Below are 56699 nucleotides of genomic sequence, written 5' to 3'. Positions count from 1 at the left end.
CGGTGCGAGATACCCGTACCGAAGCGCGACGTGTGGGAATGGCCCGGGTCGAACTGGTTGTCCAGGGTGTAATTGGACGCGTAGCCGGCGAACGCATAGAGCGTGGTGCGCGGCGACAGGTCATACGTATACCCCAATGTCACCAAATGCGCATTGCGCGCCGTCGAACCGTCCTCCCATTTCCAGTCGGGCCGCGCCAGCGACCACTGCACCACCACGGCGCCGTGGCCGACCGGCACGCTGGCGCCCAGCAGCCAGGCGTTGACGGTGCCGCCGCGCGCGAACGCCGCCGGCCCCAGGTTGCGGCCCAGGTTGTCCGGATCGCCGCCGTCCAGGCCGACGTAGCCGTTGCGCTGGCGCGACCAGGCCGCCGACACCTTGACCACCTCGAAGTCGTAGGAGGCGCCCAGCTGCACCGCCTGCGGCCGGCCGGCGCTACCCTCGACCGGCTCGGCCAGGCGCAGCTGGTCCCAGGTGGCGACCGCCAGCAAGGGGCCGTCCTCGTACTTCAGGCCCAGGCTGAGGGCGCGGTTGTTGGCCGCGGTCTTGAAGCGGTTGCCGTCGTCGGCGTCGAAGGAATAGCCGACGCCCGCCTGGAAGCCCTGCCAGGTCGGCGTGTAGTAGTTGACCAGGTTGCTGAACTGGTAGTTGTCCGATGCCTTGAAGGTGGCGCCCATGCCCATGTCCTTCCAGGAGGCCAGCTCCAGCGCATTGCCGTAGGTCTTGCCGACGGTGTACTGGCGCCCCAGGCGCAGGTCGCCGTAGCGGTCGTGGGCTAGCCCGACCCAGGCGCCGTAGTTGAACATGCGGTCGTCGTCGGCGCGCTTGCCGGAGGACGGGTCGAAGCCGCTTTCGAGCTGGAAGCGGGTGCTCCAGCCATCGCCCAGGTCCTCCGAGCCGCGCAGGCCCCACAGGGAATCGGTCAGGCCGCCGTTGAGGATGCCATTGTGGGTGCCCTGCCCGGAAGTGTGGGTGGTGGCGATGCCCGCATCCACCACGCCATAGAGCTGAACGCCCGGGCCATCGCCGGCCGCACAGACCGTCAGGGGAAGGCTGGCCGCGCCCGCCACGAGTGTCGTGGCAACAGTCGAGATTTTCATGCTGATCTCCAGATTCCGGGGTGGCGCCGCCACCGCCGGAGGTATTGAATCCACGGTGGGCGCCTGCCCACCGCCAGGTGTATCAATAGTGACTATTGCCAGCCGTAGCGGCGCACCCAGATGCCCTTGAGCAATTGGGTCAGCACGCAGTAACTCAGCAAGATGCCGACCAGCCAGGGGAAATAGCTCCACGGCAACGCCTGCAGCTGGAAGTAATCCGCCAGCGGCGAGAACGGCAGGAACAACCCCAGTCCGACCACCATGACCGTCATCAGCATCAACGGCCATGCGGCGCGGCTTTGCAGGAACGGGATCTTGCGAGTGCGGATCATATGCACGATGAGCGTCTGCGACAACAAGCCTTCGACGAACCAGCCTGACTGGAACAGCGTCTGGTGTTCGGGCGCGTTGGCCTGGAATACGTACCACATGAGCGCGTAGGTGGCGATGTCGAAAATGGAGCTGATCGGGCCGAAGAACACCATGAAGCGGCCCAGTCCGGCGGGGTCCCATTGCTGCGGCTTTTTCAGGAGTTCCTCGTCGACATTGTCGAACGGGATCGCGGTCTGCGAGATGTCGTACATCAAGTTCTGCAGCAGCAGGTGGATCGGCAGCATCGGCAGGAACGGCAGGAACGCGCTGGCCACCAGCACCGAGAAGACATTGCCGAAATTGGAGCTGGCCGTCATCTTCAGGTACTTGAGCATGTTGCAGAAGGTCTTGCGGCCTTCGATCACGCCGTCCTCCAGCACCATCAGGCTCTTTTCCAGCAGGATGATGTCAGCGGCTTCCTTCGAGATATCCACCGCCGAGTCCACCGAAATGCCCACGTCGGCCGCGCGCAGGGCCGGGGCGTCGTTGATGCCGTCGCCCATGAAACCCACGGTGTTGCCCTGGGCCCGCAGCATGCGCACGATGCGCTCCTTGTGCGCCGGCGTCAGGCGCGCGAACACGTTGGCCTCGCGCACCGCCACGGCCAGCCGGCCGTCGTCCATGGCCTCGATGTCGGCGCCCAGGTAGACCTTGCGGACCTCGAAGCCGACTTCGCGGCAGACCTTCTGCGTCACCAGTTCGACGTCGCCCGTCAGCACCTTGACCTCGATGCCGGAACCGCGCAGCGCGGCCAGCGCCGGGCCGGTGGATTCCTTGGGGGGATCGAGGAAGGCGATGTAGCCGACCAGCACCAGCTCGGCCTCGTCGGCCACGCCATAGGCCTGCTGGGTGGGCGGCAGCTCGCGCACGCCCACGGCGATCACGCGCAGTCCGTCACGGTTCAGGTCGGCGGTCACGCGGCGGATGTCGGCGCGGCGCGAGTCCGTCAGGGGATGCACGTCCTTGCCGACCCGCAGGCGGGTGCAGACAGAGAGCATCTCTTCCAGCGCGCCCTTGCAGATCAGTTCATGATGCTCGCGGCCGTTCTCGGTTTCGCTGACCACCACGGACATGCGGCGGCGCGAGAAGTCGAACGGGATCTCGTCGATCTTGCGGTAGCGGGCGGCCAGGTCCAGCTTGCGTTCCACCTCGGCATGGCGCAGCACGGCCACGTCGAGCAGGTTCTTCAGGCCGGTCTGGTAGTAGCTGTTGAGGTAGGCGTAGGCCAGCACGTCGTCGCTGGTGGCGCCGTACACGTCGGTATGGCGCTCGAGCACGATGCGGTCCTGCGTCAGCGTGCCGGTCTTGTCGGTGCACAGCACGTTCATGGCGCCCAGGTTCTGGATCGCGTCCAGCCGCTTGACCACGACCTTGCGGCGCGACATCCGCACCGCGCCCTTGGCCAGCGTGGCGGTGACGATCATCGGCAGCATTTCCGGCGTCAGGCCGACGGCGATCGCCAGCGCGAACAGCAGCGCCTCGAGCCAGTCGCCCTTGGTGAAGCCGTTGATCAGCAGCACGATGGGCGCCATCACCAGCATGAAGCGGATCAGCACCCAGCTGACGCGGTTGATGCCCTGCTGGAATTGCGTCGGCATGCGCGAGGTCTGGGTCACGCGCCCGGCCAGCTGGCCGAAGTAGGTGCCGGAGCCGGTCGCCACCACCAGGGCGGTGCCGGAGCCGCTGACCACGTTGGTGCCCATGAAGGCCATGTTCTCGAGTTCCAGCGCATTGGCGGTCTCGACGCGCTGCATGGCGTATTTCTCGACCGGCAGCGATTCGCCGGTCAGGGCCGCCTGGGCCACGAACAGGTCCTTGGCGCCCAGGATGCGGCAGTCGGCGGGGATCATGTCGCCCGCGGACAGCAGCACCACGTCGCCCGGCACCAGTTCGGCCAGCGGCACCTCGATCTGGCGCGAGCCCGAGGCGTGCAGCGTGGCGCCGAAGAAGCGCCGCGCGTCGCCCTCGGCCATGCCGGCGGCGTCGCTGCGCAGCACCGTGGCGGTGTTCTGCACCATGGCCTTCAGGGCCTCGGCGGCGCGGTTGGAGCGGCGCTCCTGCACGAAACGCAGCAGCGTCGAGATCACCACCATCGAGCCGATGATGATGACGCCCTTCCATGACTGGTCGTCGGGCTCGGCCATGTACACGTCGGTGACCCACGACAGCGAGGCCAGGCCGGTCAGCAGCAGGTTGAAGGGATTGCGAAACGATTGCCACAGGTGGGCGTACCAGGTCAGCGGCTTTTCGTGGTCGACCTCGTTGGCGCCGTAGCGGGCGCGGGCCTCATCGGCCTGGGCTTCGGACAGGCCGCCGCGGCCGCTGCGGAACATCGAGAACAGCGCGTCGAAATCCATGCGCGCCACATCCAGCATGCGGCGGTTGGCGCGGCGCGCGGCGTCGGAGGAGTCGGCCGTGGCGACGGCCGGGCCGCCGCCCTGCTCGAGCATGGGGGAACGCCGGAAGTGGCGCCCCGATCGCCGCAGCCCGGCCGCGGAGGAAAAGAAGGTCTTCAGGAATTTGAACATCGGAGTGTTCCAGTTATTGGTGTTGTTCTGGAAGACACGGGCTGGCCGCCGCCATGCCTTTGCGCGGGCAGCACGGGGCCGCGGCCTGCGCAAAGCAGGCCGTTTCCGCCACGTACAGGCGTGCGCAGGCACCGGGGCGATGTTGCCGGTGTCCGGATCGCGTCGAGGCGCGCCGGGTGCGGAAGGCGGAACGGGAAACTAGCGGAAGAACCGGGGCCGGCGGAACCGGCGCGCGTCGAGCGGGCCTGGCCGGGGGTTCAGGGCTGCGGATTCCGTACTAGACCGGGTGACTTTCCGGCCAGTCGGCTCGCAAGGGAGAAGACGGGTCAGACAGGCAGGCCGGCGCCGCGCACAAGGCGCAATCGAGGCTCGGGGTCTAAGGCACTGGGCATGGTCTCTCCTGGGGTGGCGGGCGGCGGCTTCAGGCCGCCAGCGGTTGCGCGCCGAAATGCACGTGGCGCACAGCGGGATTGGCGCTCAGCCGGCGGGCTTGCGACATCAGTTCGGCGCGCAGCTCGGGCGGGCAGTTCACGGTGATGCAGGCCGAAGCCATGCCGGGGTCGCGGCCCTGGTCGATCTGCACTTGCGACACGTCGAGTCCGGCCGCGCTGAAGTCCAGGCAGATCTGCTTGCGCAGGGCGCCCAGTTCATCGCGCGGGCAGATGACCGTCAGGCGCGAGGTGCCGCGGCGGCGGCCCATGGCGGTGGCGCGGTCCACGCCGGCGCGGCGCAGGAACAAGTCGAAGAAACGCATAGCGGCCTCCATTGCGTAATGGGGAGCGGCTTTCGCGCATACGCGCGCACGCAGGCACACGGCGCCTGGCGGGCGGGCACGAAAAAGACGTGCGCGAACGCAGGCGCTGCGACTAGCGGCGGTTCTGGCGGTTTACGTTGGGGAGAATCCCGGCAAGCCGTGGGCCTGCGCTGCTGCCCGGAAAGAAACCCGGGGCTTGGGATACAACCGCAACCTGCTCAACAGGCTGCGGCAGATGGAGTTCTGCGTGGTCCTGTCAAACAGCGACGTCGATGCAAGATCGACTACTTTCGCCGGAATCGGTATTCACGAAGACTGCTCCTGGGATGGATAACGGGCCAAATTTTACGCGGGTTTCCACTGATGGACAAGGTTTATGGGCAGAAAAGGCCGCTTTTGTGCAAAAAAGGCGCGGGGCTTCTGTGCCCCGCGCCTTCAAGCCCGCGCCGCTTTCGTCAGGCGTAGAAATGCCAGCCCAGATAGGCCGCGAACAAGGCATAGAAACCGCCCACCGCGGACAGCGCCGGCACGCTCATGCCGGCGCGGCGGAAGCGCAGCCACAGCAGGCCGATCGACAGCATGGTGAACAGACCGGCGGCCAGCAGCGGGCCGTCGAGCAGCCAAGGCGTCAGGAAGATACCGAGCGCGCTGGGGATGGTGGCCTGGATCATCATGGCGCCGGAGATGTTGGCCAGCGCCAGGCGTTCCTTGCCCTGGCGCACCCAGATCAGCGCGTTCATGATCTCGGGCAGTTCGGTGGCGACGGGCGCCAGCAGCAGCGCGGCCACGTGCGGCGAGGCGCCCATGGCGATGCCAAGCACTTCGATCTGGTTGACGAACACGTGCGAGGCGCCGGCGATCACGACCAGGGCCAGCAGCGTCTGGGTCGCGGCCCAGAACATCGACGGATTGTCGTCGCGCGGTCGCAGCTTGAGCGGCTCGAGGTCTTCGCAGTCGATGCATTCCTCGTCGTTGCTCAGTTCGCGCTTGATGTACAGGCCGTAGGTGGCCAGGAACAGGATGCCCAGCCAGGGCTTCCAGGCGAAGGCCAGCAGGCCCAGTCCGACCTTGAAGACGAAGATGCCCATGAACCAGGCCTGGTCGCGGGCCAGCCGGCGCTGGTCCGCGTTGATACAGTTGGCCTGCGCGGGTTGGCCGCGGCGCGCGCGCCACAGGGCCAGGCCGACCACGGCGTAGGCCAGCGTCGCCAGCACCAGCGGGCCGCCCATGGCCGCGCCGACGCCGATGTCCTTCTGCTCGGGGGTTTCGCCAAACACCACGGCCATGAAGGTCACGGCGCTCTCCGGCAAGGCGGTGCCGAACGCGGCCAGCACGGTGCCGGTCGCGGTGGCGCCGAGCTGGAAGCGGTGTCCGACCCATTCGACGCCATTGACGAAGAATTCGCAGGCGAGATAGATCACTGCCGCGGACAGGAAAAACAGAAACAGGGTGAGCAACATATGGACGAGCCGGACGAGCAGAAACCAATTGGCGCGACGTCGCGGCTCGCCCGGCCAGGGTGAACGCAACGCGGCCAAAGGTCTCGCCTGGCTGATCCATGCGCGGGCGGGCCGCGACATGGAGACCGTTAGCGCCATGGAGTTCTGGCGACCGCTACGCGGTACCGAACCACCAAGTCTGTTGACGCTAACTCCTTTGGGGACAAAGGATGGCTACTCCCCAATGACAGTGCCGCGATTGTAGCAGCGCGCCCATGACAGTCCAATGAATCCCCGCCCGCCGCGTGGAAATGGGCGCGGACTGTCGCATCCGCGGCACGGCGAGTAAAGTAACCAGCATCTCAGCTTTCCGCCGGGCCGCGCGCCCCCTGCCCCTCATGAGCCTGCCTCCCGCCGATATCGCCCCCTTCGCCGCCCGGCGCCAGCGCCTGATGGAGCGGATGCGCGCCGACGGGGGCGGCATCGCCATCCTGGCCACCGCGCCCGAGGCCATCCGCAACCGCGACGCCGAATACCCCTACCGCCACGACAGCGACTTCTTCTACCTGACCGGCTTCACCGAGCCCGGCGCCTGGCTGGTGCTGATCGCCGGCGCCACCGACCGCGCGCTGCTGTTCTGCCGCCCGCGCCATATCGAGCACGAGATCTGGGAAGGCCGACGTTTCGGCCCGGAGGCCGCGGCCGAGCATTTCGGCTTCGACGACGCGCATGCGCTGGACGCGCTCGACGAACTGGCGCCCAAGCTGCTGCTGGACCAGCCGACCCTGTTCGCGCCGCTGGCCGGCGACAAGCGCACCGACGGCCGCCTGCACCGCTGGCTGGCGGCGGCGCGCGAGGCCAGCCGCGGCGGCCATCAGCCTCCCATGCGGCAACAGGACATCCGGCCGATCCTGGCCGAGATGCGGCTGGTCAAGGACGCCAGCGAGATCGCCGCGATGCGGCGGGCGGCCAAGATTTCGGCAGGCGCCCACGCGCGCGCCATGCGGGCGGCGCGCGCCGGCATGCGCGAATACGAACTGGAAGCGGAACTGCTGTATGAATTCCGCCGCCATGGCGCGCAGGCGGTGGCCTACAACAGCATCGTCGCGGCCGGCGCCAATGCCTGCGTGCTGCACTACCCCGCCGGCGAGGCGGTGCTGCGCGACGGCGACCTGGTGCTGATCGACGCGGGCTGCGAAGTCGACAGCTACGCCAGCGACATCACCCGAACCTTCCCGGTCAACGGCCGCTATAGCGGCCCGCAGCGCGCGCTGTACGACCTGACGGTCGCGGCGCAGGAAGCCGCGGCCCAGGCGACCGCGCCCGGACGCGGCTGGAACGACGGCCACGAAGCCGCGGTGCGGGTCCTGGCGCAGGGCATGCTGGACCTGAAACTGCTGAAGGGCTCGCTGGACGGCGTGATCGAATCGGGCGACTACAGCCGCTTCTACATGCACCGCACCGGCCACTGGCTGGGGCTGGACGTGCACGACGTGGGCGACTATCGCCAGCCGGGCGGCGCCCCCGGCGCCGAGCGCCCCTGGCGCAAGCTGGAAAGCGGCATGATGCTGACGATCGAACCGGGCATCTACGTGCGCCCGGCCGACGACGTGCCCGAGGCCTACTGGAACATCGGCATCCGCACCGAGGACGACGCGCTGGTGACGGATGAGGGCTGCGAGCTGATCACCCGCGGCGTGCCGGTGCAGGCCGGCGAGATCGAGGCGCTGATGCGCGAATGAGGGCGCGGCCGCGCGGGCCCGGCATGACGCGGGCCTCGGCCTGGATGGCGGCCCCGGCCTACAGCGTCAGGCCTTCGAGCCAGCCCATCGCCACCCACACGTAGACCACCACCATCGCGATCGCGAACATCGACACGGTGGCGCCCACCAGGCACGCCAGGATGGCGACCAGCACCGGCCCCCAGCCAGTCTTGGGAGACGGCGGCAGCCCGGGGTTGTAGAGGCGGTCGAACTTCTCGTCCGGCATCAGCGAGAACACCGCGCTCTCGATGAAGCCGTCGATCATCGGAATGAACAGCAGGAAAAAGGCCGGGTTGTCATACCAGACCGGGTAGTAGCGGAACGCGCAGAACAGGCTGAGCAGCGCCAGCGCCGTCACCAGCCAGGCATGGCGCCGGCCCAGATACCACCAGTGCGCGCCGAGCCAGCCGAACAGACAGGCCAGCAGGCCGACGGCGACCTTGCCGCGAGGGCGGCGCGGGATTGCGGCGGACAGCGAAGAAGAAGCCTCGAGCTGCGTCATATCAATCAACCGGTAAAGGGTCCCGGGCGCCAAGCCGCGCCGGCAGACCCGGATTGTAGTGGACAGGTAAAATCGCGGCATGACTATCTCCGCCTTCGACATTGCGATTCTCGGCGCCGGCCCCGTGGGGCGTGTCCTGGCGTTGATGCTGGCGCGCGTGGCGCCCGATCCGGCCCGCATCGCCCTGCTGCAAGGCGCCAGCCCGGCGCCCGTGACGCCCGCCGCCGCCGTGCCCGTGGCCGATCCGCGCGTGCTGGCCATGAACCACGGCAGCCGGGTGCTGCTCGAATCGCTGCACGCCTGGCCCGCCAAGGCGGCGGACATCCTCAACATCCATGTCTCGCAACGCGGTCGGCTGGGCCGCAGCGTGATCCGCAACACCGATTTCGACGTGCCGCAGCTGGGCTGCGTGGTCGCCTATTCGGCGCTGCACGCCAAGCTCGAGGAATGCGTGGCCGCCAGCGGCGTCACCCTGCTGTCCGGGCCGCCGGCCACGATCGACGGCCAGGACGCCGACGGCGTGCGCATCCACCAGGGCGACGCCACCGTGACCTGCCGGGTCGCCGTGCAGTCGGATGGCGCCGGCGCCAGCGACGTGCGCCGCGACTACGGCCAGCACGCCCTGCTGACCACCGCCCACGCCACCCTGCCGCGCCGCGGCTGGGCCTGGGAACGCTTCACCCACGAGGGTCCGCTGGCGCTGCTGCCGCACCCGCAGACGCCGGACGCCTATTCGGTGGTCTGGTGCAGCGCGCCGGACCGCGCGGCCGAACTGGCGGCGCTGGACAACGGCGCCTTTTCGCGGGCGCTGTCGGCGGCCTTCGGCGACCGCCTGGGCCGCCTGTCGTGCCAGGCGCCGCGCCACGTCTTCCCGCTGGCGCTGAGCGCCCGCCGCGCCCTGGTGCAGGGCCGCGTGGCCGCGATCGGCAACGCGGCGCAGACGCTGCATCCGGTGGCTGGCCAGGGCCTGAACCTGGGGCTGCGCGATGCCGGCCGGCTGGCCCAGACCCTGGGCGCATGGCTGCCCGCCCCGGAGACCAGCCCGACCGCGGCGCTGGCCGACTTCGGCCGCGCGCGCCAGGTCGACCGGATCATCACCGCCGGCCTCACCGACCTGATGCCGCGCGTGTTCGCCACCGGCCTGGCGCCGGTCGAGCATGCCTGCGGCCTGGCCCTGCTGGGCCTGGACCTGGCGGCGCCCCTACGGGCCCCGCTGGCGCGCCACCTGCTGCAGGGTTTCCGGGCCTGATCCTCCCCTTTTTTCGTCCACCTGTTACCAAACCGTGGCGGACGAAAAAAGAGGGTTCGATCGAGCCGGTTAAAATGTGACCATGCGCATAGGCCCGTGGACCCTTCCCAACAATGTCCTGGTCGCGCCCATGGCGGGCGTGACGGATCGTCCTTTCCGACAGCTTTGCAAGAAATTGGGGGCTGGTTACGCCGTCTCGGAGATGGCCGCCAGCAACCCCAAGCTGTGGGACAGCGTCAAGACCTCGCGGCGCCTGAACCACGACGGCGAGATCGCCCCCATTTCGGTGCAGATCGCCGGCGCCGACCCGGCCATGATGGCCGAGGCCGCCGTGTTCAACGCCAACAAGGGCGCGCGCATCATCGACATCAACATGGGCTGCCCGGTGAAGAAGGTCTGCAACGTGGCCTCGGGGTCCGCCCTGCTGCGCCACGAAGACCTGATCGCCCGCATCCTGGACGCCGTGGTCGAGGCCTGCGCGCCCCTGGGGGTGCCGGTCACCCTCAAGACCCGCACCGGCTGGGACCGCGACAGCCGCAACGCCCTGCGCGTCGCCAGGCTGGCCCAGGACGCCGGCATCGCCGCCCTGACACTGCATGGACGCACCCGCGCCGACCTCTATACGGGCGAGGCGGAATATGACACTATCCGCGCCGTCCGCGCCGAGCTGAAAATCCCGCTGATCGCCAATGGCGATATCGACTCGCCTGAAAAGGCCAGGCGCGTCCTGGATTACACTGGCGCCGACGCGGTCATGATCGGCCGGGCGGCCCAGGGCCGTCCCTGGATTTTCCGCGAGGTCGACCACTACCTGCGCACGGGCGAAACACTGGCCCCTCCCAGTTATGGGGAAATGCGCGAACTGCTGCTCGAACATCTCGACGACCACTACCGCTTCTATGGCGAACACACCGGCGTACGCACGGCGCGCAAGCACATAGGGTGGTATCTGGACGGCCTGCCGGATGCGGACTCGTTCCGCGACCGCATGAACCTCATCGACAACACCCGCGACCAGTGGCGGGCGGTGTCGGAATGGTTCCTCAATCTTTCCCGTGACGGCAACCCCAACCCGGCGCCTGTCGCGAAAGCCCTGCTGGCGGCATAACCGCCTCAACACCAACATAAAAATATCTGTACTCCAATGAGCAAGAAAGATGTCCTGGAAGAATGCGTGCGCGCCAGCCTGGAGCGCTATTTCGAAGACTTGGGTGAATCCGAGCCCCACGACATGTGGGACATGGTGATGCGCTGCGTGGAGCGCCCGGTCCTCGAAGTGGCGTTGGAACGGTCTGGCGGCAACCAGTCGCGGGCATCCGAAATGCTGGGCATCACGCGCAACACCCTGCGCAAGAAACTGCTGGCCCACAACATCCAGGTATAGAGCGCCGCCGCGCGGGCGGGCCGGCTGGCGCGCCCCGCATGACAGATTTCCCATCCCGACCTGAAGCGAGACAGGCGCCCGCGCCCCACTCCCGTCCCTCACCATGAAAATCGAAACCGCCCTGCTTTCGGTGTCCGACAAGACCGGCATCGTTGAATTTGCCCGCGCGCTGGCCGCGCGCGGCGTACGCCTGCTGTCGACCGGCGGCACCGCCCGCCTGCTGGCCGACGCCGGCCTGACCGTCACCGAAGTGGCCGCCCACACCGGCTCGCCCGAGATCCTCGACGGCCGCGTCAAGACGCTGCACCCGAAGATCCACGGCGGCCTGCTGGCCCGCCGCGACAGCGCCGAGCACATGGACACCATCAAGGCGGCCGGTATCGATCGCATCGACATGCTGGTGGTCAACCTGTATCCGTTCCGCGAAACCGTGGCCAAGCCGGACTGCACCTTCGCCGACGCGGTCGAGAACATCGACATCGGCGGCCCGGCCATGCTGCGCGCCGCCGCCAAGAACCACGGCACCGAAGCCGGTGGCGTGACGGTGGTGATCGACCCGGTCGACTACTCGCGCGTGCTGTCCGAAATGGACAAGGGCGGCAGCACCTCGTACGGCCTGCGCCTGGCGCTGGCCGCCAAGGTCTACGCCCACACCGCCGCCTACGACGGCGCCATCGCCGCCTACCTGACCAGCCTGACCGAAGCCGAACCGGCGCAGGACGCCGTGCCGGCCCGGCAGGAATGGCCCGGCACCCTGACCCTGCAGGTCAAGCAGGAACAGGCCCTGCGCTATGGCGAGAACCCGCACCAGACCGCCGCGTTCTACGTCGACGCGCAGCGTTCCGCCGGCCTGCTGGGCAACTACCGCCAGCTGCAGGGCAAGGAACTGTCGTACAACAACATCGCCGACGCCGATGCCGCCTGGGAATGCGCGCGCAGCTTCGAGGCGCCCGCCTGCGTCATCGTCAAGCACGCCAACCCCTGCGGCGTGGCCGTGGCGGCCGACACGCTGGGCGCCTACCAGCAGGCCTTCAAGACCGACCCGACCTCGGCCTTCGGCGGCATCATCGCCTTCAACCGCCCGGTCGACGCCGCCACCGCCGAAGCCGTCAGCGCCCAGTTCCTGGAAGTGCTGCTGGCCCCGGCCTATGACGGCGCCGCGCTGGCCATCCTGGCCGCCAAGAAGAACGTGCGCGTGCTGGAAGTGCCGATGGGCACGGGCCAGAACGCCTTCGACGTCAAGCGCGTCGGCGGCGGCTGGCTGGTGCAGAGCCCGGACGCCTACAACGTGCCGCGCGAGGCCCTGAAGGTCGTGTCCAAGCGCCAGCCCACCGAGCAGGAAATGAACGACCTGGCGTTCGCCTGGAAGGTCGCCAAGTACGTCAAGTCCAACGCCATCGTGTTCGTCGGCGGCGGCATGACGCTGGGCGTCGGCGCCGGCCAGATGAGCCGCATCGACTCGGCCCGCATCGCCTCGATCAAGGCCGAGAACGCCGGCCTGACGCTGAAGGGCTCGGCGGTGGCGTCGGACGCCTTCTTCCCGTTCCGCGATGGCCTGGACGTGGTGGTGGCCGCGGGCGCGACCTGCGTGATCCAGCCCGGCGGCAGCATGCGCGACGACGAAGTCATCGCCGCGGCCGACGAGCATGGCATCGCCATGGTGCTGACCGGCACCCGTCACTTCCGCCACTGATGCGCGTCCTCGGCATCGATCCCGGCCTGCGCCGCACCGGCTTCGGTGTGATCGATGCCGACGGCTCGCGGCTGCGCTATGTCGCCAGCGGGACCATCGTGGTCCCGCCGGCGCTGACGCTGTCCGAGCGCCTCAAGGTCATCCTGGACAACCTGCGCCAGGTGGCGCGCGACACGCAACCCGACGTCGCCGCGCTGGAAATCATCTTCCTGAACACCAATCCGGCCTCGACCCTGCTGCTGGGCCAGGCCCGCGGCGCGGCGCTGTGCGCGCTGGCCGACAGCTCGCTGGCAGTGCACGAATACACCGCGCTGCAGATCAAGAAAGCGGTGGTGGGCACCGGCCGCGCGGCCAAGGAACAGGTGCAGATGATGGTGCAGCACCTGCTGGCGCTGGACGGCACGCCCGCCCCCGACTCGGCCGACGCGCTGGCCTGCGCCATCTGCCACGCCCACGTCGGCCCCCTGCAGGACCGGCTGACGCAGCTGGGCACGCGCCTGAGCCTGGGCGGCAAGACCCGCATCCGCAACGGCCGCCTGCTCGGCTGAGCCTCGCGCCCCCGCCGCGCGCGGAGCCGTATAGAATCCCCGCATTCGCCGCGGCTGTCGCGGCCCCCTCTTTTGCCAGGCCACTGCCACCATGATCGGACGCATCACCGGAACCCTGATCGAGAAACTGCCGCCCACCGTGTGCGTGGACGTCAACGGTCTGGGCTATGACATCGACGTGCCCATGAGTACGCTCTATTCGCTGCCGGAAACCGGCGCGCGCGTCACCCTGTACACCCACCTGACCGTGCGCGAGGATGCCCACATCCTCTACGGCTTCGCCACGGCCGGCGAGCGCAGCGCCTTCCGCGAACTGATCAAGGTCAGCGGCATCGGCGCGCGCACCGCGCTGTCGGTGCTGTCGGGCCTGTCGGTGGCCGACCTGGCCCAGGCCATCACGCTGCAGGAATCGGGCCGCCTGACCCGCGTGCCGGGCATCGGCAAGAAGACCGCCGAACGCCTGCTGCTGGAAATGCGCGGCAAGCTGGGCGCCGACATCGGCGCCACCGCGCATCCGGTGCAGGACAACCAGTCCGACATCCTGAACGCGCTGCTGGCGCTGGGGTACTCCGAGAAGGAATCGCTGTCCGCGCTGAAGACCCTGCCCGAAGGCGTGGGCGTGTCTGACGGCATCAAGCAGGCCTTGAAGGCGCTGGTGCGCTGAGCCCGCCGCCGGCTCGCGCCCGGGCCGCGCCGGCGTGAGGCGCCGCCGGCTAGCGCGCCGGCGACAGGTAACCGGGCGCCACCGCTTCCAGCCCGGTGGGCACCACGTTCAATTCGGGCGCTATCGGCGCGCCGCAGATATTGTCGCTGCGCAGGGAGTCCAGGTTGTCGCGCGACATCAGGGGCCGGCCAGGCAGGCACTCGAACAGCATGGCCTGCATCCGCCCCAGCCCCATCGGCATGTTGAGCACCGGGCGCGGGTTGCCGCCCCAGCCGGCGCACAGGCGCGCGATCTCGCCCAGGGTGTAGACCTGCGGGCCGCCCAGTTCATAGGTCTTGCCCCAGGTGTGGGTATTGCCCAGCGTCGCCAGCATCGCCGTCACCACGTCGCCCACGAACACCGGCTGCATGCGCACGTGCGCGCCGGCCAGCGGCAGCAACGGCAGCCAGCGCGCCAGGCGCGCGAACATGTTGGTGAAGTTGTCGTCGGCCCCGAACACCACCGACGGGCGGAAGATCGTCCAGCCGCCCTCGCGCCAGTCGGCCAGTTCCTGCTTGATGGCGGCCTCGCCGTCGCCCTTGGAGCGCTGGTACATGCTGGCGCCGCTGGAATCGGCGCCCAGCGCGCTGACGTGCAGCAGGCGGCGCACGCCCAGCCGGCGGCAGGCCCGCGCGATACGCTGCGGCAGGTGCACGTGCGCCCGCGCGAAATCGGAGCCGTAGGGCCTGCCCGAATTGCCATGCAGGATGCCCACCAGGTTGACCACCGCGTCGCAACCACGCACCAGGTGGTCGAGCGCGTCATCGTCGTGCACGTCGCTGGCGAGCAGGGTGACGGTGGGCAACAGCTGGAGTTCGCGCCCCTGGCCATAACGGCGGGTGGGCACCAGGATCTGGTGCTGCCCGCCCGCCAGCCGGGCGATGAGATGACGGCCGATGAAGCCGGTGCCGCCGATGACAAGGATACGCATGGAGCAGCCCCTGTTCTTCAGGATTCAGGCCCGATTCTGCCTTGCGTGCGCCGCCTCCGCAAGCAGGCGGCCAAAGCGCCGGACGATATCCCGCCGGCGCTTCGTCCCGAGGGGTCAGCCCGCCAGCAACTTGCCGTAGGCCGGAAGATCGACGTTGCCGCCGCTGATGATGACGCCCACGCGCGCGCCGCGCACCGGCACCACGCCCTGCAGCACGGCCGCCGCCGCCAGGCAGCCGGTGGGTTCGACCACCATCTTCATGCGTTCGGCGAAGAATTTCATGGTCGAGACCAGCTGATCATCCGTCACCGTGACGATATCGCGCACGTGCTTCTGGATGAGGGGGAAGGTCAGGTTGCCGAGATGGGTGGTGGCGGCGCCGTCAGCCAGCGTCTTGGGCGCCTGGATGCGGACGATCTCGCCCTTGCGCAGCGATTGCTGGCCGTCGTTGCCCGCCTCCGGCTCGACGCCGTAGACCAGGCAGCGCGGGCTGAGCGCGAACGCCGACAGCGCCGAACCCGACAGCAGGCCGCCGCCGCCCAGGCACACGAACAGGTAGTCCAGCTCGCCGACGTCCTCGAACAGTTCCTTGGCCGCGGTGCCCTGCCCCGTGATCACATCCTCGTGGTCGTACGGCGGGATCAGCGTGGCGCCGGTTTCGGACTGGATGCGCAGCGCGATCTGCTCGCGGTCCTCGGTGTAGCGGTCATAGGTGACGATCTGGCCGCCGTAGCCTTCGGTGGCGGCGCGCTTGGCCGCCGGGGCGTCCAGCGGCATGATGATGGTGGCCTTGACGCCCTGCAGCTTGGAGGCCAGCGCGATCGCCTGCGCGTGATTGCCCGACGAGAACGTGACCACGCCGGCGGCGCGCTGCTCGGGCGTCAGGCGGGCGATGGCGTTGTAGCCGCCGCGGAACTTGAACGCGCCCATGCGCTGGTAGTTCTCGCACTTGAAGAACAGCGAGGCGCCGGCGATGGCGTCGGCGGTGGTCGAGGTCAGCACCGGCGTGCGGTGCGCATGGCCGGCCAGGCGCTCGCTGGCGCGCGCGACGTCGTCGAAGGTGGGCAGTTCGGGCAACATGGAATGGGTCCTTTGTACGCGAAGAAAGTCGGATTTTATTTGCCGAACAGCTCGCCGCTGGTGCTGGCGGCGCCGGCCGGCGGCGTCAGGCCCAGGTGGCGCCAGGTGGTCAGGGTGGCGGTGCGGCCGCGCGGCGTGCGCTGCAGGTAGCCGTGCTGGATCAGGTAGGGCTCGATCACGTCTTCGATCGTGTCGCGCTCTTCTCCGATGGCCGCGGCCAGGCTGTCGACGCCCACCGGGCCGCCATCGAACTTGTGGATGATGGCTTCGAGCAGCTTGCGGTCCATCAGGTCCAGACCCTGCGGATCGACCTCGAGCATGGCCAGCGCGCGGCCGGCGACGTCGGCGTCGATGGTGCCGCCCGCCTTGACCTCGGCGTAGTCGCGCACGCGGCGCAGCAATCGGTTGGCGATACGCGGCGTGCCGCGGGCGCGGCGCGCCACCTCGGCGGCGCCGTCCGGCGTGATGCCGGCGTTGAGCAGGCCGGCGCTGCGGGTGACGATGCGGCCGAGATCATCGGCGTTGTAGAACTCCAGCCGCGAGACGATGCCGAAGCGATCGCGCAGCGGATTGGTCAGCATGCCGGCGCGGGTGGTGGCGCCGACCAGCGTGAACGGCTGCAGGTCGAGCTTGACGCTGCGCGCGGCCGGCCCCTCGCCGATCAGGATGTCGATCTGGAAATCCTCGAGCGCCGGATAGAGGATTTCCTCGACCACGGGCGACAGGCGGTGGATTTCGTCGATGAACAGGACGTCGTTCTTTTCCAGGTTGGTCAGCAGCGCGGCCAGGTCGCCCGGGCGCTCGAGCACGGGGCCGGACGTCTGGCGCAGCTGCACGCCCATTTCATGCGCGATGATGTGGGCCAGCGTGGTCTTGCCCAGGCCCGGCGGGCCGAACAGCAGCACGTGGTCCAGCGCCTCGCCGCGCTTGCGGGCGGCGGCGATGAAGATCTCGAGCTGTTCGCGGGCCCGCTGCTGGCCGACGTATTCCTCCAGCGCCTTGGGCCGCAGGGCGCGCTCGATCGATTCCTCGTTGGGCGACGCCGGCTGGGGCGCGACGATGCGAGGCGCGTCGGGGCGGGAGGAAAGGGAATCGGACTGGATGGCCATGGTGCGGAAACGACAGGATACTGAGCAGGATGCTGCATCGTACCGTAACCGCCGGGCCCGGGGCGGGGCGCGGGCCCAAAACGCCCCTGAGCCGAATCAGGCGCCGTCGGCCACCGGCAGCTTGACCCGCACGCACAGCCCGCCCGACTCGGCCTGCAGCAGTTCCAGCGAGCCGCCGTGGGCGCGGGCGATGGCCTCGGCCAGCGCCAGGCCCAGGCCGACGCTGCCGGTGCGGGTGCGGGCGTCGTCCAGCCGGCTGAAGGGCCGCAGCGCCTCCAGGCGCCGCTCCGGCACGATGCCGGGGCCGTGGTCGGACACATCCAGCACCACGTGGCGGTCTTCGCGCCGCAGGCGGATATCGACAGGCGGCGCGCCGTGGTTCAGGGCGTTGCCGATCAGGTTGTCGAGCAGGCGGCCCAGCGCCACGGCGTCGCCTTGCACCACCAGGGTGGCGTCGTCGCCGGTGGTATTCAGGGTGACGTCTGTGCCGGCGCCGCGCCAGGCGTTGACGCGCTCGGTCAGCCAGTCGGGCAGCACCATCGACGCATAGCGGTAGGCGGCCGGATCGGTGCCGCGCACGAAGCCGATGAACTGGTCGACCATGTGCTGCATGTCCTGCAGGTCGGTGCGCAGCCCTTCCTTCAGGGCCGAATCATCGGCCAGCTCGATGCGCAGCCACATGCGCGACAGCGGCCCCTTGAGGTCGTGCGGCAGGCCCGACAGCAGCGTGCGGCGCACGGAATCGGATTCGGCCAACGCATCCAGCATGGCATTGAAGCGTTCGCCCAGCACCCGGGTTTCGTGCGGACCGGAAGGCTCGACCCGCTGCGGCTGGCCGGCGGCCAGGCGGTCGGCGGCGTCCGCCTGGCGCGTGATGGGCCGGGTGATGTGCCACGAGAAACCCACCGCCAACAGCAATAGCAGCCCCAGGCCGCCAAGCCAGGCGGCGATGAACGGCGTGGCCACCGGCGGATCGAGGCGGTCCAGCGGAATCACCAGCCATTCGCGCAGGCGCGGCGCGTCCTCGCTGGCCGGATTGGGCGCCAGCGAAATGAAGATCTCGGGCGTGGGGCCGCGCGACAGCGCCACCCGGGTGCCGTCGTTCAGCCGCTCGTTGAGCTGCTGCACCAGCCCGCGCAGGTCGCGGCGGATGTCGTCCGGCTCGGCCTTGTAGCGCCGCATGCGCTCTTCGTGCTCGCGCTGACGCTCGTGTTCGGCCTGCGCCTCGTCCACCTCGCGGTCGCCTCCGCGCATCTCGGGCGGCAATGGCGGCCCCTGTATCTGCGAATTCGGCAGCGGCGGCGGAGGGGGCGGCGGATGCTGCATGTTGCGCGGCGGCGGCCGGCGGCCGTTGAAGCGCTGCAGCTTGGCCTCGGCGGGCAGCACCCGCGACCACAGGCGCCACTGGTTCTGCGAGGCCGCGCGCACGAAGTCGGCGCGGTCCTCGGCCGGCACCTGCGACACGGCGGCGCGCAGGGTGCGAATGGTGGTGGTGATGTAGCCGATGGCCACGTCTTCCATGAACTTGTGGCGGAAGTACGAGACCGTCACCAGCGTCGCCGCCTGTGTCAGCAACACCGACCCGAGAATCAGCAGGATCAGCCGCGCCCGAAGCGAGCGCGGCACGAGGAAGCCGGCAGAGAAGCGCATCAGGGCGAGAACCGGTAACCGATGCCCCAGACGGTCTGGATCCAGCGGGGTTGCTTGGGATCGTCCTCGATGACGCGGCGCAGGCGCAGGATGGCGATGTCGATGGCGCGGTCGTTGCGTTCGCCGGCGTCGTCGTCGCGCGCCAGCGCCAGCAGGCGTTCGCGCGACAGCGGCTTGCCGGCGTTGCGCACCAGCGCCTCGAGCAGGTTGATTTCACCCCCGGTGAGCTTGACCACCGTGCCTTCGCGCGACAGCTGGCGGGTGGAAGGGTCGAACAGGAACGGGCCGAACGACACCGGCGCGTCCTTGGTCAGCGCGGACGGGCCGCGCTTGCGCCGCAGCACGGCCTCGATGCGGGCCAGCAGTTCGCGCGGGTCGAAGGGCTTGCCGACGTAGTCGTCGGCGCCGGCCTCCAGGCCGATGATGCGGTCGACGGCCTCGTCGCGGGCGGTCAGCAGGATGACCGGGATGTCCTCGCCCTGCTCGCGCAGGCGGCGACAGGCGTCGGCGCCGTCGCCGCCGGGCAGCATGCGGTCCAGCACCAGCAGGTCGGGGGCGTAGCGGGTGATGCGCGACGGCAGGTCGCTGGCATCCGGCGCCAGCAGCGTGTCGTAGCCGTGGCGATTCAGGTAGTCGGCCAGCAGTTGCCGCAGGGCCGGATCGTCGTCGACGACCAGCAGCTTGGTGTGGTGATTGTCCATGGATGCCATAGTGGAGCCGTCCGCCTTCGGCGGCAAGAGCCGGGAAATCATCTGAAATATACCTGTTGCACGATGTTTGCCGGCGTTGGCGGCCCTTTCGCGTCGGCATGGCCGTGCGGGGCGGACTGGCCCTAAAATAAATGCCATTGCCCGCATACGCTGGTCCGGTTTACTAAAAATCGTTTACAGCTGCGGCAACGTCCCCTTTCTACACTGTCGTTATGCCCGCCCCTGCATCCTGGCGCAGACGGCTGCTGTACACGGCGTTGACGGCAGGCTTGGCCAGCCCGTTGGCGCCGGCGTTCGGCGGCACGCCCGCAGCCCCCCTCTCCCCTTCGCCGGCCCCGGCCTACGTGGCGCGCGGCATCGGCGTGCTGGCTCCGGTGCAGCCGGTGCCGGTGCGGCCCGCGCCGTCGATGGAATCGCGCGCGGTGCCGCTCGACCCCACGCCCTGCGACATGCAGACGGCGGAACCGGCGATGGACACCAGCGTGACGGGCGGCAGCGACACGGAAGTCATACCGGGGACGGGCTCGACCCTGTCCGGCGACGCCAGCGCCGGGCCGCTGGGTTGCACCCCGCCCCAGGCGGCCGCCGATCCGTCCGATACGCCCGAATACGCGTTCGGCCTCGAAAGCGGCGACATCCCGCGCGTGCCCGTGGTCGTGATCTCCGGCGTGTCGCGGCCCACCCGTCCCTGGTTTTCCTCGGTCAGCGGCCAGGACGGCCTGCGCTACGGCGGCGACCGCAACTGGGTCTACCGCAACACGACCGGTCCGTCGTTCTCGGTGGGCAACATCAACGCCAACGCCCCGACGTGGGGCAGCAGCGCGCCGGTCGGCGGACTGCAGATCTCCAACCTGCAGAGCACCACGGCGCCGCTGGCGGAAGGCAGCTTCGGCTATTCCTCGTCGCTGGGCCGGCTCAACCGCATGGATCCGACCGCCACTTCCGGGGCGGTCGACTACGGCGCCTCGGTCGGCAACAGCACCGTGCGCTACGGGCTGACGCCGGTGCTGACGCTGGAGGGCCAGATGCAGAGCGCGCCGGCGCTGACCACGCGCGGCATGGGCACCACCTATTCCGCCGGCGACTACGGCACCTTCCAGGCCGGCGCCACCCAGAGCTCGTTCGACGCCGCCAGCGCCTGGCGCTATCGCTTCGGCTACAACGTGGACGTGGCCGACGCGGTCAACCTGGGCTACACCAACGAACAGATCGGCGCCGGCTTCGGCGACCTGTCCACCTATTCCGGCGGCGTGGCCGCGGCGCCGCAGACCCGCAACACCCTGTCGGCCGGCGTGCCGATCAGCGGCTGGGGCACGCTCAGCGGCACCTATTCGGGGCTGCACGAAGGCTCGGTGCTGGCCGAACAGCGCGTCGGCCTGTCCCACAGCATGTTCGTGGCGCCCAAGGTCAAGCTGGCGGTGGGCGCCGACCGCGACATCATTTCCGGCAATTACGAGTGGCGCGCCAACCTCAGCATGCCGGTGGACACCTTCATGCGCGGCACGTGGCTGAGCTGGTGATGCGGGTCGCCCGGCGGACGGAAATAGCCACCCGCGCCCGGGCGGCCGGATTTGCGGCTTAAAATCCCCGCCATGATGCTCTCGGCCTACCCCCATGTCTGACGCGCGCGCCCTCGGCGTCCTGCAGCGCGTTTTCGGTTACGAATCCTTCCGCGGCGACCAGCAAGCCATCGTCCAGCAAGTCATCGACGGCGGCGACGCGCTGGTCCTGATGCCCACCGGCGGCGGCAAGTCGCTCTGCTATCAGATCCCGTCGCTGGTGCGTGAAGGCACCGGCATCGTCGTGTCGCCCCTGATCGCGCTGATGCAGGATCAGGTCGACGCGCTGACCGAACTCGGCGTGCGCGCCGCCTTCCTGAATTCGACCCAGGAATGGCGCGTGGCCCGCGACGTCGAGCAGGCCTTCCTGGCCGGCGAACTCGACCTGCTGTACGTGGCGCCCGAGCGCCTGCTGACCGACCGCTGCCTGCAATTGCTGGAACGCGGCAACATCGCCCTGTTCGCCATCGACGAAGCCCACTGCGTCTCGCAATGGGGGCACGATTTCCGGCCGGAATACCTGGGCCTGTCGATGCTGCACGAGCGCTGGCCGGACGTGCCGCGCATCGCGCTCACCGCCACCGCCACCGCCGAAACCCGCACCGAGATCGCCCAGCGCCTGTCGCTGACCGACGCGCACCACTTCGTCTCCAGTTTCGACCGCCCCAACATCCGCTACCGCATCGTCGAGAAGAACGAGGTGCGCAAGCAGCTGCTGGAAATGATCCGCACCGAGCACGAAGGCGAATCCGGCGTGGTCTACGCGCTGTCGCGGGCGCGGGTCGAGGAAACCGCCGAATTCCTGTGCAACCAGGGCATCGACGCCATGCCGTACCACGCCGGGCTCAGCCCCCAGGTGCGGGCCGCCAACCAGGCGCGCTTCCTGCGCGAGGACGGCGTGGTCATGGTCGCCACCATCGCCTTCGGCATGGGCATCGACAAGCCCGACGTGCGGTTCGTGGCCCACATCGACCTGCCCAAGTCGGTCGAGGGCTACTACCAGGAAACCGGCCGCGCCGGCCGCGACGGCCTGCCCGCCACCGCCTGGCTGGCCTATGGCCTGCAGGACGTGGTGCAGCAGCGCCGCATGATCGACGAATCCCCCGGCGACGACGCCTACCGCCGCCGCCTCGGCCAGCAGCTGGACGCCATGCTGGGCCTGTGCGAAACCGTGGAATGCCGCCGCGTGCGGCTGCTGGCGTACTTCGGCCAGCACATCACCGCCTGCGGCAATTGCGACGTCTGTCTCGACCCGCCCCAGGCCTGGGACGGCACCGTGGCCGCGCAGAAGGTGCTGTCGGCCGTGTACCGGCTCTGGAAGGAACGCGGCCAGCGCTATGGCGCCGGCCACATCATCGATATCCTGCGCGGCAAGATCACCGACCGCACCAAGCAGCACGGCCACGAAACCCTGAGCGTGTTCGGCGTGGGCGAAGACCTCAGCGACACGGCCTGGCGCGGCGTGCTGCGCCAGTTGCTGGCGCAGGGCCTGCTGACCGTCGACAACGAAGGCTACGGCACCCTGGCCCTGACCGAGGGCAGCCGCGCCGTGCTCAAGGGCGAGCGCCAGCTGATGCTGCGGCGCGAATCCGAAAAGAAGACGCGCTCCGGCAAGACCGGCGGCACCCGCGCCAAGGCCGCGGCGATCGACCTGCCCGCCGAACTGCAACCGGTGTTCGAGGCGCTGCGCGCCTGGCGCGGCGAAGTGGCCAAGAGCCACGGCGTGCCGGCCTACGTCATCTTCCATGACGCCACGCTGCGCGAGATCGCGCTGGCCCAGCCCGAGTCGATGGATGCGCTCAGCCACATCAGCGGCGTCGGCGCGCGCAAGCTGGAAGCCTACGGCGAAGAGATCCTGCAGCGGGTGGCGCGGCCGGTGCTGTAGCGGCCGGCGCCATTGTGGCCGCCCTGGTGGCGGCCGATCCGGCGGGCGCCCTTAAGGCGCCCGCATTGCCGTCAGGGCGACGGCGGCGGCAACAGCGGCACAGGCGCGCGCTCCCTGCCGAACACCGAGCGGTAGGCCAGGATGTTGAACACCAGCACCACCGGAATCCCCACCACCGCGCCGGCCATCACCAGCCGCATCGAACCCAGCGCGCCGGCGCCGTCCCACAGCGTCATGTCGTCCAGGATCAGGTAGGGGAACAGGCTGTAGGCCAGGCCGCTCAGCATCAGCAGGAACAGCGCCACGCACAGCACGAACGGCAACCAGCTGAAGCGGTCGGCGCGGCCCGGCAGGCGGGCCAGCAGCATTTCGGCGGCGACGAAGCCCGCCAGCATCAGCACCCATACCGTGGCCGCGAGGCTCAGGTGGGCGATGTTGCTCCATTTGTAGAAGATGCCGGCGTTGGCCAGGCCCAGCGTGACGGCGATGGCGACCATGCCGACCGCGGTCCAGCGGATCGCGTGGCGCGCCCAGTTGGCGGCGCGGCGCTGCAGCTCGCCGTCGACCCGCATCACCAGCCACGACGCGCCCAGCAGCACATAGGCGGCCACGGCGCACAGGCCGACGAACAGCGCGAACCAGCCATAGCCGGCGTCGGATTGGTAGCCGGTGGCGATGCGCCCGAGCAGCATGCCCTGGCCGAAAGCGGTCATCAGCGAACCGGCCCAGAAGGCGAAGATCCAGCGCGGCTTGGCCTCGTTGCGGGCGCGGATGCGGAATTCGAAGGAGACGCTGCGCAGCACCACCCCCAGCACCATGAAGGTGAGCGGTCCGTAGAGCTTGCCCAGCACCGCGCCCCAGGCGAACGGAAAGGCCGAGGCGAACAGCCCCATGCCCAGCAGCAGCCAGAATTCGTTGGCGTCGCGCCAGGGGCTCAGCAGGCTCATCATGCGGCCGCGTTCCTGCTCGGGCGCCAGCTGCAGCAGGATGCCCACGCCCAGGTCGAAGCCGTCCAGCACCACGCCGGCGGCGATGACCACGAACAGCAGGCCCATGAACGCCAGCGGCATCCAGAACGAAGGATCGTCGGGGCTCAGCCCCTGCGAGGCGGCGAGCATGGCGATCATGGCGTCCCCCCGCCCAGCTTGCGCACCGGCACCACGCCGTAGCGGGCCGCATGGAACAGCATGCCGGCGAAGGCCGCCAGCAGCAGCGCGTACAGCAGGCCGTAGCCGACCAGGCCGTACAGCACGGTGCTGGAAGACATGGGGCCCAGCACCTCGGTCTGGGTGATCGTGCCGTTGACGACGAAGGGCTGCAGGCCGATGACGGACACCCACCAGGCCGCCACGACGGCGATGCCGCCGGAGAACATCATGCCGCACAGCACGCGCTGCCACCATTGCGACACCACCGCGACATCCAGGCCACGGCGCCAGGTCATCAATACCGTGACCCAGGACACGGCCAGCATCAACAGGCCCAGCCCCGCCGCCACCCGCAGCGACCAGAAGGTCAGCGCCACCGGCGGCAGCATGCCCGAATACTTGTCCAGCCCCTGGTAGGTGCCGTCTTCATTGCGGTGCAGCCACATGCCGCCGGCGTTGTTCCAGGTCCAGTCGGCCACGTTGACGTGGGCGCGGGCGTCGGGCCAGCCAAACAGCACCAGGCGCGGCTCGGTGCCGCTTTCCCAGTAGCCGGCGGCGGCGGCGGCCTTGGCGGGCTGGTACTGCGCCACCATCTGGCCGGCGCCCGAGGCCACCGGCAGTTGCAGCACGGAAGCCAGCGCGGCAATCGCCAGGCCGGTCTTGAAGGTGCAGCGCTCGCCGTCATCCAGCGGACGGCGCAGCGCCTGCAAAGCGGTCACGCCCATCATCAGGAACGCGGCGGCCAGGGCCGAGCCCACCACCACCACGGCCATGCGCCAGCCGACCGAGGGGTTCAGCACCACCGCCGCCCAGTCGTAGACCTGGTAGCGGCCGTCGACCAGCACGGCGCCATCCGGCGTCTGCATCCAAGATTGCAGCGCCAGCACCCAGAACAGCGCCACCAGCTGCCCCACGGCCACCATCAGCACCGCCAGGGTGTGGGCGCCGTCGGACACGCGGCGCTGGCCGAACAGCATGACGCCCAGGAAACACGACTTGAGGATGAAGACCGACAGGATGCCGTAGCCCAGCAGCGGCCCGGCGACGTTGCCGATCTTGTCCATCAGGCCGGCCCACAGGCTGCCCAGCTGGATCAGCACCGGCACGCAGGCGGCCAGCGTCAGCACGAACGACAGGGCGAAGATGCGGACCCAGAAGCGGTAGGCGGCGGTCCAGCCGCCCTGCCCCGAGACGCGGGCGCGTATCTTGAAGAACAGCAGGACCCACGCCAGCGCCAGCGCCACGGCCAGGAACAGCGCCAGGAAGCTCAGGCTGGCCACGAATTGCGCGCGGGCCAGGGAAAGGGTGGAGATATCCATGATGGCCCGTAGTGTAGAGCCAGTTACATGACAATGGGGGCCAGTTTGAAACCGCTTGCAGCGGGCCAAAAATGGCTCGTCACGGGAACGTGGCAAAATTGACGCTTTGTCGCTGCTTTTTCCTATTCTTTCAAGAATGACCTCCGCCACGACGCCGACCCCCGCCGCATCCAATTTCCTGCTCAACATCGTCGAAGACGACCTGCAAGCCAACCGCTTCCAGGGCAAGCGTTGGGCGGGCAAGCCTGGGCCGGCCTCCGTGCAGCAGCAGGGCGAACCCGACCCGGCCAGGATCCGCACCCGTTTTCCGCCGGAGCCCAACGGCTACCTGCACATCGGCCACGCCAAGAGCATCTGCGTGAACTTCGGCCTGGCCCGTGATTTCGGCGGTGTCTGTCACCTGCGCTTCGACGACACCAACCCCGAGAAAGAAGACCAGGAATACGTCGACGCCATCATCGAGGCCGTGCACTGGCTGGGCTTCGACTGGAAGGCCGACGGCCGCGAGAACCTGTATTTCGCCAGCGACTACTTCGGCTATATGTACGAGTTCGCCGAAGCGCTGGTCGAGGCCGGCCACGCCTACGTCGACGAGCAGAGCCCCGACGAGATCCGCGCCAACCGCGGCACCCTGACCGAACCCGGCACCGACTCACCCTGGCGCAACCGCCCGGCCGCCGAGTCGATCACGCTGCTGCGCGAGATGCGCGACGGCAAGCACCCGGACGGCAGCCTGGTGCTGCGCGCCAAGATCAACATGGCGTCGCCCAACATCAACCTGCGCGACCCGGTCATGTACCGCGTGCGCCACGCCACCCACCACCGTACCGGCAACCAGTGGTGCATCTACCCGATGTACAGCTGGGCGCACCCGGTGGAAGACGCGCTGGAAGGCATCACGCACAGCGTCTGCACGCTGGAGTTCGAAGACCAGCGGCCGTTCTACGACTGGATCCTGGAACGCCTGGCCGAACTGGGCAAGCTGGCCCGGCCGCTGCCGCACCAGTATGAGTTCTCGCGCCTGAACGTGAGCTACGTGGTCACCAGCAAGCGCAAGCTGCTGCAGCTGGTGCGCGAAGGCCACGTGGACGGCTGGGACGATCCGCGCATGCCGACCATTTTCGGCCTGCGCCGCCGCGGCTACACGCCGGCCTCGATCCGCCTGTTCTGCGACCGCACGGCGGTGTCGAAGTCGGATTCGCGCATCGACTACAGCCTGCTGGAGCAGGCCGTGCGCGACGACCTGGACCCGATCGCGCCGCGTTCGGTGGCGGTGCTGGACCCGCTCAAGCTGGTCATCACCAACTATCCGGAAGGCCAGACCGAGGTCTGCACGGCGCCGCGCAATCCGCACGATCCGGAAGCCGGCGTGCGCGAGTTCCCGCTGTCGCGCGAGTTGTGGATCGAGCGCGATGACTTCCGCGAGGAAGCGCCGAAGAAGTATTTCCGCCTGTTCCCGGGCAACCTGGTGCGCCTGAAGTACGGCTATGTGGTGCGCTGCACGGGCTTCACCAAGAACGAGGCGGGCGAGGTGGTCGAGGTGCAGGCCGAGTACCTGCCGGAGACGCGCAGCGGCACGCCGGGCGCGGACAGCGTCAAGGTCAAGGGCAATATCACCTGGGTCAGCGCGGCGCACGCGGTGCCGGCGCAGATCCACCTGTACGACCGCCTGTTCGCGGATCCGCGGCCGGATGGCGGCGACAAGGATTTCCTGGCCTGCCTGAATCCGAATTCGAAGCAGACGGTGACGGCGTGGCTGGAGCCGGGCACGGTGGCTTCGCCGGGGGCGACGTGGCAGTTCGAGCGGCTGGGGTATTTCACGGCTGACTTGAAGGAGTCGACCGTGGAGAAGCCTGTGCTGAATCGGGTGGTGACGTTGCGGGATTCTTGGGGGCAGGGGTAAAGGGTTTTTTGCCCTTTTGCGGTCTGCATTGGAAAAAGCGCCTTCGGGCGCTTTTTTTGTCGCAGCGAGGTTGTGGGCTTCGTAGGCCGCGCCTCGCGCGGTGGGGCTGGGGAGGGCGCGCCCACGATTGCGGTCCGGAGCGTTCGCTCCGGACTGCCCCGTCGTCATCTTCGTCCAGGCCTGCGGCCTTTCCTTCAGATTCCCTCGGGCGCATCGAGGTTGCGCCCTCCCCAGCCCCACCGCGCGAGACGCTACCGGAATCGAGCGTTGAAGCCGGGCTGGGTCCAGGGTTCTGGAGAGATTTGCGGGGCCCGCCAAAATCGGCCGCGCGGGCGGCCGATTTTGGCTTACGTGGTGTCTGGCGTCGGGGCGGTGGACGCTGCGCGCAGGGGGCGTGAGGGCTTGTTTGGGGCGTGGTGGGGACGCCCCCCTCGCCTCTCTTTCAGTCCAGTTTGATGTTGGCGGCTTTTACTACCTCGGCCCATTTGGCGGTTTCACTTTTCATGTAGGCCTCGAAGTCGGCGGGGGTGCCGCCCAGGGGTTGGCTGCCTTCGTCTTCCAGGCGCTTGATGACGGCCGGCTCTTTCAGGACGGCCTGCACGCGGGCGTTGAGTTGGTTGACCATGTCGGGGGACATGCCGGCGGGGCCGACCAGGCCGGTCCAGGCGGAGGCTTCGAAGCCGGGGTAGCCGGACTCGGCGACAGTGGGGACGTTGGGCAGCGCGGCGAGGCGGGCGGTGGAGGTGACGGCCAGGGCGCGCAGCTTGTCGGCGGCGATCAGCGGGAAGGCGGTTTGCGGGGTGATGAAGTAGAGGTCGGTCTGGCCGCCTACCAGGTCGGTGACGGCGGGGCCGGCGCCTTTGTAGGGGACGTGCAGGAACTCGATGCCGGCGCGGCGCGCGAGCATGACGCCGGACATGTGGCCGATGGTGCCGTTGCCGGCGGAGGCCAGGCGCAGCGTGGCGGCGGGTTTTTTCCTGGCGTCGGCGACCAGGTCGGCCAGGGTCTTGTAGGGCGAGTCGGCGCGCACCACCAGGACCACCGGCTGGGCGGCGATCAGGCCGACCAGGGTGAAGTCCTTTTTCGGGTCGAACGGCATCTTCGGATACAGCGCGGGGTTGATCGCCAGGTTGGCGGCCTGGCCCATGCCGACGGTGTAGCCGTCGGGCTGGGCGCGGGCCACGTAGTCCATGCCGATGTTGCCGGTGGCGCCGGGCTTGTTCTGCACCACCAGGTTCCAGCCGGTGGCCACGCCCAGGCGCTCGGCCAACAGGCGGCTGACGACGTCGGTGCCGCCGCCCGGCGGCATCGGCACGACCAGGTTGATGGGGCGTTCGGGATAGGCGGCGATGGCGGGCGCGGCGCCGGCCAGGGTGGCGACGGCGATCGCGGCCGCGGCCAGGCGGCGCGGCAAGAGGCGCGAGAGGGCATGCATGAGGTTGTCTCCAGAGGGGAATACGTAGCGGGACGGCCGGGGGCCGACAGGGTTAGTTCACAGGCCCCACGACGCCTGCTTCGGTCAGGGCCGCGATCTGCGTCGCGCTCAGCCCCAGGGTTTCCAGCAGCTGGGCGCCATGCGCGCCCAGTGCCGGGGGATCGATACGCACGCCGGGGCGGCGGCCGCCCAGCGTGATGGGCAGCAGCGGCACCTTGGCGTGCGCGCTAGCGCCGCTGCCCGCCCCGTCCTGCGGCAGGACGACGTCGGCCAGGCCGCCGGTGGCGGCCAGGTGCGGATCGTCGAACAGGTCCTGCGGCTTGGCGATGGGCGCATAGGGCAGGCCCTGGGCCTCGAAGCGCGCGGCGATGGCGGCGGCCGGCTGCGACGCCAGGCGTTCGCGCAGGATCGGCATCAGCCAGTTGCGGGCCTCGACGCGGTCGTTGTTGCCCGCCAGGCGCGCGTCCGCCGCCAGGTCGGCGAAACCGAAGGCTTCGCAGAACAGCTTCCACTGGGTGTCGGACACCACCGCCAGGAAGATCTGCTCGCCGTCCTTGACGGTGAAGACGTCGTACACCGCCCACGCCGAGATGCGGCTGGGCATGGGCGCGGCGGGCTTGCCGGTGACGGCGTACTGCATCATGTGGTGGCCGACCAGGAACACGTTGTTCTCGAACAGCGCGCTCTGCACTTCCTGGCCGCGGCCGGTGCGCTGGCGTTCGAGCAGCGCGGCCATGGCGCCCATGGCGCCGAACATGCCGCCCATGATGTCGTTGACGGCCGCGCCCGCGCGCAGCGGCCGGCCTTCGGGGCCGGTCATGTAGGCCAGGCCGCCCATCATCTGCACCACCTCGTCGAGCGCGGTGCGGTGCTGATAGGGACCGGGCAGGAAGCCCTTGTGCGACACGTAGATCAGGCGCTCGTTCAGCTTCGACAGCGTGGCGTAGTCCAGCCCCAGGCGCGCCATGGTGCCGGCCTTGAAGTTCTCGCTGACGATGTCGGCGGTGGCGATCAGCTTGAGCACCAGTTCGATGCCGCGCGGATCCTGCAGGTTGACCGGCAGGCTCTTCTTGTTGCGGTTGAACATGGTGAAGAAGCCCGCGCCCGAGCCTTTCAGGCGGCGCGTGTTGTCACCCTGCACCGGTTCGATCTTGATGACCTCGGCGCCCAGGTCGGCCAGCATCATGCCGCAGGTGGGGCCCATCACCATGTGGGTGAACTCGACCACCCGGATACCCGCCAGCGGCAGGGCCGGCTCGGCGCCAGTCTGGTGTTGCGCGTTCGGATTCATGCGGCCTCCCGCGCGTAGGTGAAGCCCTTGGGCAGGCCCGCGTCGGGCACGTGGCCATACAGCGGTTCGCCCGGCAGTCCGTCGCGCAGCGCGACGCGGGCGGCCATCAGGGCGTCGACGTCGATGCCGGTATCCAGGCCCATCGATTCGAGCAGGAACACCAGGTCCTCGGTGACGATGTTGCCGGTGGCGCCGGGCGCGTAGGGACAGCCGCCCAGGCCGCCCTGGCTGGCGTCGAAGGTGTCGACGCCGACCTCCAGCGCCGCCACCACGTTGGCCAGCCCCTGGCCGCGGGTGTTGTGGAAATGGGCGCCGCCGGCGCGCGCGCCGAGCTCGGCGCGCAACGCCTTGAACAGGCGCCCGACCTGGGCCGGATTGGCATAGCCGGTGGTGTCAGACAGGCCCACCTCGTCGACGCCCAGTTGCGCCATGGCCACGGCCATGCGCAGCGTGTCGGCTTCCGGCACCTGGCCGGCCAGGGTGCAGCCGAAGGCGGTGGACAACCCGGCTTCCAGCTTCACAGCGGGATAGCTGGCGTCGCGCAGCGCCACCACCGCCGCGACTTCGTCCCGCATCTGCGCGTGGGTCTTGCGCACGTTGGCCAGGGAGTGGGCCTCGCTGACCGACACCGGCAGCGTGACCTTGGCCGCGCCGGCCTCGAAGGCGGCCTGCGCGCCGCGCAGGTTCGGCGCCAGTGCCGCGACGTGCAGGCCGGGCAGCTGGCGCGCGCCCGCCACCACGTCGGCGGCATCGGCCATCTGCGGCAGCAGCTTGGGCGGCACGAACGAGCAGACCTCGATTTCGCGCAGGCCGGCCGCCACCAGCGCGCCGATCCAGCGCAGCTTGGCGGGCGTGGACATGACGGCGGCGATGCTCTGCAGCCCATCCCGGGGGCCGACCTCGCTGACTAGAATCTGGGGCATTGACTTTCTCCTTAGCGTTCTATAAGATAGAACGACGTTCTATAAATTATTCCCCATCCGGATTCCGGGTGTCAACCCTGCCTGCCCGAAAGGCCGTTTCGCCATGCCCAGAAAAGCCAGCCAGCCCTCCCTCGCCGACCAGCACGCCGCCCCTGGCGGCGCCGCCGCGGTCGATCGCGCGCTGTCGGTGCTGTCCGCCTTCCGCGCGGGCGACGCCTCGCTGTCCCTGGCGGAACTGGCCGAACGCACCCAGCTCTACAAGAGCACCGTGCTGCGCCTGCTGGCCTCGCTGGAACACGGCCGCCTGGTGCAGCGCACCGCGGACGGCCAATACGCGCTGGGCGCGGAAATCGCGCGGCTGCACGCCGTGTATGCGGCGTCGTTCTCGCTGGAAGGGGTGGTGATGCCGGTGCTGCGGGAACTGACCCGCGTCACCCGTGAAAGCGCCGCGTTCCACGTGCGCCAGGGCGACCATCGCCTGTGCCTGTACCGGGTGGACTCGCCGCAGCCGGTGCGCGACCACATCAAGGCCGGCGACCTGCTGCCGCTGGAACGGGGCGCGGGCGGCCGCGTGCTGATGGCCTTCGCCGGCGCGGCCGGCGAGCCGTACGAGACCATCCGCCAAAGCGGCGTGGTGGTGCTGGAGGGCGACCGCATGCCCGAGCTGTCCGGCATCTCGGCGCCGGTCTTCAATGAAACGGGCGCCCTGGCCGGCGCCGTCACGCTGACCATGCCGACGCCGCGGCTGCAACGCGAGCATGCGACGCTGGTGGTGGCCGCCGCGGCCGAAGCGACCCGCAACCTGGGGGGTTTTTACCCTTGGCCGAACGATTGAACGGGGCCCGGGCGGGTTATCATGCCCGACATTCCGCAGCCGGTTGCGCGCGCCCCTTCCAGGCGCCCCGAACCGCCAGCCCCAATCAAGATGAACACTGAATCCCTAGCCCTGGACTTCAAGAGCGCCACCCTGTATGCCATCCGGGTGGTGCTGCACAGCGCCGACCCGGAACGCCTGAACGCCGCGCTGGCCAAGCGCATGGCCGACGCCGGCAGCTTCTTCGAGAATGAGCCCGTGGTGATCGACGCCAGCCGCGTCGAGGAAACCATCGACTGGGCCGCGCTGGTCGCCGCCTTGCGCGGGCACAACCTGCCCCCCATCGGCGTGGTGGCCGAAGGCGCCAACCTGGCCGCGGCCCGCGCCGCCGGCCTGACGCCGGTGGAGCTGTCCACCCCCGCCGCGCGCCCCGCGCCCGTGGTCGACACCGCCCCGCCCAACGACGTCGCCACGCCGGTGCCGTCGGTGCCGGCCGCCGCCGTCGAGATCGCCCCCGCGCCCACGCCGACCGCCGACGCACCGGCCGCTGAAGCCCCCGTCGACAACGCCGCCGACAAGGCCCCCGGGAAACCCGCGGACACGACCGCCGCCAAGCCCGCCACCGAACCGCTGCCCGAGCGCGCCGCCGCCAGCACCACGTCGGCCGCCAGCCCGACGCCCGCCGCGCCGCAATCGTCGTCGGCCCTGGTCATCACCCGCCCGCTGCGCTCCGGCCAGCGCGTCTACGCGCGCCACACCGACCTGGTCGTGATCGGCATGGTCAGCCAGGGAGCCGAAGTCATCGCCGACGGCAACGTGCACGTGTACGGACCGCTGCGCGGCAAGGCCATGGCCGGCGCGCGCGGCGACACCTCGGCGCGCATCTTCACCACGCATCTGGATGCCGAGCTGCTGGCCGTGGCCGGCGTGTATCGCGTGGTCGAGGACAAGCTCGACCGCTCGCTGCACAACCAGCCCGCGCTGGTGCGCCTGGATGGCGACACCTTGCGCATCGAGGCCCTGAAGGCCTGAGACGGCCCGCCATTCGCAAGATCGCGCCGACCTCGGAACGGTCTTGCATCGAAAGACTCTGTTTGCCTCGAACGGGCAGTGCCCGTTCAACACATTCTGTAAGAAGCCTTACACGGGCTTTTTGCTTTACGATAACGCGATTTATTCGAACATAAGGGTTTGATCGTCATGACACGCATTGTTGTGGTGACTTCCGGCAAAGGCGGCGTGGGCAAGACCACGACGAGCGCCAGTTTTTCCGCGGGCCTCGCGATGCGGGGCCACAAGACCGCTGTCATCGACTTCGACGTCGGCCTGCGTAATCTCGACCTCATCATGGGCTGCGAGCGTCGCGTGGTGTACGACTTCGTCAATGTGATCCAGGGCGAAGCCACGCTCAACCAGGCGCTGATCAAGGACAAGCAGCTTGAAAACCTGTTCATCCTGCCCGCCTCGCAAACGCGCGACAAAGACGCGCTGACGCAGGAAGGCGTGGAAAAGGTCATCAACGACCTGAAGGAAATGGGCTTCGACTACATCGTCTGCGATTCGCCCGCCGGCATCGAGACGGGCGCGCTGATGGCGGCCTATTTCGCCGACGACGCGCTGGTCGTGACCAACCCCGAAGTCTCGTCGGTGCGCGACTCCGACCGCATCCTGGGCATCCTGGCGGCCAAGTCCAAGCGGGCCGTCGAAGGCGGCGACCCGGTCAAGGAATTCCTGCTGCTGACGCGCTACAACCCCAAGCGCGTGGTCGACGGCGAAATGCTGTCGCTGGGCGACATCGAGGACATCCTGCGCATCAAGCTGATCGGCGTCATCCCCGAGTCCGAAGCCGTGCTGCAGGCGTCGAACCAGGGCCTGCCGGCCATCCACCTGAAAGATACCGACGTGTCCGAGGCCTACAAGGACGTCGTGGCCCGCTACCTGGGCGAAGACAAGGCCCTGCGCTTTACCGACTACGAAAAGCCGGGTTTCCTGAAACGCCTGTTCGGAGGCAAGTAAGCAATGTCCTTCCTGTCGTTTCTGCTTGGTCAAAAGAAAACATCCGCTTCCGTCGCCAAGGAACGGTTGCAGATCATCCTGGCCCACGAGCGGGGCCGTGGCGACTCGCCCGACTACCTGCCGCAGTTGCAGCAGGAACTCATCGCGGTGATTTCCAAATACGTGAAGATCAACCCCGAGGATATCAAGGTGCACCTGGAACGCCAGGACACCCTCGAAGTGCTGGAAGTGAAGATCGAGATGCCGCAAAGCGAGTCCTGATGCGTGTTCCGCGCGCCGCTGGCCGGCGCCGGATCCGCGCGCGATGCACGCAAAAAAACGCCCGGCGATGCCGGGCGTTTTCGCATTTGGGCGCGGCACGCCAGCATGCGCTGGCGACCGCCTGGTCCGCGGCTTAGTGCTTGCCCACCTGATCGCCGATGACGCCGCCGATGGCAGCGCCGCCCACCGTGCCGAGGATGCCGCCGTTGGTGATGACGGCACCCGCCACACCGCCGAGCGCCGCACCGCCAACCGTGCTTTTCTGGCGATGGCTCATGCTATCCCACGACGAGCAACCCGCCATGGCGGCGGCCATGGCAACAGCGACACAGATTTTGGAAAGAGATGCGATTTTCATGATGAGGCTCCTGTTCTTGTCCCCGGGGTCGCACCAAGATCCAGACGCGAGCGCACGATGCCCCTTGTGGGTTTAGAGCCTTCAGGATCGCAAAATATCCCGTCCCGCACTGTGAAGTTTGCCCAGGAATTGTGTCAAACGGCGAGGGAATCCTTGCGCTTCCCAGGGACAGTGTTGCTGGAACGGGGCGCTATTTGACCAGACGTAACACGTCGCGGAAGCGCGCGTGCTCGCACGTTTCCATCCACTCGAAAATGACCATTTCCGAGGTCACGATCTCGGCGCCGTGGGCGCGCGCGCGGCGCAGCGCGGCATGGTGGTCGGACGGCTTGCGCGAGCCCGCCGCGTCGGCCACCAGCACCGCCTTGTAACCCAGTTCGGTCAGACCGATAACGGTCTGCAACACGCAGATGTGGGCCTCGCAGCCGGTCACCAGCACCGTCTTGCGCGCCGCGGGCAGCCACGCATCGAAGCCGCGCTCGCGCGCCGCGGAGAAATGCATCTTCTGGAACGTGGACTGCACCAGTTCGGCGAGCGGCGCCACCGTGACGCCCAGCATCTTGCTGTGATGCTCGGTGGCGACCACCGGCACCTCCAGCAGCCGCGCCGCCTGCGCCAGCTTGGCGTTGGCGGCAACCACCGCGTCGCCGTCGTGGATCACGGGCATCAGGCGGCCCTGCATGTCGACGATGAGCAGCGTGGAATCGGAGGCTTGCAGCAGCATGGGGGGACTCCTGGAATCTTGGGGACGGCTTGATCGAACCGCATCGACAGGCCAGCGCCTGCGCGGTGCCACATCGCCTAATGATATCGCGGGTAGTTCACCAGCCGACCTGGCCAGGCGTCTGCCGGCTTCCCGTCTCACCAGTTGCACGAGGGCTTGTCGCGTCAGCGTGGAGACGTCATGAATTCCCGTGTATGAACGCGCTTGTTCGAGCAAGCCATCTTCCAGCATGAACGTAATACGCATCTCGCAGCCCTTCGAAGCTGATGTATCAGAGGCGGAAGCTAGCATCGAAAAAAAATCCCGGCACGCAATGGCCGGGATTTTCGGACTGCCAGTCAGGCCAGCTTACTTCAATGCCTTGTAACGCAGGCGCTTGGGCTTGGCGCCCTCTTCGCCCAGGCGGCGTTTCTTGTCGGCTTCGTATTCCTGGTAGTTGCCGTCGAAGAACACCACTTGCGAGTCGCCTTCGAACGCCAGGATGTGCGTGGCGATACGGTCCAGGAACCAGCGATCGTGGCTGATGACCATGACGCTGCCGGGGAACTCCAGCAGCGCGTCTTCCAGCGCGCGCAGCGTTTCGACGTCGAGGTCGTTGGACGGTTCGTCCAGCAGCAGCACGTTGCCGCCGGCGATCAGCGTCTTGGCCATGTGCAGGCGGCCGCGTTCGCCGCCCGACAGCTGGCCGACCACCTTGTTCTGGTCGCCGCCCTTGAAGTTGAAGCGGCCCAGGTAGGCGCGCGAGGACATTTCGAACTTGCCCACGGTCAGCAAGTCGGCGCCGTCGGCGACCGCGTCGAACACGGTCTTCTTGTCTTCGAGCGCGTCGCGCGACTGGTCGACGTAGGCCAGCTTGACGGTCTGGCCGATCTTCACTTCGCCCGAATCCGGTTGCTCGCGGCCCGCGATCATGCGGAACAGCGTCGACTTGCCGGCGCCGTTGGCGCCGATGATGCCGACGATGGCGCCGGCCGGAATCTTGAAGCTGAGGTTGTCGATCAGCAGGCGGTCGCCGTAGGCCTTGCTGACGTTGTTGAATTCGATGACCTCGTTGCCCAGGCGCTCGCCCACCGGAATGAAGATTTCCTGGGTTTCGTTGCGCTTCTGGTATTCGTAGGACGACAGTTCCTCGAAGCGGGCCAGGCGCGCCTTGGCCTTGGCCTGGCGGCCCTTCGGGTTCTGGCGCACCCACTCCAGTTCCTTCTTGATGGTCTTCTGGCGGGCCGATTCGGACGACTCTTCCTGCTTGAGGCGGTCTTCCTTCTGTTCCAGCCACGAGCTGTAGTTGCCCTTCCAGGGAATGCCGTAGCCGCGGTCCAGTTCGAGGATCCACTCGGCGGCGTTGTCCAGGAAGTAGCGATCGTGGGTCACGCCCACGACGGTGCCCGGGAACTTGTGCAGGAATTGTTCGAGCCACTCGACGCTTTCGGCATCCAGGTGGTTGGTGGGTTCGTCCAGCAGCAGCATGTCGGGCTTGGACAGCAGCAGGCGGCACAGCGCCACGCGGCGCTTTTCACCGCCGGACAGGTTGCCGACGACGGCATCCCAGGGCGGCAGGCGCAGCGCGTCGGCGGCGATTTCCATCTGGTGCTCGATGTCGTCGGCGCCGCTGGAGGCGGCGGCCGCGATGATGGCTTCCAGCTCGGCCTGCTCGGCGGCCAGCGCGTCGAAGTCGGCGTCCGGTTCGGCGTAGGCGGCGTAGACCTCGTCCAGGCGCTTCTTGGCGGTGACCACCGCGCCCAGGCCTTCCTCAACCGCCTGGCGCACCGTGTGCTCGGGGTTGAGCTGCGGTTCCTGCGGCAGGTAGCCGATGTTCAGGCCCGGCATGGGGATGGCTTCGCCCTCGATCTCGCGGTCCACGCCGGCCATGATCTTCAGCAGCGTCGACTTGCCCGAGCCGTTCAGGCCCAGCACGCCGATTTTGGCGCCAGGAAAAAACGAAAGCGAGATGTCACGCAGGATCTGCCGCTTGGGCGGCACGATCTTGCCGACGCGGTTCATGGTGTAGACGTATTGGGCCATGGGCTCGTATAGGGTAAGAAAGCTGATGAATCGTTGATTGTAGGCCGGAACCTCGACCAGCGTGCGGGCGGCGTCCGCCCGCGGCGGGCGAGGCTATATTTACGGCTTGTGTCCATTCCGTGACGCCCTCGCGGCGCCCTGCCCGCCCCCGATGACCGAAGCCGATCTGCTGGCCCGTACGCCGTTTCCCGCCACCCGCGACAGCCTTGCCGCGCAATTGCGCGAGGGCGGCCTGCGGCCCGGCGCCACCGTGCTGGTGCATACCTCGCTGCGCGCGCTGGGCTGGATCGCGGGCGGTCCGGTGGCGCTGATCCAGGCCTTGCTGGACGGCGTCGGCCCCGGCGGCCTGGTGGTGATGCCCGCGCATTCCTCCGACCTGACCGACCCGGCGCAGTGGCAGGCGCCGCCGGTGCCCGCCGCCTGGCTGGACACCCTGCGCGCGCACACGCCGGCCTACGATCCCGCGACGACGCCCACGCGCGGCATGGGCGCGGTGGCGGAGCTGTTCCGCACCTGGCCCGGCGCCGTCCGCAGCCAGCATCCCACCTGTTCGTTCGCGGCCGTCGGCGCCGGCGCCGCGGCCATCACCGCCGGCCACGCGCTGGAAGATCCCCTCGGCGAAACCTCGCCCCTGGCGGGATTGCTGCGCGCCGATGCCGACATCCTGCTGCTGGGCGTCGGCTTCGACGTCTGCACCATGCTGCATCTGGCCGAACAACGCGCCTGGCCCGAACGGCCACGCCATGCCGAAGCCTCGCCCATCATGGAAAACGGCCGACGCGTCTGGAAGCGCTATACGCAGCCCGCCTTGCTCGATGCCGACCACTTCCTGCCCGTGGGCCAATCGTTGCTGGAGCAGGGCCTGGCCACGCGGTTCGCGCTCGGCGCCGGCCACGGCTTGCGGGTGTCCGCCCGGCACGCGGTGGCGCATGCGCTGCTGCGCTGGCAAGGACAGCCCGTGCCGACCTGATCCAGCCCGCGCTCGACCGGCCGCCGATGGCCTACGAGGCGGCCCGGGCGCGCCGCCAGCCGGCGAACGGCGCCCGCATCTGCGCCAGCATCACCCCGGCCAGCGCCATTGCGCCGCCGACGATGTGGAACAGATGCGGCTTTTCATCCAGGAACACCGCCGCGATCGCCACCGTGCCCACCGGCATCAGGTTCAGGAACACGCTGGCGCGGTTCGGCCCCAGGTGCCGCACGCCCTGCATCCACAGGAACGGCGCGAACAGCGACGGGAACACCCCCGCATAGAGCACCAGCGGCAGGTTGTCGCCATTGATCGGCGAGGCCGGCGCCATCAGGAACCCCGGCAGCTGGAACAGCACGCCGAACGCCACCTGCACGTACAGCGACACCCACGGCCCGACGGGCAGGCCCCAACGGCGCAGCAGCACGCCGTAGAGCGCGTAGGCCAGCGCGGCCACGCCCATCAGCACGTCGCCATGGTTGGCGCCCACCGACAGCAGCCGGGTCGGATCGCCCTCGCCGATCAGCAGCGCCAGGCCCGCCAGCGACAGCAGGCCGCCCAGCAGCGCCAGCGCCGATGGCCGCTCGCGCAGCACCAGCGCCCCCACCGCGATCGTCAGCAGCGGGATCATGGCCGTGATGATGCCCATGTTGGTCGCCGTCGTGCTGCCGGCCGCGACGTAGGCCAGGCCCTGGTACAGCGCCATGCCCAGCCCGCCCAGCACCGCGAACTTGGGCAGATAGGGCCACACCAGGTGGCGCTGGCGCCACAGGCCCGGCAGCGCGAACGGCGTCAGCAGCACGCCCGCCAGCGTCCAGCGATAGAAGCCGATGACGGCAGGCGAAATCAGGCCGGCCGCCATCTTGGTCACGATCATGTTGACCGACCAGATCAGCGCCGCCAGCAGCGGGAACATCAGGTAGCGGGCCGGGGTGGCGGGAGAATCTGCGCGCGTCATGGAAATACAGCCAGGCATGGAAAACAAGCGGCCAGTGTAGGATCTGTCCGACTCGCTGTATATAATGAAAAACCGACAATTCGACGCGAACTTCGGACATGGATCCCGGCGCATCCCCTCCCGACCTCGGCCCCGGCAGGCCCTATCCCCTGGCCTGCCGCATCCTGCATTTCCTGCCGAAATCCAGCATCCAGCGCCATCGCTCGCCCTGGGGCGAATTGAATTTCGCCCTCTCGGGCATCATGGAAATCGGCATCGAGGACACGACCTACCTGTCGCCGCCCCACTACGCCATCTGGATCCCGCCGCAGGTTTCGCATTGCTGCCAGAACCAGGCCGAAGTGCACTACGCCTGTATCGACGTGCCCGCCGCCGCCTGCGCCACCCTGCCCGCCACGCCCTGCACGCTGGAGATCAGCCCGGTCATGCGGGCCGTGCTGGCCGACTTCGAACGGCGCGGCATCGCCTATCCGGATACGCCCGAAGACCGGCGCCTGGCGCAGGTCGTGATCGACCAGATCCGCGTGGCCCGCGCCTACGCCAGCTACCTGCCATCCACCCGCGACGCGACGCTGGCGCCGATCCTCGCGGCCCTGCAGCGCCAGCCCGGCGACAAGCGCGGCGCGGCCCACTGGGCCGCCACCGCCGGCATCACCGAACGCACCCTGCTGCGCCACTGCCAGCAGCACCTGGGCATGCCCTTCAACGAATGGCGCCAGCGCCTGCGCGTGGTCAGCGCCCTGGAGATGCTCGATGCCGGCCATCCGGTGCAAACCGTGGCGCGCGAACTCGGCTACAGCACCCCGTCCGCCTTCATCGCCATGTTCCAGCGCCTGACCGGCCAATCCCCCGACAGCGCCCGCAAACGCGCCGCCGCGCCGGCCTGAACCCCCGCCGTGACGCGCGCCGATGCATCGTCATCCAAGCGCCCGATGCAAGCCTGGCGTGATCGCGAGACAATAGTGTCTGTTTTTTCGTAACGCCGTCCCCGCGGCATCATCGCGCCAGGAACCCCCATGTCCGCCTCAGCCACGCCCCCGCCTTCCCTGACCCACTTCAGCGCGACCGAACTCGACATGCTGGCCAAGACCGCAGACGCCCTCAGCGCCTACCTGGGCAAGCCCGTCCTGGCCGAAGTCGTGCTGGGCGACGAAGGCACCGAATGGGTCACCTACGGCGTGCCCATCGACGAAAACGCCGAGCCCGACGAAGAGCAGACCCACGTCCAGCTGGGCGGCCCCGGCGCCCGCCTCCTCGGCAACCGCGGCGGCCTGCCCCCCACCGGCGACGACACCTACGACTGCCTCTACCTCTGGGCCATCCAGATCTCCCTGAACGAAGGCGAACGCTTCATCAAGCTAGACCACGACGGCGAAGAGTCCGCCTGGTCCGACACCCTGGAAGACGTCCTCCCCTTCGCCCTGACGGAAGAACCCCTACCCGATCCGGATGAGGAAGACGAGGAAGAAGACGAGGACGACGAAGACGACGCCCCCGACCACCCCCACGACCCCAACGACCCCGGCCACCGCCACTGAACCAGAAGACAGGCGGCACGCCCCATTGAGCCGCCCGCCACCAAGCAAAAAGGGCTTCCCAAAAGAAGCCCTTCTCCAAAACCACTCCCCCACAACACCGCCCCGCCGAAAAACCGGCCAGCGGGCAAGCCAGCACCGCCTCAACGCCCCCCCCCCCAGACGCTGCAACGGGCCGCCAGCGCGGCCCCGTTGCAGCAGCCCCGCAAGACCCTCTCCCCCCACGACAGTGCCGGCAAAAACGCCAAGCACACCACTCCCCCCAGCGCCCGTCATGAGCCACCGATGCGAGTCTGTCGCGGCGCGGGGCGGGGGGCGCGGGGCGTGTAGATGCGCCCGACGGAATCTGAAGGGAAGGCCGAAGGCCTGGACGAAGATGAGGAAGGGGCAGTCCGGAGCGAAGGCTCCGGACCGCAATCGTAGCCCCGCGCCCCCCGCCCCGCGCCGCGACAGACGCCTCAAGAACTCAACCAACCGCCACCACTGAAATCAAACCGCAATCCGCCCTTCTTCCACCGCATGGCAAGCCACAACCGCCACTCCCGCCATCCTCCCCACAGGCGCCTCCACCTTACACCGCTCATTCGCATGCGGACACCGAGGATGAAACGTACACCCCGACGGCGGATTCAACGGATTCGGCACTTCCCCCGCCACCGCCGTGCGCGGCTTCCCTGTCCCGTCGATATCCGGAATCGCCTCCAGCAACATCCGCGTATACGGATGCCGCGGCCGCGCGAACAGCTCATCGCGCGGCGCCACCTCCACCATCCGCCCCAGGTACATCACCCCGACCCGATCGGCCACGTGATGCACCACCGCCAGATTGTGCGAAATGAACAGATAGGTCAGCCCCAGCTCGCGCTGCAGATCCTTCATCAGGTTCAGCACCTGCGCCTGCACCGACACATCCAGCGCCGACGTCGGCTCGTCGCACACCAGGAACTCCGGATTCACCGCCAGCGCCCGCGCGATCGAAATGCGCTGGCGCTGCCCGCCCGAGAACTGGTGCGGATAGCGGCTCTGGTCGGCCGGGTCCAGCCCCACCTGCCTGAGCAGCTCGCCGACCCGCGCCGTGCGCTCGGCCGGCGTCATCTTCGTGTGCGTCAGCATCGGCTCGGCAATGATGCGGCCGACACGCCAGCGCGGATTCAGGCTCGCGTACGGATCCTGGAAGATCATCTGCAGCCGCTTGCGCAGCTCGCGCCCGCCCGGCTCCGACATGCGCGACAGCGGCTGGCCGTCGAAACGGATGTCGCCACGCGTCAGGCCATACAGCCCCACCAGCATGCGCGCCACCGTCGACTTGCCGCAGCCCGACTCGCCCACCAGCGCCAGCGTCTCGCCGCGCTTGATCTCGAACGACACCCCGTCCACCGCTCGCAGCATCACCCGCGGCTTGCCCGCCAGCTTGCGTTCCAGCCAGGGCGGCGACACATCGAACCAGCGCGCCGCGTCTTTCACTTCCACCAACGGCGTGCTCATGTTGCCACCTCGACTTCGTTTTCATGCAACCAACAGGCCGCGCGGGACGTGCCCGCCGGCATCAGTTCCGGCCGGTCCTGGCCGCAACGCGGCAGGCGCCGGCCGCAGCGCGGATTGAAGGCACAGCCCGGCGGAATCGCGTTCAGCCGCGGCATGCTGCCGTCGATCTGCACCAACCGCTCGGAATGTCCCTGCAACGACGGGATCGACCCCATCAGCCCCGTCGTGTACGGATGGCGCGGCTGGTGGATGACGTCGCGCACGGGCCCGATCTCGGCCACCCGCCCCGCGTACATCACTGCCACCCGGTCCGCCGTTTCCGCGATCACGCCCATGTCGTGCGTGATCAGCATCACCGCCGTGCCCTGTTCTCGGCACAGGCGCTTGAGCAGCTCGATGATCTGCGCCTGGATCGACACGTCCAGCGCCGTGGTCGGCTCATCCGCCACCACCAGCTTGGGCTCGGCCGCCAGCGCCAGCGCGATCACCACGCGCTGCCGCATGCCGCCCGAGAACTGGTGCGGGTAATGGTCGATGCGCTCGCGCGCCGCCGGGATGCCGGTGGCCGCCAGCAGCTCGACCGCGCGGTTGCGCGCCTGCGACCAGCTCATGTCCAGGTGCGTCACGATGGTCTCAGCCAGTTGCCGGCCCACCGTGTAAAGCGGATTCAAGGAGGTCAGCGGGTCCTGGAACACCGCCCCGATCTCGCGGCCGCGCACGCGGCGCATCTGCTCGTCGGGCAGGTTGTCGATGCGCCGGCCCGCCAGCAGGATCTCGCCGGCCGCGATGCGGCCGGGCGGCTCCAGCAGGCCGATGATCGACGCGCCGGTCAGCGACTTGCCGGCGCCCGATTCCCCCACCACGCCCAGGACTTCGCCCGCCTGGATCGAAAAGGACACGTCGTCCAGGGCGCGTAGCGTGCCGCGGCGCGTCGGAAACTCGACGCGCAGATTGCGGACTTCAAGTAATGCGCTCATGGGTATATCTCTAATTCAGGCGCGGGTTGAGTGCGTCGCGCAGCCAGTCGCCCAGCAGGTTGACCGACAACACCAGCAGCACCAGCGCCGCGCCCGGGAAGATGGTGATCCACCATTCGCCGGAAAACAGGAAATCGTTGCCGATGCGGATCAGCGTGCCCAGCGACGGCGCCGTCGGCGGCACCCCCACCCCCAGGAACGACAGCGTCGCCTCGGTGATGATGGCGGTCGCCAGGTGCACGGTGGCCAGCACCAGCACCGGCCCCAGCACGTTGGGCAGCACATGGCGGAACATGATGACGGGCGAGGCCACGCCGATCACGCGCGCCGCCTGCACGTATTCGCGGTTCTTCTCCACCAGGGTCGAACCGCGCACCGTGCGCGCGTACTGCGGCCAGCCGGCCAGCGCGATGGCGCCGATCAGCACCGGGAACGCGATGATCTCGTGCAGCTCGCGCGGCACCGCCGCGCGCGCCACGCCGTCGATCAGCAGCGCGATCAGGATCGCCGGGAACGACAGCTGCACGTCGGCGATGCGCATGATGAAGGCATCGATGCGCCCGCCCGCGTAGCCCGAGATCAGCCCCAGCACGATGCCGATCAGCATCGACAGCAGCACCGAGGCCAGGCCGATCAGCAGCGACACGCGGGTGCCGTACAGGATCGCGGAATACAGGTCGCGGCCCTGGCTATCGGTGCCCAGCAGATAGGTCGACTGGCCGTTGGGCGACCAGGCCGGCGGCAACAGCGCGTCCAGCAGCTCGACCTTGGTCAGGTCGAACGGATTGTGCGGCGCCACCCAGCCGGCGCCGAACGAGCCGATCAGCAGGGCCGCCAGCAGTACGGTGGCGACGATGGCCACGGGCGCCCGGCGCCAGGCCCAGGCAATATCGCTGTCCCACCAGCGTTTCAGTACGGCACGCATCAGTGGCCACCTCCGCCGCGGGTCAGCCCGGAACGCAGGCGCGGGTCCACGACAAAATACAGAAGATCGACGATCAGGTTGATCACCACGAACACCAGCGCGATCAGGCACAGGTACGCGGCCATCACCGGCACGTCGGCGAATTGCACCGCCTGGATGAACAGCAGGCCCATGCCGGGCCACTGGAACACCGTCTCGGTCACGATGGCGAAGGCGATGATGCCGCCCAGCTGCAGGCCGGTGATGGTGATGACGGGCACCATGGTGTTCTTGAGCGCGTGGCCGAAATGGATGGCGCGGCGCTTCAGGCCGCGGGCGCGGGCGAACTTGATGTAGTCCGAGCGCAGCACCTCCAGCATTTCGGAGCGCACCAGCCGCAGCACCAGCGTCATCTGGAACAGCGACAGCGTGATCGACGGCAGGATCAGGTGCTTCCAGCCATTCGCGGTGAACAGGCCGGACGTCCACCAGCCCAGCGCCACGGTATCGCCGCGGCCGTAGCTGGGCAGCCAGCCCAATTGCACCGAGAACACCAGGATCAGCAGGATGCCGATCAGGAACGTCGGCAGCGACACGCCCAGCAGCGAGCCGGCCAGCAGCAGCTGCGATAGCAGGCTGTTGCGCTTGAGCGCGGTGTACACGCCCAGCGGCACGCCCACCACGAGCGCCAGCAGGGCCGCCACCAGGGACAGCTCCAGCGTGGCCGGCAGGCGCGACTTGAGCAGGCTCGAGACCGGTTCGCTCTGGCGCAGGGAAATACCGAAATTGCCTTGCGCGGCGTTGGCCACGAAATGGCCGAACTGGACGATGGCGGGCTCGTTCAGCCCCAGGCGCTCACGCAGTTCGATGCGTTCGGCATCGGTGGCGTCCTGCCCCAGCATGATGGTGACAGGGTCGCCGACGTATTGAAAAAGCACGAAGGCCAGTAGCGCGACGGTGAGCATCACCGCTACGGCCTGCAACAGGCGACGCAGTATGAAAGCAAACATAGGCGGGAAAGGCAAAACGGCGAAGCCCCGCGGGGCTTCGCTGTCTGGTTAGCCGGAAGGGCGGGGTCAGTCGACCTTGACCCAGTCGGCAACGAGGCGGTTGTCCGCGCGGTGGATCACCGACACGTTCTTGCGCATGGCCCAGGGAATGACCTGGTCATGCAGCGGGATGTGGCCGAATTCCTGGGCGTGGACTTCCAGCACCTTGACGATGTCGGCGTCGCGCTTGGCCACGTCGGTTTCCGTCTTGATGCGGTCGATGATCGCGTCCAATTCCTTGTTGCTGTAGTTGCCCAGGTTGTACATGCCGTCCGCGCCCTCGCCCTTGGTGCGGATCAGGTTCTGCAGCGTGTACATGGCGTCGAACGTCGGCACGCCCCAGCCGAACAGGTAGGCGCTGGTGTCGGAGTTCTGCACCTTGGGGAAGTAGGTCGAACGCGGCATGGCGTTCATGTTCGCCTTCACGCCCACCTTGGCCCACATGCCGACCACGGCCTGGCAGATGGCCTCGTCGTTGATGTAGCGGTTGTTGGGACAGTCGAGCGTGAAGTTCAGGGTGCCGTCGTAGCCGGCTTCCTTGAGCAGGGCGCGGGCCTTCTCGGGATCGTAGGGCACGCGCTTGTGCAGCGACTCGGCCCAGCCATGGACCTGCGGCGCGATCATGGTGCCGGTGGGCGCCGACAGGCCGCGCATCACGGCGCGCTTGATGGCGTCGACGTCGATGGCGCGGTACAGCGCCTCGCGCACGCGGATGTCCTGGAACGGGTTCTTGCCCTTGATGTTCGAGTACTGCAGCTCGGGACGCTTCTGGTCCAGGCCCAGGTAGATGGTGCGGTATTCGTTGCCTTCGACCACCTTGGCCGACTGGCGCAGGCGGTCCAGATCCTGGGCCGCCGGATCCAGCACGAAGTCGATCTCGCCGGACAGCAGCGCGGCGGTGCGGGTGGCGTTCTGCTTGATCGGCGTGAACACCACTTCGGTCACGTTGCCGACCTTGCCGGCCTTGTTCCACCAGTCCTTGTTCTCTTCGAACACGGTGCGCACGTCCACTTCGCGCGACTTCAGCTTGTACGGGCCGGTGCCGTTGGTGTTGCGCGCGCCGAAGGTCTCTTCCTTGTTGACGAAGTCCTGCGGCTTGGCGATGTTGTTCTTCTCCGACCAGGCCTTGTTCATGATGAACACGTTGGGCAGCTGGCGCAGCAGCACCGGGTTGGGCGCCGAGGTCTCGATCTCGACCGTCAGGTCGTCGATCTTGCGCGCTTCCTTGATGCCTGTGGTGTAGGCCTTGTAGTTCGAGGTGGGCGCCATGGCGCGGTGCACCGAGAACACCACGTCGTCGGCCGTGAAGGCGGCGCCGTCGTGGAACTTGACGCCGGGACGCAGCTTGAAGCGGTACAGCGTGGGCGAAACCTGCTGCCACTCGGTTGCCAGGCGCGGCACCACCTTGAAGTCCTTGTCGTAGTCCACCAGCGGTTCATAGACGTAGCTGTTGGCGGCGATCGTCATGCCTTCGTTCTGCGAGTGCGGATCGAAAGTGAGGATGTCGCCCTGGGCGGCCCAACGGAAGGTCTTGGCTTGCCCGATCGAGGGCACGGCCACGGCGGCGGCGATCGCGATGGCAATCAAAGTGCGGCGCATAGGTTTAACTCCTGACTATAGTCTGAATACCGGCGCGATATTGCCTAGGCCCAAGACCCGCGTCAATTAAGGGTTTATGCGTACCGGAGGGGGTTTTCACAGGGGAAACATATTTAGGGACGTATAAAAATATGACAAAAAAATCGATGGTCCTTTGATGTAAACACTGTTCGCCCCGCCGGACCGGCCGGCGGCCAGGCGCCCGCCCCGGTTTCACGCGGCCGGCCCGCCCTATTCGTCGGCGTCCAGCGGCAGGTCGAGCGGCACGTGCTCGGCCATCAGGCGCCGCAGCATGTCGATCAGCAGCGCCGCCTGGTCCTCGCCGAACGGCGCCAGTACCGCCTTCTGGTGCTGCATGGCCTGCTCGCAAAGCGCGCCGATCAGGTGCCGGCCCTTGGTGGTGATGACCACGCGCGTCTGGCGCCGGTCGGCGCGCACCTCGGTGCGCGTCACCAGCCCTTCGGCTTCCATGCGCTGCACCACCTTGCTCAGCGTCGGCTGCTTGGTGATCGCCAGCACCGCCAGGTCGCCGATGGTCTCGCCGGCGCTGCCCTCCAGGCTGGCCAGCACCCGCCACTCGGTGACCGACAGGCCCGCCGCCTTCACCTGCTGGTGGAACTCCGCCGAGATGCGCTGGCTGGCCTGCGCCAGCAGGTAGGCCAGGTAGTCGTCGACGAACCGCGCGCCACCGGCCTGGATCCCGTTGCCCTGCTTGTCCGACCGCATGTTGTTCCGCTCCCACGCATCAATATTGAATAGGCGACCCGAGGCCGGCAGGCGCATTGCACCACGGCGGCGCAAGCGCGCGCCATGACGCGGCGCAATGCTGTTGCGCAGCACAGGGTATACCCCGAATCGCAACCCGTTTTTGCACCATGAAAGCGCCTTTTCGGCGCCGTCGGGCTAGAGAACAACCAGTATATACACCCTTGTTTTAGCGTGATATTTTTTTGATTCTATGAAATTTCATCTTTTTTGTTGACAGCTAAAACGTTGACTCCTAAAGTATTTTTCAGGGCAAGATTTCGTGACATGGACATGCTGCGAAGCAGCATGACTTCGGGACCCGGATGCCGGTCCGCGTGGAGGAGTTCGAGATGGCTGAAAGGTCTTTCAAGAAAGAAGTCCAGCAGTTGCGCATTGGCGCGGGCGAAGAGTTCCGCGGCGAGGGCATTCTCGCGGTCACCAAGGCGCTGCTGCAATCCGGCGTGGGCTATGTCGCGGGCTACCAGGGTTCGCCGATCTCGCACCTGATGGACGTGCTGGCCGACGCCAACGACATCCTGCAGGAACTCGGCGTGCACTTCGAGGCCAGCGCTTCCGAGGCCACCGCCGCCGCCACGCTGGCCGCTTCGGTCATGTACCCGATCCGCGGCGCGGTCACCTGGAAATCCACCGTCGGCACCAACGTCGCCTCGGATGCCCTGGCCAACCTGGCCTCGGGCGGCGTCACCGGCGGTTCGCTCATCATCGTCGGCGAAGACTACGGCGAAGGCTCGTCCATCATGCAGGAACGCTCGCACGCGTTCGCCATGAAATCGCAGATCTGGCTGCTCGATCCGCGCCCCAACCTGGAAAGCATGGTCAAGGCGGTGGAAGACGGCTTCTCGCTGTCGGAAGCCAGCAAGACGCCGGTGATGCTGCAGCTGCGCATCCGTGGCTGCCACGTGCATGGCCGCTTCATCGCCAAGGACAACAAGCGGCCGGCGTTCTCGCTGGCCGAGGCGCTGGAAAGCCCCGCGCGCGACACCAGCCGCATCGTGCTGCCGCCCGCGTCGTTCCTGCACGAGCAGGAAAAGATCAAGGAACGCTGGCCCGCCGCCATCCGCTATATCAAGGAACACAAGCTCAACGAGCACTTCGACGGCGACCAGGACGACATCGGCCTGATCCTGCAGGGCGGCCTCTACAACGGCGTGATCCGCGCCCTGCAATTGCTGGGCCTGGCGGACAACTTCGGCAACAGCCGCATCCCGCTGTACGTGATGAACGTGGCCTACCCCGTGATCGAAGACGAGGTCATCGACTTCTGCCGCGGCAAGCGCGCCGTGCTGCTGCTGGAGGAAGGCCAGCCCGACTACCTGGAACAGGCGCTGCACGCGGTGCTGCGCAAGGCCGGCGTCGATACGAAGTTGGCCGGCAAGGACGTGCTGCCGATGGCGGGCGAATACACCACCCAGGTGATGCGCGACGGCCTGCGCGCGTTCCTCAAGCGCGAGCGCCCCGAATCGCTGCAGACCCATCCCGCCGTGGCCGCCGACAGCGGCGCGGCGGAACCGGCGTTGCAGGTCACCGAGATCACCCGGCCCAAGCCCGCGCCGCGTCCGGCCGAGCAGCCCATCACCTTCCACAAGCACATCGCCGAACTCGCCGCGGTGGTGCCGCCGCGTCCGGCCGGCTTCTGTACCGGCTGTCCGGAACGGCCGATCTTCTCGGCCCTGACGCTGGCGCAGGAAAAACTGGGCCAGCACCATATCTCCTGCGACATCGGCTGCCACCTGTTCTCGATCCTGCCGCCGTTCAACCTGGGCGCGACCACCATGGGCTACGGCCTGGGCGCCTCCAGCGCCGCGGCCTTCAACGTGCCGGCGGCCAAGCGGCCCATCTCGATCATGGGCGACGGCGGCTTCTGGCACAACGGCCTGGCCTCGGGCATCGGCAACGCGGTGTTCAACAAGTACGACGGCGTCATCGTCATCGTCGACAACTTCTACGCCTCGGCCACCGGCGGGCAGGACATCCTGTCGTCGCGCGCCGAGAATCCGGACCGCTCCACCAACAACCCCATCGACCAGGCCGTGCGCGGCGTGGGCGTGAAGTGGGTGCGCACGCTGGACCGCACCTACGACGTCGCCAAGGTGCGCGCCACCATCGAGGAAGCGCTGACCACCGACATCAAGGGGCCCAAGGTCATCATCGCCCAGTCGGAATGCATGCTGAACAAGCAGCGCCGCATCAAGCCGCTGTTCAACCAGGCGGTCAAGGCCGGCAAGCGCGTGGTCAAGGAACGCTTCGGCGTCGACCCCGACGTCTGCACCGGCGACCACGCCTGTATCCGGCTGTCCGGCTGCCCGTCGCTGACGGTCAAGGACAGCGGCGATCCCCTCAAGGAAGATCCGGTGGCCCACGTCGAGAGCAGCTGCGTCGGCTGCGGCAACTGCGGCGAGGTGGCGCACGCCGCCGTGCTGTGCCCGTCGTTCTACCGCGCCGACATCGTCCACAACCCCAGCGGCCGCGACCGTTTCCTGGCGCGCCTGCGCCAGGGCGTGATCGGCTACCTGCAGCGCCGCCGCGAAGCGCGCCTGGCCAAATTCGCCCTGTGAGGACCCGCCCCATGAACCCGGTGGCATTGCAGCAAGGCACTCCCATCAAGATCGCCATCCTGGCCATGGGCGGCCAGGGTGGCGGCGTGCTGGCCGACTGGATCGTCGACATGGCCGAGCACGCCGGCTGGTGGGCCCAGACCACCTCGGTGCCGGGCGTGGCGCAGCGCACCGGCGCCACCATCTATTACCTGGAACTGCTGCCCGAGTCCGACGTGACCCGCGCCGGCCGTCCGCCCGCGCTGGCGCTGATGCCCACACCGGGCGACGTCGACCTGGTGGTGGCGGCCGAGCTGATGGAAGGCGGCCGCGCCATCCAGCGCGGGCTGGTCACGCCCGACCGCAGCGTGCTGATCGCCTCATCGCACCGCAGCTACGCGGTCAGCGAGAAGTCGGCGCCGGGCAACGGCATCGCCGACCCCAACAAGGTGCTGGAAGCCGGCCGCGCCGCGGCCCGCCGCTTCCTCTGCTTCGACCTGCAGGACCTGGCCGACCGCGCCGGCAGCGTCATCAGCGCCAGCCTGTTCGGCGCCGTGGCCGGCAGCGGCGCGCTGCCGTTCTCGCGCGATGACTTCGAGGCCACCGTGCGCCGCGCCGGCGTCGGCGTGGACGCCAGCCTGCGCGCCTTCGCGCTCGGCTTCGAGGCCGCCGACCAGGCGCCCGCGCAACCGGCCGCGATCGACCTGACCCGCCCGCAACCGGTCGTGCCCGAACGCGCCGCGAGCCCGGCGGCGCAGGCGCTGCTGGACCGCATCCAGCGCGACTTCCCCGCCTGTGCGCAGCCCATGCTGACGGCCGGCGTGCGCCGCCAGATCGAGTTCCAGGACCTGGCGTACGCCGAGGACTACCTGGCCCGCATGACGGCGATCCGCGAACTGGACGCGCGCCACGGCGGCGAATCGAAGCAATGGGCGCTGACCTGTGCCGCCGCGCGCTACCTGGCCACCGCCATGGCCTACGACGACGTGATCCGCGTGGCCGACCTGAAGACGCGCGGCACGCGCTTCGAACGGGTGCGCGCCGAGGTCGGCGCCAAGCCCGACCAGCTGGTCTACACCACCGAATTCATGCACCCGCGGCTGGAAGAGATCTGCGGCACGCTGCCGGCCGGCCTGGGCCGCTGGCTCGAACAATCGAAGGCGTTCGGCGGCTTCGTCGAACGCCGCCTGGGCAAGGGCCGCCGCATGCAGAGCGGCACGCTGGGCGGGTTCCTGATGCTGTACACGCTGGCCGGCATGCGGCGCTTCCGCCGCCGCACGCTGCGCCACCAGATCGAATCCGAGGGCCTGGCGCAATGGCTCGACCTGATCGCCAGCCTGGCGCCCCGCGACTACGACCTGGCGGTCGAGACGGTGAACTGCCGCCGCCTGGTCAAGGGCTATAGCGACACCCATGTGCGCGGCGGCGGCAAGTACCGCCAGCTGATCGCGGCCGCCGCCAAGCTGGCGGGCCGGCCCGACGCCGCGGCCTCGCTGCGCGCCTTGCGCCAGGCCGCGCTGGCCGACGAGAAATGCGGCCCCATGGAACGCCAACTGGCCGAGAAACTGGCCGCCTGACATCGAGATAGAGACGACGCCGTGCAAACCCTGAAACTCATCGTCCGTGAAGTCCGGCAGGAATCGCCGCTGATCCGTTCGCTGCGCCTGGCGCGCGAGGACGGCGGCGCCCTGCCCGCCTTTGGCCCCGGCGCCCACCTGAAGGTCACCGTGCCGGGCCTGCGCGAGCCGCGCTGCTACTCGCTGGTGCAACTGGCGCCGGAGGCGGGCCGCTTCGCCGAACCCGTCGAATACCGCCTGGGCGTGCGGCTGGAAGAAGCCAGCGCGGGCGGCTCGCGCCACATGCATGGCCTGGCGGTGGGCGACACGCTCAGCGTCGAAGGGCCCAAGAACGACTTCCCGCTGCACGAGGGCCCGGCCGGCGACGAGCCGGTGGTGCTGATCGCCGGCGGCATCGGCATCACGCCGGTGGCGTCGATGGCCGCCGCGCTCAAGTCCGCGGGCCGCGCCTTTGCACTGCACTACAGCGGCCGCAGCCGCGACCAGCTGGCGTTCCTGCCGGAATTGCAGGCGCTGGCCGGCGACGCGCTGGTGCCGCACGCAGACGACGACGCCGCCTGCCGCTTCGACCTGAAGGCGCTGCTGGACGCCGCCAATCCGCGCCAGCACCTGTACGTCTGCGGCCCCAAGGGCCTGATCGACGCCGTCATCCAGGAAGCGCGCGCGCGCCACTGGCCCGACGCCCACATCCATTTCGAACTGTTCGCCACCGCCGCGCCGCAGGCCGGCGACCAACCCTTCGAGGTCGAGCTGCGCCAGTCCGGCCGGGTGCTGACCATTCCCGCCGACAAGACCATCGTCGACGTGATGGAAGAGGAAGGCTGCGATCCGATGTACGACTGCAAGCGCGGCGAATGCGGCGTGTGCCAGGCCACCGTGCTGGAAGGCGAGCCCGACCACCGCGACTACTACCTGTCGGATACCGAGAAGGCCAGCGGCAAGATCATCCAGATCTGTATCTCGCGCGCCAAGTCGGCGCGCCTGGTGCTGGACCTGTAGGGCCGGGCGCGACAAGAGGAGACCAGCATGGCCAAATACCGCGACAACCCCGATGCCATCCGCGCCCTGCTGCGCGAGACCGAGGTGCACAAGGACCTGTTCATCGACGACGAACTGTTCGACCTGGAGATGGAGCGCCTCTACGCCAACACCTGGGTCTACGTCGGCCACGACAGCCAGGTGCCCAACCCCGGCGACTACATCACCACCACCGTCGGCAACCAGCCGGTGGTGATGGTGCGCCACAGCGACCGCTCGGTGCGCGTGCTGCACAACCGCTGTCCGCACAAGGGCACCATGGTGGCGGGCGACGCCTGCGGCAACACCGGCAAGTTCTTCCGCTGTCCGTATCACGCCTGGACCTTCAAGACCGATGGCAGCCTGCTGTCGATCCCGCTGAAAAAGGGCTACGAGAACACCGGCCTGGAGCAGTGCGAGGCCAGCCAGGGCATGGCGGCGGTGAAAGACGTGCGCAACCACCGCGGCTTCGTGTTCTGCCGCCTGAATCCGAACGGCCAGTCGTTCGAGGACTTCTTCGGCGACGCGCTGTCGACGCTGGACAACATGGTCGACCGCTCGCCCGAGGGCCGGCTGGAAGTGGCCGGCGGCGTGCTGCGCTATATGCACCGCTGCAACTGGAAGATGCTGGTCGACAACCAGACCGACACCTGCCACCCGATGGTGGCGCACGAATCGTCGGCCGGCACCGCGGTCAAGGTCTGGGAGCAGGCGCCCGCCGGCACCCCCAAGCCGATGGCGGTGGAACTGTTCGCGCCGTTCATCTCGCCGTATGAGTTCTTCGAGAATATGGGCATCCGCGTCTGGGAAAACGGCCACGGCCATACCGGCGTGTCCGATTCGATCCATGCCGCGTATTCCGGCATTCCCGGCTACTGGGAGTCGATGGTCGCGGCCTATGGCGAGGAACGCGCCCACCAGATCCTGGGCGACGTGCGCCACAACACCGTGTACTTCCCCAACATCATGGTGAAGGGCCCGATCCAGACCCTGCGCGTATTCAAGCCGATCGCCGCCGACCGCACCCTGGTGGAGTCGTGGACCTTCCGCCTGGTCGGCGCGCCCGACCTGCTGCTGGAACGCACGCTCATGTACAACCGCCTGATCAACGCCCCCACCTCGGTGGTCGGCCATGACGACCTGGAGATGTACGAGCGCGCCCAGGACGGCCTGCAATCGCGCGCCCGCGACTGGGTCAACGTCGGCCGCCTGTACGACCCGGCCGAGCTCGGCCAGAAGAACGTCACCACCAACGGCACCAACGAATGGCAGATGCGCAACCAGTACCGCGCATGGGGCCGCTACATGACGGAGCAGGCATGAGCTTGAGCGACCGCGACCTGATCGATTTCGTCTACGCCGAGGCGCGCTTGCTCGACGAGCTGCGCTTCGAGGACTGGCTCGAGCTGTACGCCGATGATGGCTACTACTGGATGCCGCTGGCCCACGACCAGACCGACGCCCGCCTGCATGCCTCGCTGATGTACGAGGACAAGCTGCTGCTGCGCGTGCGCGTCGAGCGGCTGGCCGGCCAGCGCACCTTCTCGCAGCAGCCCAAGAGCCGCTGCCACCACCTGCTGCAGGCGCCCACGGTCGAACACGGCCATCCCGAGTCGGCGCCCGACCAGGGCCGCCACGTGGTGCGCACTGCTTTCCACTACGTCGAGACGCGGCAGGACGCGCAGACCCTGTACGCCGGCTGGACCACCCATCACCTGGTCGAACAGGACGGCGCGCTGCGCATCCGTCTGAAGCGCGTCGACCTGGTGAACTGCGACGCCGCGTTCGGCAACATCCAATTGTTCATGTAGGAGCGGCTTGTGAGCACCACCGTCCACCAGGCATTCCGCGACACGGCGGCGCGCCACGGCGCCAGGCCCTTCCTGTGCATCCTGCCGGAAACCGCCGGCATCTACGGCATCGGCGCCGGCGAGCTGGGCTACGCCCAGGCGGCCAGCGCCATCGAGACGTTGCGCGCGGCCTACGCCCGCGCCGGCTACGGCCACGGCCACCGCGCCGGCCTGCTGCTGGAGAACCGGCCCGCCTTCTTCCTGCACTGGTTCGCGCTGAACGCGCTGGGCGTGTCGGTGGTGCCGATCAATCCCGACCTGCGCGCGGCCGAACTGGAATACCTGACCGGCCACTCCGAGATCGCGCTAGCGGTGGCCCTGCCCGAGCGCCACGCCGACCTGCTGGCCGCCGCCGAGCGCGCCGGCCGGCCGCTGCGCGTGATGGGCCCGGACGACGCCCCGCCCGCCGCGCCCTTCCCCGCGCCGCTGGCGGGCGAACCGGACGAACTGACCGAATGCGCGCTGCTGTACACGTCCGGCACCACCGGCCGGCCCAAGGGCTGCATCCTGCCGAACCGCTATTTCCTGCACGCGGGCGGCTGGTACGCCCGTATCGGCGGCCTGGCCCAGCTGCGTCCCGGCGAGGAACGCATGCTGACGCCGCTGCCGCTGGTGCACATGAACGCCATGGCCTATTCCGCCATGGCCATGGTGCTGACCGGCGGCTGCCTGATCCCGCTGGACCGCTTCCACCCCAAGACCTGGTGGGACAGCGTGCGTGACTCGGGCGCCACCGTGCTGCACTACCTGGGCGTGATGCCGGCGATCCTGATGAAGGCCGAGCCGTCGGCGCGCGACAGACAGCCGGCGATCCGCTTCGGCTTCGGCGCCGGCGTCGACCGCAAGCTGCACCAGCCGTTCGAGGAGCGCTTCGGCTTCCCGCTGCTGGAAGCCTGGGCCATGACCGAGACCGGCGCGGGCGCCGTCATCATCGCCAACCAGGAGCCGCGCCACATCGGCAGCAGCTGCTTTGGCCGCGAAGAGGACGACGTGCAGGTGCGCATCGTCGCCGACCAGGGCGGCGAGGCCGCCCCCGGCGAGCCGGGCGAGCTGCTGGTGCGCCATGCCGGCGACGACCCGCGCTATGGCTTCTTCGCCGGTTACCTGAAGGACGCGGACGCCACCGCGCAGGCCTGGGAAGACGGCTGGTTCCACACCGGCGACATCGTGCGCCGCGAGGCCGACGGCGCCCTGCGCTTCGTCGACCGCAAGAAAAACGTGATCCGCCGCAGCGGCGAGAACATCTCGGCGGTGGAAGTCGAAAGCGTGCTGCTGCAGCATCCGCTGGTCAAGGCGGTGGCGGTGGCCGCCGTGCCCGATCCGGTGCGCGGCGACGAGGTGCTGGCCTGCGTGGTGGCGGAAACCGCGCCCGCCGACGCCGCTGCCCGCGCCGACGCGGCCCGCGACATCGTGCAGTGGAGCCTGCAACAGCTGGCCTACTACAAGGCGCCCGGCTACGTGGCCTTCGTCGACAGCCTGCCGCTCACCACCACCAACAAGATCCAGCGCGGCGAAATGAAGGCGCTGGCGCCGACCCTGCCGGGCACGGCGGGCTGCGTCGACACCACCGCCATGAAGAAACGCCAGGAGCCCGCCCGATGACCGCGCCGCGCGCCCGCTACGACGGCGTGGTGGCGGCCCTGCCCGTCAGCATTCCGTACGAGCGGTACTCCACCCATGCCGCCCATTGGTGGCTGGGCCGCGCGCTGGGCGCACTGATCCGCCAGGCCGGCATCGCCAAGACCGACGTCGACGGCCTGTGCGTGTCCAGCTTCACGCTGGCGCCGGACAGCGCCGTGGGCCTGACCCAGCACCTGGGCATGAGCCCGCGCTGGCTCGACCACATCCCCATGGGCGGCGCCAGCGGCGTGGGCGCCCTGCGCCGCGCCGCGCGCGCGGTGCAGGCGGGCGACGCCAGCATCGTCGCCTGCCTCGCGGGCGACACCAACCAGGTCGACTCGTTCCGCAACACCGTCAGCCAGTTCTCGCGCTTCGCCCAGGACGCCGTCTACCCCTACGGCGCCGGCGGCCCCAACGCCAGCTTCGCGCTGCTGACCGCGCATTACATGCGCAGCACCGGCGCCACCCGCGAGGACTTCGGCAAGGTCTGCGTGGCGCAGCGCGACAACGCCCTGCGCTATCCGCCCGCGTTGATGAAAAAGCCGCTGACGCTCAAGCAATACCTGGACGCTCGCGTCATCACCGACCCGATCCACCTGTTCGACTGCGTCATGCCCTGCGCCGGCGCCGACGGCTTCCTGGTCATGAGCGAGGACCGGGCGCGGGCGCTGAACCTGCCCTAC

General features: G+C 68.6%; 49 protein-coding genes and 1 riboswitch (2 of these 50 cut by a window edge). Of the genes, 24 read left to right on the top strand and 25 right to left on the bottom strand.

Features of this window, described 5'->3' with window-relative positions; translation table 11 throughout:
- From AC1HFW_RS29845 to AC1HFW_RS29830, 4 genes are all read right to left on the bottom strand, one after another.
- A protein-coding gene (locus AC1HFW_RS29845; protein ID WP_479286253.1) for a porin crosses the window boundary here: on the bottom strand, positions 1 to 1100 show its 5' portion. It extends 7 nt beyond the left edge of the window; 1100 of the gene's 1107 nt are visible here — the first part of the coding sequence; it begins with the start codon at positions 1098 to 1100; its stop codon lies beyond the left edge, outside the window.
- 92 nt (positions 1101 to 1192) lie between these two features.
- Positions 1193 to 4000, bottom strand: a complete 2808-nt coding sequence (gene mgtA / locus AC1HFW_RS29840; RefSeq protein WP_116520633.1) for a magnesium-translocating P-type ATPase — start codon at positions 3998 to 4000, stop codon at positions 1193 to 1195.
- Positions 4001 to 4421: 421 nt separating this feature from the next.
- The gene (locus tag AC1HFW_RS29835; RefSeq protein WP_006393168.1) at positions 4422 to 4754 is read right to left on the bottom strand and encodes a hypothetical protein; all 333 of its coding nucleotides are present in this window, start codon (positions 4752 to 4754) and stop codon (positions 4422 to 4424) included.
- Between the two features lie 455 nt (positions 4755 to 5209).
- A complete protein-coding gene (locus AC1HFW_RS29830; RefSeq protein ID WP_006393167.1) occupies positions 5210 to 6214 on the bottom strand; it encodes a sodium:calcium antiporter in 1005 nt (334 codons plus the stop codon).
- Positions 6215 to 6257: 43 nt separating this feature from the next.
- Positions 6258 to 6455, bottom strand: a riboswitch (yybP-ykoY riboswitch).
- Positions 6456 to 6591: 136 nt separating this feature from the next.
- Here AC1HFW_RS29830 and AC1HFW_RS29825 point away from each other — a divergent pair.
- Complete coding sequence (locus AC1HFW_RS29825) at positions 6592 to 7935, top strand: aminopeptidase P N-terminal domain-containing protein (RefSeq protein WP_479286250.1); 1344 nt, start codon at positions 6592 to 6594, stop codon at positions 7933 to 7935.
- 58 nt (positions 7936 to 7993) lie between these two features.
- Here the strand turns inward: AC1HFW_RS29825 and AC1HFW_RS29820 are convergent, their stop codons facing one another.
- Positions 7994 to 8458 carry a TM2 domain-containing protein gene (locus tag AC1HFW_RS29820; protein WP_006393165.1) on the bottom strand — a complete coding sequence of 155 codons (465 nt, stop codon included), beginning with the start codon at positions 8456 to 8458 and terminating at the stop codon, positions 7994 to 7996.
- 79 nt (positions 8459 to 8537) lie between these two features.
- On the opposite strand from AC1HFW_RS29820, the gene AC1HFW_RS29815 reads away from it, so the two are divergent.
- The 6 genes from AC1HFW_RS29815 to ruvA all read left to right on the top strand — a co-directional run bounded on the left by AC1HFW_RS29815 (position 8538) and on the right by ruvA (position 13996).
- Complete coding sequence (locus tag AC1HFW_RS29815) at positions 8538 to 9707, top strand: UbiH/UbiF/VisC/COQ6 family ubiquinone biosynthesis hydroxylase (protein ID WP_479286248.1); 1170 nt, start codon at positions 8538 to 8540, stop codon at positions 9705 to 9707.
- A gap of 82 nt (positions 9708 to 9789) precedes the next feature.
- A complete protein-coding gene (gene dusB, locus AC1HFW_RS29810; protein WP_035360023.1) occupies positions 9790 to 10815 on the top strand; it encodes a tRNA dihydrouridine synthase DusB in 1026 nt (341 codons plus the stop codon).
- Between the two features lie 36 nt (positions 10816 to 10851).
- The gene (locus AC1HFW_RS29805) at positions 10852 to 11091 is read left to right on the top strand and encodes a helix-turn-helix domain-containing protein (RefSeq protein WP_006217670.1); all 240 of its coding nucleotides are present in this window, start codon (positions 10852 to 10854) and stop codon (positions 11089 to 11091) included.
- Between the two features lie 103 nt (positions 11092 to 11194).
- The gene (gene purH / locus AC1HFW_RS29800) at positions 11195 to 12784 is read left to right on the top strand and encodes a bifunctional phosphoribosylaminoimidazolecarboxamide formyltransferase/IMP cyclohydrolase (RefSeq protein WP_006393162.1); all 1590 of its coding nucleotides are present in this window, start codon (positions 11195 to 11197) and stop codon (positions 12782 to 12784) included.
- Positions 12784 to 13332, top strand: coding sequence for a crossover junction endodeoxyribonuclease RuvC (ruvC, locus tag AC1HFW_RS29795; RefSeq protein WP_006393161.1), 549 nt, complete (start codon positions 12784 to 12786; stop codon positions 13330 to 13332). Before purH ends, ruvC begins: the two co-directional genes overlap by 1 nt.
- 91 nt (positions 13333 to 13423) lie before the next feature.
- Positions 13424 to 13996, top strand: coding sequence for a Holliday junction branch migration protein RuvA (ruvA, locus tag AC1HFW_RS29790; protein WP_006393160.1), 573 nt, complete (start codon positions 13424 to 13426; stop codon positions 13994 to 13996).
- A 49-nt stretch (positions 13997 to 14045) separates the two neighbouring features.
- Here the strand turns inward: ruvA and AC1HFW_RS29785 are convergent, their stop codons facing one another.
- From AC1HFW_RS29785 to AC1HFW_RS29765, 5 genes are all read right to left on the bottom strand, one after another.
- Complete coding sequence (locus tag AC1HFW_RS29785) at positions 14046 to 14966, bottom strand: complex I NDUFA9 subunit family protein (RefSeq protein ID WP_006393159.1); 921 nt, start codon at positions 14964 to 14966, stop codon at positions 14046 to 14048.
- A gap of 114 nt (positions 14967 to 15080) precedes the next feature.
- The gene (locus AC1HFW_RS29780; protein WP_006393158.1) at positions 15081 to 16046 is read right to left on the bottom strand and encodes a threo-3-hydroxy-L-aspartate ammonia-lyase; all 966 of its coding nucleotides are present in this window, start codon (positions 16044 to 16046) and stop codon (positions 15081 to 15083) included.
- A gap of 35 nt (positions 16047 to 16081) precedes the next feature.
- Positions 16082 to 17155, bottom strand: a complete 1074-nt coding sequence (gene ruvB, locus AC1HFW_RS29775) for a Holliday junction branch migration DNA helicase RuvB (RefSeq protein WP_116520627.1) — start codon at positions 17153 to 17155, stop codon at positions 16082 to 16084.
- A gap of 96 nt (positions 17156 to 17251) precedes the next feature.
- A complete protein-coding gene (locus AC1HFW_RS29770; RefSeq protein WP_479286246.1) occupies positions 17252 to 18805 on the bottom strand; it encodes a HAMP domain-containing sensor histidine kinase in 1554 nt (517 codons plus the stop codon).
- The gene (locus tag AC1HFW_RS29765; RefSeq protein WP_006393155.1) at positions 18805 to 19506 is read right to left on the bottom strand and encodes a response regulator; all 702 of its coding nucleotides are present in this window, start codon (positions 19504 to 19506) and stop codon (positions 18805 to 18807) included. Before AC1HFW_RS29765 ends, AC1HFW_RS29770 begins: the two co-directional genes overlap by 1 nt.
- Before the next feature lie 221 nt (positions 19507 to 19727).
- Between AC1HFW_RS29765 and AC1HFW_RS29760 the strand changes: the two genes are divergently transcribed.
- Together AC1HFW_RS29760 and recQ are read left to right on the top strand one after the other, a co-directional pair.
- Positions 19728 to 21035: a fimbrial protein gene (locus AC1HFW_RS29760; protein WP_431194609.1), complete on the top strand. Its 1308-nt coding sequence runs from the start codon at positions 19728 to 19730 to the stop codon at positions 21033 to 21035.
- Positions 21036 to 21129: 94 nt separating this feature from the next.
- On the top strand, positions 21130 to 22959 hold the full coding sequence (gene recQ, locus AC1HFW_RS29755) for a DNA helicase RecQ (protein ID WP_479286244.1): 1830 nt from the start codon (positions 21130 to 21132) through the stop codon (positions 22957 to 22959).
- A 71-nt stretch (positions 22960 to 23030) separates the two neighbouring features.
- On the opposite strand, the gene AC1HFW_RS29750 is transcribed toward recQ, so the two are convergent.
- Positions 23031 to 24086 carry a cytochrome d ubiquinol oxidase subunit II gene (locus tag AC1HFW_RS29750; protein ID WP_006393152.1) on the bottom strand — a complete coding sequence of 352 codons (1056 nt, stop codon included), beginning with the start codon at positions 24084 to 24086 and terminating at the stop codon, positions 23031 to 23033.
- A complete protein-coding gene (locus AC1HFW_RS29745) occupies positions 24083 to 25426 on the bottom strand; it encodes a cytochrome ubiquinol oxidase subunit I (RefSeq protein ID WP_479286241.1) in 1344 nt (447 codons plus the stop codon). Before AC1HFW_RS29745 ends, AC1HFW_RS29750 begins: the two co-directional genes overlap by 4 nt.
- Before the next feature lie 136 nt (positions 25427 to 25562).
- Here AC1HFW_RS29745 and AC1HFW_RS29740 point away from each other — a divergent pair, with 136 nt between their 5' ends.
- Positions 25563 to 27329, top strand: coding sequence for a glutamine--tRNA ligase/YqeY domain fusion protein (locus AC1HFW_RS29740; RefSeq protein WP_479286239.1), 1767 nt, complete (start codon positions 25563 to 25565; stop codon positions 27327 to 27329).
- Between the two features lie 442 nt (positions 27330 to 27771).
- On the opposite strand, the gene AC1HFW_RS29735 is transcribed toward AC1HFW_RS29740, so the two are convergent.
- The 3 genes from AC1HFW_RS29735 to AC1HFW_RS29725 are packed head-to-tail and all read right to left on the bottom strand — an operon-like array spanning position 27772 to position 30978.
- Positions 27772 to 28764 (bottom strand): Bug family tripartite tricarboxylate transporter substrate binding protein, encoded by a 993-nt coding sequence (locus tag AC1HFW_RS29735; protein WP_479286238.1) that lies wholly within the window; start codon positions 28762 to 28764, stop codon positions 27772 to 27774.
- A 52-nt stretch (positions 28765 to 28816) separates the two neighbouring features.
- On the bottom strand, positions 28817 to 30055 hold the full coding sequence (locus tag AC1HFW_RS29730) for a CaiB/BaiF CoA transferase family protein (RefSeq protein WP_238892074.1): 1239 nt from the start codon (positions 30053 to 30055) through the stop codon (positions 28817 to 28819).
- Complete coding sequence (locus AC1HFW_RS29725; RefSeq protein ID WP_116520622.1) at positions 30052 to 30978, bottom strand: hydroxymethylglutaryl-CoA lyase; 927 nt, start codon at positions 30976 to 30978, stop codon at positions 30052 to 30054. Before AC1HFW_RS29725 ends, AC1HFW_RS29730 begins: the two co-directional genes overlap by 4 nt.
- Positions 30979 to 31081: 103 nt before the next feature.
- Here AC1HFW_RS29725 and AC1HFW_RS29720 point away from each other — a divergent pair, with 103 nt between their 5' ends.
- The 4 genes from AC1HFW_RS29720 to minE all read left to right on the top strand — a co-directional run bounded on the left by AC1HFW_RS29720 (position 31082) and on the right by minE (position 34069).
- The gene (locus AC1HFW_RS29720; protein WP_479286236.1) at positions 31082 to 31813 is read left to right on the top strand and encodes an IclR family transcriptional regulator; all 732 of its coding nucleotides are present in this window, start codon (positions 31082 to 31084) and stop codon (positions 31811 to 31813) included.
- A gap of 90 nt (positions 31814 to 31903) precedes the next feature.
- Complete coding sequence (gene minC, locus AC1HFW_RS29715) at positions 31904 to 32824, top strand: septum site-determining protein MinC (RefSeq protein ID WP_479286234.1); 921 nt, start codon at positions 31904 to 31906, stop codon at positions 32822 to 32824.
- Between the two features lie 168 nt (positions 32825 to 32992).
- Complete coding sequence (gene minD, locus AC1HFW_RS29710) at positions 32993 to 33808, top strand: septum site-determining protein MinD (protein WP_035361266.1); 816 nt, start codon at positions 32993 to 32995, stop codon at positions 33806 to 33808.
- Between the two features lie 3 nt (positions 33809 to 33811).
- Positions 33812 to 34069, top strand: a complete 258-nt coding sequence (gene minE, locus AC1HFW_RS29705) for a cell division topological specificity factor MinE (RefSeq protein WP_006393143.1) — start codon at positions 33812 to 33814, stop codon at positions 34067 to 34069.
- Between the two features lie 133 nt (positions 34070 to 34202).
- Here minE and AC1HFW_RS29700 read toward each other — a convergent pair whose 3' ends face one another.
- The 3 genes from AC1HFW_RS29700 to ettA form a co-directional block, all read right to left on the bottom strand.
- Entirely contained in the window at positions 34203 to 34427 is a 225-nt protein-coding gene (locus AC1HFW_RS29700) for a glycine zipper 2TM domain-containing protein (protein WP_006388976.1), read from the bottom strand.
- A 190-nt stretch (positions 34428 to 34617) separates the two neighbouring features.
- Positions 34618 to 35151: an isochorismatase family protein gene (locus tag AC1HFW_RS29695; protein WP_241068406.1), complete on the bottom strand. Its 534-nt coding sequence runs from the start codon at positions 35149 to 35151 to the stop codon at positions 34618 to 34620.
- A 348-nt stretch (positions 35152 to 35499) separates the two neighbouring features.
- Positions 35500 to 37173, bottom strand: coding sequence for an energy-dependent translational throttle protein EttA (ettA, locus tag AC1HFW_RS29690; RefSeq protein WP_241068407.1), 1674 nt, complete (start codon positions 37171 to 37173; stop codon positions 35500 to 35502).
- 151 nt (positions 37174 to 37324) lie between these two features.
- On the opposite strand from ettA, the gene AC1HFW_RS29685 reads away from it, so the two are divergent.
- A complete protein-coding gene (locus AC1HFW_RS29685; RefSeq protein ID WP_479286231.1) occupies positions 37325 to 38143 on the top strand; it encodes an AAC(3) family N-acetyltransferase in 819 nt (272 codons plus the stop codon).
- 31 nt (positions 38144 to 38174) lie between these two features.
- On the opposite strand, the gene AC1HFW_RS29680 is transcribed toward AC1HFW_RS29685, so the two are convergent.
- Positions 38175 to 39101 (bottom strand): DMT family transporter, encoded by a 927-nt coding sequence (locus AC1HFW_RS29680; RefSeq protein ID WP_479286229.1) that lies wholly within the window; start codon positions 39099 to 39101, stop codon positions 38175 to 38177.
- Positions 39102 to 39199: 98 nt separating this feature from the next.
- On the opposite strand from AC1HFW_RS29680, the gene AC1HFW_RS29675 reads away from it, so the two are divergent.
- Together AC1HFW_RS29675 and AC1HFW_RS29670 are read left to right on the top strand one after the other, a co-directional pair.
- Entirely contained in the window at positions 39200 to 39988 is a 789-nt protein-coding gene (locus tag AC1HFW_RS29675) for an AraC family transcriptional regulator (protein WP_479286227.1), read from the top strand.
- A 129-nt stretch (positions 39989 to 40117) separates the two neighbouring features.
- The gene (locus tag AC1HFW_RS29670) at positions 40118 to 40639 is read left to right on the top strand and encodes a hypothetical protein (protein WP_479286226.1); all 522 of its coding nucleotides are present in this window, start codon (positions 40118 to 40120) and stop codon (positions 40637 to 40639) included.
- A gap of 486 nt (positions 40640 to 41125) precedes the next feature.
- Here the strand turns inward: AC1HFW_RS29670 and AC1HFW_RS29665 are convergent, their stop codons facing one another.
- From AC1HFW_RS29665 to AC1HFW_RS29640, 6 genes are all read right to left on the bottom strand, one after another.
- Entirely contained in the window at positions 41126 to 42121 is a 996-nt protein-coding gene (locus AC1HFW_RS29665; RefSeq protein WP_479286224.1) for an ABC transporter ATP-binding protein, read from the bottom strand.
- On the bottom strand, positions 42118 to 43098 hold the full coding sequence (locus tag AC1HFW_RS29660) for an ABC transporter ATP-binding protein (protein WP_006393133.1): 981 nt from the start codon (positions 43096 to 43098) through the stop codon (positions 42118 to 42120). The genes AC1HFW_RS29665 and AC1HFW_RS29660 overlap by 4 nt, the downstream gene beginning before the upstream one ends.
- Positions 43099 to 43108: 10 nt before the next feature.
- On the bottom strand, positions 43109 to 44023 hold the full coding sequence (locus tag AC1HFW_RS29655; protein ID WP_006393132.1) for an ABC transporter permease: 915 nt from the start codon (positions 44021 to 44023) through the stop codon (positions 43109 to 43111).
- A complete protein-coding gene (locus tag AC1HFW_RS29650) occupies positions 44023 to 45012 on the bottom strand; it encodes an ABC transporter permease (protein WP_006388963.1) in 990 nt (329 codons plus the stop codon). The genes AC1HFW_RS29655 and AC1HFW_RS29650 overlap by 1 nt, the downstream gene beginning before the upstream one ends.
- 66 nt (positions 45013 to 45078) lie before the next feature.
- On the bottom strand, positions 45079 to 46650 hold the full coding sequence (locus AC1HFW_RS29645) for an ABC transporter substrate-binding protein (protein WP_061072333.1): 1572 nt from the start codon (positions 46648 to 46650) through the stop codon (positions 45079 to 45081).
- A 231-nt stretch (positions 46651 to 46881) separates the two neighbouring features.
- Positions 46882 to 47376 (bottom strand): MarR family winged helix-turn-helix transcriptional regulator, encoded by a 495-nt coding sequence (locus AC1HFW_RS29640; protein ID WP_061072334.1) that lies wholly within the window; start codon positions 47374 to 47376, stop codon positions 46882 to 46884.
- Between the two features lie 371 nt (positions 47377 to 47747).
- On the opposite strand from AC1HFW_RS29640, the gene AC1HFW_RS29635 reads away from it, so the two are divergent.
- The 7 genes in view from AC1HFW_RS29635 to AC1HFW_RS29605 are tightly spaced (at most 27 nt apart) and all read left to right on the top strand, a layout consistent with a single transcriptional unit that may run on beyond the window.
- A complete protein-coding gene (locus AC1HFW_RS29635) occupies positions 47748 to 49973 on the top strand; it encodes a thiamine pyrophosphate-dependent enzyme (protein WP_479286221.1) in 2226 nt (741 codons plus the stop codon).
- Positions 49974 to 49984: 11 nt separating this feature from the next.
- Complete coding sequence (locus tag AC1HFW_RS29630) at positions 49985 to 51529, top strand: indolepyruvate oxidoreductase subunit beta family protein (RefSeq protein ID WP_061072335.1); 1545 nt, start codon at positions 49985 to 49987, stop codon at positions 51527 to 51529.
- A gap of 21 nt (positions 51530 to 51550) precedes the next feature.
- The gene (locus AC1HFW_RS29625; RefSeq protein WP_006393126.1) at positions 51551 to 52528 is read left to right on the top strand and encodes a PDR/VanB family oxidoreductase; all 978 of its coding nucleotides are present in this window, start codon (positions 51551 to 51553) and stop codon (positions 52526 to 52528) included.
- A gap of 27 nt (positions 52529 to 52555) precedes the next feature.
- On the top strand, positions 52556 to 53869 hold the full coding sequence (locus AC1HFW_RS29620) for an aromatic ring-hydroxylating dioxygenase subunit alpha (RefSeq protein ID WP_006388957.1): 1314 nt from the start codon (positions 52556 to 52558) through the stop codon (positions 53867 to 53869).
- A complete protein-coding gene (locus tag AC1HFW_RS29615) occupies positions 53866 to 54357 on the top strand; it encodes an aromatic-ring-hydroxylating dioxygenase subunit beta (protein WP_061072336.1) in 492 nt (163 codons plus the stop codon). Before AC1HFW_RS29620 ends, AC1HFW_RS29615 begins: the two co-directional genes overlap by 4 nt.
- A gap of 9 nt (positions 54358 to 54366) precedes the next feature.
- Positions 54367 to 55998 carry an AMP-binding protein gene (locus tag AC1HFW_RS29610; protein ID WP_479286219.1) on the top strand — a complete coding sequence of 544 codons (1632 nt, stop codon included), beginning with the start codon at positions 54367 to 54369 and terminating at the stop codon, positions 55996 to 55998.
- Positions 55995 to 56699 carry the 5' portion of a thiolase family protein gene (locus AC1HFW_RS29605; RefSeq protein WP_479286217.1) on the top strand. Its footprint extends 471 nt past the window's final position, so only the first 705 of its 1176 coding nucleotides appear in the window; it begins with the start codon at positions 55995 to 55997; its stop codon lies off the right edge, out of view. The genes AC1HFW_RS29610 and AC1HFW_RS29605 overlap by 4 nt, the downstream gene beginning before the upstream one ends.

Source organism: Achromobacter sp. ISS7 (genome assembly GCF_056523125.1).
Note: the sequence above shows the minus strand (reverse complement) of the source record. Positions and strands in the feature narration are given on the sequence as shown.

Excerpts from the sequence above, each read along its gene's own strand:
- AC1HFW_RS29835 (WP_006393168.1), bottom strand. The coding sequence starts at position 4,754 with ATGCGTTTCTTCGACTTGTTCCTGCGCCGCGCCGGCGTGGACCGCGCC.
- minC (WP_479286234.1), top strand. The coding sequence starts at position 31,904 with ATGAACACTGAATCCCTAGCCCTGGACTTCAAGAGCGCCACCCTGTAT.
- AC1HFW_RS29660 (WP_006393133.1), bottom strand. The coding sequence starts at position 43,098 with ATGAGCGCATTACTTGAAGTCCGCAATCTGCGCGTCGAGTTTCCGACG.
- AC1HFW_RS29695 (WP_241068406.1), bottom strand. The coding sequence starts at position 35,151 with ATGCTGCTGCAAGCCTCCGATTCCACGCTGCTCATCGTCGACATGCAG.
- AC1HFW_RS29675 (WP_479286227.1), top strand. The coding sequence starts at position 39,200 with ATGGATCCCGGCGCATCCCCTCCCGACCTCGGCCCCGGCAGGCCCTAT.
- recQ (WP_479286244.1), top strand. The coding sequence starts at position 21,130 with ATGTCTGACGCGCGCGCCCTCGGCGTCCTGCAGCGCGTTTTCGGTTAC.
- AC1HFW_RS29665 (WP_479286224.1), bottom strand. The coding sequence starts at position 42,121 with ATGAGCACGCCGTTGGTGGAAGTGAAAGACGCGGCGCGCTGGTTCGAT.
- AC1HFW_RS29615 (WP_061072336.1), top strand. The coding sequence starts at position 53,866 with ATGAGCTTGAGCGACCGCGACCTGATCGATTTCGTCTACGCCGAGGCG.
- AC1HFW_RS29680 (WP_479286229.1), bottom strand. The coding sequence starts at position 39,101 with ATGACGCGCGCAGATTCTCCCGCCACCCCGGCCCGCTACCTGATGTTC.
- AC1HFW_RS29770 (WP_479286246.1), bottom strand. The coding sequence starts at position 18,805 with ATGCGCTTCTCTGCCGGCTTCCTCGTGCCGCGCTCGCTTCGGGCGCGG.
- AC1HFW_RS29760 (WP_431194609.1), top strand. The coding sequence starts at position 19,728 with ATGCCCGCCCCTGCATCCTGGCGCAGACGGCTGCTGTACACGGCGTTG.
- AC1HFW_RS29825 (WP_479286250.1), top strand. The coding sequence starts at position 6,592 with ATGAGCCTGCCTCCCGCCGATATCGCCCCCTTCGCCGCCCGGCGCCAG.
- AC1HFW_RS29700 (WP_006388976.1), bottom strand. The coding sequence starts at position 34,427 with ATGAAAATCGCATCTCTTTCCAAAATCTGTGTCGCTGTTGCCATGGCC.
- AC1HFW_RS29765 (WP_006393155.1), bottom strand. The coding sequence starts at position 19,506 with ATGGACAATCACCACACCAAGCTGCTGGTCGTCGACGACGATCCGGCC.
- AC1HFW_RS29785 (WP_006393159.1), bottom strand. The coding sequence starts at position 14,966 with ATGCGTATCCTTGTCATCGGCGGCACCGGCTTCATCGGCCGTCATCTC.
- AC1HFW_RS29635 (WP_479286221.1), top strand. The coding sequence starts at position 47,748 with ATGGCTGAAAGGTCTTTCAAGAAAGAAGTCCAGCAGTTGCGCATTGGC.
- dusB (WP_035360023.1), top strand. The coding sequence starts at position 9,790 with ATGCGCATAGGCCCGTGGACCCTTCCCAACAATGTCCTGGTCGCGCCC.
- AC1HFW_RS29745 (WP_479286241.1), bottom strand. The coding sequence starts at position 25,426 with ATGGATATCTCCACCCTTTCCCTGGCCCGCGCGCAATTCGTGGCCAGC.
- AC1HFW_RS29780 (WP_006393158.1), bottom strand. The coding sequence starts at position 16,046 with ATGTTGCCCGAACTGCCCACCTTCGACGACGTCGCGCGCGCCAGCGAG.
- AC1HFW_RS29655 (WP_006393132.1), bottom strand. The coding sequence starts at position 44,023 with ATGCGTGCCGTACTGAAACGCTGGTGGGACAGCGATATTGCCTGGGCC.
- AC1HFW_RS29720 (WP_479286236.1), top strand. The coding sequence starts at position 31,082 with ATGCCCAGAAAAGCCAGCCAGCCCTCCCTCGCCGACCAGCACGCCGCC.
- AC1HFW_RS29730 (WP_238892074.1), bottom strand. The coding sequence starts at position 30,055 with ATGAATCCGAACGCGCAACACCAGACTGGCGCCGAGCCGGCCCTGCCG.
- ruvC (WP_006393161.1), top strand. The coding sequence starts at position 12,784 with ATGCGCGTCCTCGGCATCGATCCCGGCCTGCGCCGCACCGGCTTCGGT.
- minE (WP_006393143.1), top strand. The coding sequence starts at position 33,812 with ATGTCCTTCCTGTCGTTTCTGCTTGGTCAAAAGAAAACATCCGCTTCC.
- ettA (WP_241068407.1), bottom strand. The coding sequence starts at position 37,173 with ATGGCCCAATACGTCTACACCATGAACCGCGTCGGCAAGATCGTGCCG.
- AC1HFW_RS29650 (WP_006388963.1), bottom strand. The coding sequence starts at position 45,012 with ATGTTTGCTTTCATACTGCGTCGCCTGTTGCAGGCCGTAGCGGTGATG.
- AC1HFW_RS29805 (WP_006217670.1), top strand. The coding sequence starts at position 10,852 with ATGAGCAAGAAAGATGTCCTGGAAGAATGCGTGCGCGCCAGCCTGGAG.
- purH (WP_006393162.1), top strand. The coding sequence starts at position 11,195 with ATGAAAATCGAAACCGCCCTGCTTTCGGTGTCCGACAAGACCGGCATC.
- AC1HFW_RS29815 (WP_479286248.1), top strand. The coding sequence starts at position 8,538 with ATGACTATCTCCGCCTTCGACATTGCGATTCTCGGCGCCGGCCCCGTG.
- mgtA (WP_116520633.1), bottom strand. The coding sequence starts at position 4,000 with ATGTTCAAATTCCTGAAGACCTTCTTTTCCTCCGCGGCCGGGCTGCGG.
- AC1HFW_RS29820 (WP_006393165.1), bottom strand. The coding sequence starts at position 8,458 with ATGACGCAGCTCGAGGCTTCTTCTTCGCTGTCCGCCGCAATCCCGCGC.
- AC1HFW_RS29670 (WP_479286226.1), top strand. The coding sequence starts at position 40,118 with ATGTCCGCCTCAGCCACGCCCCCGCCTTCCCTGACCCACTTCAGCGCG.
- minD (WP_035361266.1), top strand. The coding sequence starts at position 32,993 with ATGACACGCATTGTTGTGGTGACTTCCGGCAAAGGCGGCGTGGGCAAG.
- AC1HFW_RS29645 (WP_061072333.1), bottom strand. The coding sequence starts at position 46,650 with ATGCGCCGCACTTTGATTGCCATCGCGATCGCCGCCGCCGTGGCCGTG.
- AC1HFW_RS29620 (WP_006388957.1), top strand. The coding sequence starts at position 52,556 with ATGGCCAAATACCGCGACAACCCCGATGCCATCCGCGCCCTGCTGCGC.
- ruvB (WP_116520627.1), bottom strand. The coding sequence starts at position 17,155 with ATGGCCATCCAGTCCGATTCCCTTTCCTCCCGCCCCGACGCGCCTCGC.
- AC1HFW_RS29685 (WP_479286231.1), top strand. The coding sequence starts at position 37,325 with ATGACCGAAGCCGATCTGCTGGCCCGTACGCCGTTTCCCGCCACCCGC.
- AC1HFW_RS29640 (WP_061072334.1), bottom strand. The coding sequence starts at position 47,376 with ATGCGGTCGGACAAGCAGGGCAACGGGATCCAGGCCGGTGGCGCGCGG.
- AC1HFW_RS29750 (WP_006393152.1), bottom strand. The coding sequence starts at position 24,086 with ATGATCGCCATGCTCGCCGCCTCGCAGGGGCTGAGCCCCGACGATCCT.
- AC1HFW_RS29630 (WP_061072335.1), top strand. The coding sequence starts at position 49,985 with ATGAACCCGGTGGCATTGCAGCAAGGCACTCCCATCAAGATCGCCATC.
- AC1HFW_RS29830 (WP_006393167.1), bottom strand. The coding sequence starts at position 6,214 with ATGTTGCTCACCCTGTTTCTGTTTTTCCTGTCCGCGGCAGTGATCTAT.
- ruvA (WP_006393160.1), top strand. The coding sequence starts at position 13,424 with ATGATCGGACGCATCACCGGAACCCTGATCGAGAAACTGCCGCCCACC.
- AC1HFW_RS29725 (WP_116520622.1), bottom strand. The coding sequence starts at position 30,978 with ATGCCCCAGATTCTAGTCAGCGAGGTCGGCCCCCGGGATGGGCTGCAG.
- AC1HFW_RS29735 (WP_479286238.1), bottom strand. The coding sequence starts at position 28,764 with ATGCATGCCCTCTCGCGCCTCTTGCCGCGCCGCCTGGCCGCGGCCGCG.
- AC1HFW_RS29740 (WP_479286239.1), top strand. The coding sequence starts at position 25,563 with ATGACCTCCGCCACGACGCCGACCCCCGCCGCATCCAATTTCCTGCTC.